This window comes from Yersinia sp. 2541 StPb PI (assembly GCF_052217145.1).
Lineage (GTDB): Bacteria > Pseudomonadota > Gammaproteobacteria > Enterobacterales > Enterobacteriaceae > Yersinia > Yersinia enterocolitica_E.
In genome coordinates, this window is record NZ_JAZGQB010000001.1 from 4,727,942 (window position 1) to 4,785,612 (window position 57,671).

Below are 57,671 nucleotides of genomic sequence, written 5' to 3' on the forward strand. Positions count from 1 at the left end.
CGAATTAAACCACATGCTCCACCGCTTGTGCGGGCCCCCGTCAATTCATTTGAGTTTTAACCTTGCGGCCGTACTCCCCAGGCGGTCGACTTAACGCGTTAGCTCCGGAAGCCACGCCTCAAGGGCACAACCTCCAAGTCGACATCGTTTACAGCGTGGACTACCAGGGTATCTAATCCTGTTTGCTCCCCACGCTTTCGCACCTGAGCGTCAGTCTTTGTCCAGGGGGCCGCCTTCGCCACCGGTATTCCTCCAGATCTCTACGCATTTCACCGCTACACCTGGAATTCTACCCCCCTCTACAAGACTCTAGCTTGCCAGTTTCAAATGCAGTTCCCACGTTAAGCGCGGGGATTTCACATCTGACTTAACAAACCGCCTGCGTGCGCTTTACGCCCAGTAATTCCGATTAACGCTTGCACCCTCCGTATTACCGCGGCTGCTGGCACGGAGTTAGCCGGTGCTTCTTCTGCGAGTAACGTCAATCAATCGTGCTATTAACACGACTGCCTTCCTCCTCGCTGAAAGTGCTTTACAACCCGAAGGCCTTCTTCACACACGCGGCATGGCTGCATCAGGCTTGCGCCCATTGTGCAATATTCCCCACTGCTGCCTCCCGTAGGAGTCTGGACCGTGTCTCAGTTCCAGTGTGGCTGGTCATCCTCTCAGACCAGCTAGGGATCGTCGCCTAGGTGAGCCATTACCCCACCTACTAGCTAATCCCATCTGGGCACATCCGATGGCGTGAGGCCCGAAGGTCCCCCACTTTGCTCTTGCGAGGTCATGCGGTATTAGCTACCGTTTCCAGTAGTTATCCCCCTCCATCAGGCAGTTTCCCAGACATTACTCACCCGTCCGCCGCTCGCCGGCAAAGTAGTAAACTACTTCCCGCTGCCGCTCGACTTGCATGTGTTAGGCCTGCCGCCAGCGTTCAATCTGAGCCATGATCAAACTCTTCAATTTAAGATTTGTTTGATTTGCTACTAATAAAAGCAGCGATGCTCAAAGATTACTTTCTGCAAATATGCATTCGAACCGAAGTTCAAATGTGTACTGCTTTGGTCACTCTTCAAGACTTTGATATTTCTTCTGCCTGCCGAAACAGGCTTCGATATCGTCTTGCGAGTGCCCACACAGATTGTCTGATAAATTGTTAAAGAGCGTTCGTTACCCGTTTGCCTTTCGGCGAATCTTACGGTAACGCGGGAGGCAGATAATACGCTTTCCCGCTGAAGAGTCAAGAGTTTCTTTGGTTTCTTTCGAAGTCAAAATCATTCTTTTCGCTTCCTGACCCGGCGAAGTATGTTTCGTTGTTCCCAGTCAGTGGAGGCGCATTATAGGGAGTTCCTGCCAGCCTGCAACCCCTAATTTGAAAAAACTTTTCAACCGCGTTTTATTTCAGCAAAAATAGGCTAAAAGACCAATGTTTAAACAATTATTAAGCTAAACATTCACTACCAGTGTTAAACAGTAGAGTAAAATAGATATATAAGAAGATAGATAGGACAAATCACCATGCAACTAAATACCCAACAACAGGCCGCCCAGCGAAATCTCTCTTACCTGTTGGCTGAGAAGATTGGCCAGCGAATTCTCGCCGGAGAATATGCAGCCGGCAGCATACTGCCTGGTGAGATAGAGTTGGGGGAGCAATTTGGTGTTAGTCGTACTGCCGTTCGTGAAGCAGTAAAGATGCTGGCAGCAAAAGGGATGTTATTACCCCGCCCACGCATTGGTACCCGAGTGATGCCACAAACAAATTGGAACTACCTTGATCAGGAGTTACTCACTTGGTGGCTGAACAGAGAGAATTTCGATCAAGTGATGCAACACTTCCTTATATTAAGAACCTCACTTGAGCCTCAAGCCTGTTCATTGGCAGCCATTAATGCCAATGAGCAACAGCGAGCATTGTTAGCATCACTGATTGCAGAGATGCGTGCGTTAGATACTCACTTTAATCGTGAAAAATGGATTCAAGTGGATGCTCAATTTCATCAGTTAATATATGAAGCCAGTGGTAATCCGTTTTTGACCTCTTTCGCCAATTTGTTCAGTTCGGTTTATCACAGCTATTTTCGCGCCATTACCGGCGATGAAGTGATTAAGCTGCAATACCATCAGGATATTGTTGATACAATTTTGGCAGGTGACAGTCAGGGAGCCTTGCTGGCATGTCAGGTATTATTAACAGATAAAAATTAACGGCTAGCTGTTCTATCTATATATATAAAGAAGGTGCTCACACTCACCCCTATAATCAGGACGAACAATGATAAAATCTGCACGCAGTATGGCGGGCCTTCCTTGGCTAGCTGCCATGGCCTTCTTTATGCAGGCTTTGGATGCCACCATACTGAATACGGCACTCCCATCAATTGCTGAAAGCCTTAACCGCTCACCACTGACCATGCAGTCAGCAATTATCAGCTATACCCTGACGGTCGCGATGTTGATTCCAGTGAGTGGCTGGCTAGCGGACCGTTTTGGTACCCGACGGGTATTCATTCTGGCTGTATCTCTATTTACGCTAGGGTCATTACTGTGTGCACTTTCAGATTCATTGGCTTTTCTGGTGGCCTCCCGGGTTATTCAAGGGGTGGGTGGCGCAATGATGATGCCTGTGGCCCGGCTTGCGCTGATCAGGGCTTACCCACGCAGTGAATTATTGCCGGTTCTGAATTTTGTCACTATCCCAGGGTTAGTCGGCCCGGTGATGGGGCCACTATTAGGTGGATTACTGGTGACCTATACCACTTGGCATTGGATCTTTATCCTTAATATTCCTATCGGCTTACTGGGCATCTTTTATGCCCGTAAATATATGCCGGACTTCACCATGCCTAAACGTGCCTTTGATATTATCGGTTTCCTGCTATTTGGTAGCAGTTTGGTCCTGATATCAGTAAGTCTGGAGATAATGGGCCGACCGGATATCGCCAGCTATCTGCCAGTCACGGTGTTACTGAGTGGTTTATTGATGTTGCTCTTCTATATATTCCACGCCAAAGGTCATCCAAATCCATTGATTGGTTTACCGCTATTTAAAAACCGAACATTCTCGGTTGGGATTGCCGGTAACGTGGCCTCGCGTTTAGGGACTGGCTGCGTTCCTTTCCTAATGCCACTGATGTTGCAGGTCGGATTTGGCTATTCCGCTATTATTGCCGGTTGTATGATGGCCCCAACCGCCATTGGTTCGATGATGGCAAAATCTGCCGTTACTCAAGTATTACGTTCACTGGGTTATAGGACTGTATTGGTAGGTATTACGGTTATTATCGGAGTGCTGATTGCGCTATTTGCGCTGCAATCACCGGGCATGTCGCCGTGGATGATGATATTGCCGCTGTTTGTCTTGGGGATGGCAATGTCGACACAGTTCACTGCGATGAATACCATCACACTGGCTGACTTAACCGATAACAATGCCAGCTCAGGTAACAGTGTTTTGGCGGTAACCCAACAACTGGCCATTAGCTTTGGCGTTGCCATTAGTGCGGTGGTATTGCGGTTTTATGATGGGTTATCGTTTGGTGGCAATGTCGATCACTTCCACTACACCTTTATTACAATGGGAATAGTGACATTACTTTCATCCATGGTGTTCTTATTACTGAAACCAAATGATGGCGACAATCTAATTCAAGGCCGTAATAGCAAAAAAGCCACACAACCTGCGGAGAGTGAAGTTTAACAACTGACCACCGATCCCCGCTCGATTAGCTCGGGAGTGAGAATCAGAACTTGTGGTTCCGCTTCCGGGTTATTCAATCGATGAATCAGTGTATCAATAGCCAGTTCACCAAGGGAGTCTTTTGGTTGATGGATAGTGGTCAATGGCGGTGTCATATATTGTGCGATTTCAATATCATCGTAACCAATAACCGCCATATCTTGTGGTATCGATAACCCCGCCTGATGCAATGCCTGATAAACCCCAACAGCCATCGCATCATTACTGGTAAATACCGCTTCTGGCGGTTCCGGTAGCGCAAGCAACTGTTTCATGGCGACTAAACCGCCACAAAATTCAAAATCACCGGCAACTTCATAACCGGATGGAATAGGTAAACCTGCGCGATCCATAGCCTGACGGTACCCTTCCAAACGTTCTTTGGCAGGGGTTTTATCTTGTGGGCCAGCAATACAGGCAATTCGGGTATAGCCTCTGGCAATCAAATATGAGGTTGCCATTTCGCCACCCAATAATGAATTATCCTGAATCACGTCATTGACGCCCTCAAAGGGTGCCCAATCCATCATGATTATCGGTAATGACGGGTAGCAACGCAGAATATCTTGAGAAGGGCGGTGATTTTCAGTGCACATCAGTAGCAGACCATCGACGCGCTTTTGCATCAGAGTTTCAATGCTACGGCTCATGCGATCGATATCGCCTTCGGTATTGCATAGAATCAAACTGTAACCACGCTCATAGCAACTGCGCTCCACGCCACGGACTACTTCAGCATAAAATGGGTTGCTACTGGCGGTAACCAACATACCAATGGTACGGGTTTGATTGAGTTTCAAACTACGAGCCAGTGCTGAAGGGGCATAGTTGAGCTGTTTGATAGCAGCCAGCACTTTGTCGCGAATAGGATCACTGACAAAGCGGTTTTTATTAATAACATGTGAGACTGTTGACGTAGATACACCCGCCAGGCGGGCGACGTCTTTCATGGTGGCCAAAGTTATACCTGGCCTTGTAGGAAACTGTCTATCTCTGCACGCCACGGAATAGAGGGCTGCGCGCCGGGGCGAGTCACCGCGATAGCGGCTGCTGCGTGAGCAAAACGTACTGCTGAGTCCATTATCTGACCTTCCAATAACGCAGTTAATAATGCGCCATTGAATGTATCACCAGCAGCAATAGTATCTACGGCGTTAACCTTGAACCCGGCAACCAATTTCCCTTTACCTTGTTCACTAAGCCATACGCCACGGCTACCCAATGTAATGATTACGGTAGCGATGCCTTTATCATGCAGAATTTGCGCTGCTTGCGCTGCGTCATCATCCTGATCAATATGAATCCCCGTTAAACGCTCGGCTTCTGTTTCATTCGGAGTAATCATATCCACCAGCGTTAATAGCTCGTCCGGTAATTCACGAGCTGGTGCCGGATTAAGAATAACCTGTGTTTGATGCAGCTTCGCCAATTTAGCGGCAGCAATAACTGTCTCAAGTGGTGATTCCAGTTGCATCAATAATGCATCTGCATCGATAACTTGCTGCTGGTAGCGACCAAGATATTCAGGTGTAACTGCCGAGTTAGCACCGGCATTGATACCAATGACGTTTTCGCCTTCACCATTCACGAAAATCAAAGCAACACCGGTTGTGGTATCCGCTACAGCCTCGATTGGCGCAGTATCAATGTTATCGTTGGCTAATTGCTGGCGCACCCGGTCACCAATATCATCTTTACCCACACAGGCAATAAACGCGATGTTTGCTCCGCTACGGCCAGCAGCTACCGCCTGGTTAGCACCTTTGCCACCAAACGCCACTTTATACTGCTTCCCGATCACCGTTTCACCTGGGCGCGGAAACTGCTCAACATTCAGAATATGGTCGGCATTGATGCTGCCCAAGACCACCAGTTTGCCTGTTTTCATCGTATTTATTCCTTTGTGAATGACACCGCCACCCGTAACGTTTTGTTTTCCGTTTTAGGGTAGCGGCGTTATATGCCCTGCTTTTCGATATTATTTAGTCACTAATTTCAAATCAACCGGGATAACGGCCTGCACTTTCTCGCCTTTCAATACTTTATCAGCGGTTTGCACGCCAATAACACCAATCTGGTCAGGGCGTTGAGCGATAGTTGCGCCCAGTTTGCCGCCTTGAACGGCTTTAAGACCGTCGTCGGTGCCATCAAAACCAACCACTAGCACATCGGCTTTACCGGCTGTTTGCAAGGCACGCAGTGCGCCCAGTGCCATCTCGTCGTTCTGTGCGAATACAGCCTGAACATTCGGGTGGGCGGTCAGCAGGTTCTGCATCACATTCAAACCTTTAGTACGATCAAAATCAGCAGGTTGGCTGGCTAACAGTTGGAATTTATGTTGATCCATTGACTGCTTGAAGCCTTCACCACGTTCACGGGCCGCAGACGCCCCCGCAATCCCTTCCAACTGAATCACTTTGGCATCATTACCCAATTTTTTGGCAATGAAATCACCGGCCATTTTGCCACCAAAACGGTTATCGGAGGCAACGTGACTCACCACAGTGCCAGAGTTTGCCAAACGGTCGAGTGTGATAACCGGGATATTGGCCTTATTTGCCATTTTGACTGCGTTACCGACTGCATCGGAATCAGTTGGGTTAATCAGCAACAGTTTGGTGCCGCGAACCGTCAGATCCTGCACGTTAGCCAGTTCTTTCGCTGGGTTATTTTGAGAATCCAATACCACCAGGTTATAGCCGAGTTTATCCGCTTCTTTTTGCGCGCCGTCTTTCATTGAAACAAAGAACGGATTATTCAACGTGGAAACTACCAGTGCGATGGTGTCTTTTGCCAGTGCGTTAGCACTTACGGTGGCGCTCAGGGCAACAACAGAGATCAAGGTAGCTAGTTTCTTCATTTTCATGGTCGCAATTCCTGTAGGGAGTTAGGAGGTTATTTGCTGCTTTTATTGTCTACCAATACCGCCAGCAGGATAACCACTGCCTTTACGATCATTTGGTAGTAAGAGGAGACACCCAATAAATTCAAACCGTTATTTAAAAAGCCGAGGATTAACGCGCCAATCAGGGTGCCGACGATCCGCCCCTTACCCCCAGCAAGGCTGGTACCCCCAAGAACCACGGCTGCGATTGCATCCAGTTCATAGCCAGTACCGGCTGTAGGTTGTGCCGACGACAGGCGGGCCACTTCGATAATCCCAGCCAGTGCCGCTAACAATCCACATAATGAATAAACAATAATCTTAACTTTATCTACGCTAATACCAGAGAGCCGTGTTGCTGACTCATTGCCACCCAATGCGTAGATATAGCGGCCCAGGCGAGTGTGGTGCAACATGTACCACACAGCAATAAAGACGATAGCCATCAACCAGATTGGTGTTGGTATACCCAATGGGCGCCCGATACCGAACCAGCCAAAAGTATCAGCCACATCAGTAAAACCGGTATTTACTGGGCTACCATTGGTGTAAACCATAGTAACGCCACGTAATAACAGCATCATGACCAGAGTGGCAATGAACGCTTGTACCTTACCTTTAGCGACAATGACCCCGGTTATGGCACCAATAAATGCCCCTAGCGCCAATGCAGCTGCGACGGCAACCAAAGCATTCACTTCCAACCCAACAATAGATGCCGCTACTGCGCCAGTCAGTGCCAATAATGACCCGACAGACAAATCAATACCGGATGTCAGGATAACCAGCGTCATACCCACCGCCATAATGGCATTGACAGAAGTCTGCTGGAGAATGTTAAACATGTTATTTAGGGTAAAGAAGTTCGGGCTTAGTGACGAAACCACAGCAATCAGCACCAGCAGCGCAATCAGTGATTTTTGTTCTAATAACCATTCTTTACTGAACCAGCGTTTTGTCTGGATAGCTTGGGAACTCATATCTGATTACTCCTGCTCTACTCGTCATATTTCAAGCCGCATTTGCGTTAGCTTCCTGCAACTCGAATTATTTAGAGTGTAAATAAATTATTTTTCAATAAATCACGCTTGCCAACGGCTGCCGCCATCAACACTTCCTGGGTAGCCTGTTCAATAGAGAACTCGCCGCTTAGCTGGCCTTCATGCATCACAAGAATGCGGTCACTCATGCCCAGCACTTCCGGCATTTCTGAGGAAACCAGAATGATGCTCAACCCTTCTTGTTTGAATTGGTTGATTAATTGGTAAATTTCTTTTTTAGCCCCGACGTCGACACCACGGGTAGGTTCATCAAGGATCAACACTTTAGGACGGGTCATTAAACCGCGTGCAATAGCCACTTTCTGCTGGTTACCACCGGATAACAAACCAATAGGTTGTTCCATGGAAGGTGTTTTAATATTAAATAAACGAATGAAATCCGATACCGCCTGCTGCTCTTCAGCATGCTTGAGCGAACCACCTGAACGGCTAAAATAACGCAATGCAGTCAAAGACATATTCTCTTTAACTGACATTCCAAGTACCAAACCATCCCGTTTGCGGTCTTCAGAAATATAGACAATGCCATTTGCCAGACCATCTTGTGGTGAATGGGTGACAACTTCGCGGCCATCCAACATCACAAAACCTGATTTACGCGGTAGCGCGCCATAGATGATTTTCATCAGCTCGGTGCGACCAGCCCCCATCAGACCGGCAACCCCCAAAATTTCGCCACTGTATAAAGTGAAACTGACATTTTTGACGCCCGGGCCGCATAGCTGTTTGACCTGCAAACGCTTTTCACCACGGGGTATATTCAAGCGCGGGTACTGTTCTTCCAGCTTACGGCCCACCATCATCTCAATCAGTGAGTTTTCAGTCAGACTATCAACCGGTTTTTCGGCAATAAATTGCCCATCACGGAATACTGTGACGTCGTCGCAAATCTCAAAAATCTCTTTTAGCCGGTGAGAGATATAAACAATCCCGCGACCTTCCGCTTTTAGTTCTTTAATCACATTAAACAGAGAGGCGGTTTCAGTGTCGGTGAGTGCATCGGTTGGCTCATCCATAATGATCACCTTGGATTCAAAGCTCAGCACTTTGGCGATTTCCACCATTTGCTGATCACCAATGGAAAGCTCGCCCACCAGCCGATGGCTGCTGTAACTGATATTAAGGCGCGCCAGCAGTAAATCGGCTTCGGCATACATCTTTTTCCAATCGATGCTGCCAAAACGATTAACAAACTCACGCCCTAAGAAGATGTTTTCTGCGATAGTTAATTGAGGAATCAGGTTAAGTTCCTGATGAATAATGCCAATGCCCGCTTCCTGCGAGTCTTTTGGGCCATTAAACGCCACTTCCTTACCCATAAAATACTGACTGCCAGCATCTTTACTGTAGATGCCGGTCAGCACTTTCATCATGGTCGATTTTCCAGCGCCATTTTCGCCTACCAGTGCCATCACCCTGCCGGGATAGACACTCAGTGCGGCACCGGAGAGTGCTTTAACGCCGGGAAAGGCTTTATCAATCCCTTTAAGTTGCAGCAAAGGTTGCATAAATGCCTCAGAAGGTTACGCCGGAACAGAGAATGACATTAGCAAAGGGGGAACATTCCCCGCTACGGATCACTGCCCGGCTTTGTTTGGTTTGCTCTTTAAAAGCCTCATGGCTGATATAGCGCAAAACAATTTGGTTTCCCTGGTGCTGCTCAAGTTGTGATAGTTGCGCGAGTAACGCTTCATGGAGTTGCGGATTATTTTTAACGATCTCCTCCGCCAAGACTGCACTTTCAACCTGCATTTCTTGTGTTACCACCTCAAGAACCTGAAGAAATCCAGGGACGCCTCGTGTCAGTGCCAGATCGATACGTGTGGTGGTTGCCGGTATCGGCAGCCCCGCATCACCTATCACAACCTGATCGGTATGGCCCAGGCGGGAGATAACAGCGGAAATATCAGAATTAAGTAATGCGCCTTTTTTCATTTTCTACTCCAACAGCGAAACGTTTCGCTGATACTGAGTTTAGAAAAATAGCCGCAGAAGGCAAACCCAATTTGATGAAATTGTGATCGCCATCGAAACGTTTCGCTGAACAGTGGGAAAAGAAGAAGAATAGGTACAAAAAAGGCCGTTAATCATAACGGCCTTTCAGATTAAATCTCTACCTGCGTCCCAAGCTCAATCACCCTATTCGGTGGGATCTCAAACTGGTCAGCTGCACGCAGCGCATTCCGACTGAGCGCAATAAATAACTTACCGCGCAGGAACAGGTACCACGGCCGCTTGGTAAGGATTAGCGACTCATGGGACATAAAGAATGAGGTTTCCATCATCTGGCATGGCAACCCCTCCAGGCCGCAGCGATGGAAGATTTCTTCCACATTCGGTGTTTCACGCCAACCATAACTGGCCACCACTCGCCAAAACGTCGGGGAGAGTTGTTCGATGGTTACCCGGTTCACATTGTGCACATACGGCGCATCTTCAGTTCGCAATGTCAGTAGCACAACCCGTTCATGCAACACCTTATTATGTTTAAGGTTATGCAACAGCGCGAAGGGAATGACATTCATTGCGCGCGACATATACACAGCAGTACCCGTAACCCGCACTGGGGGGGATTTCTCCAATGAAGCAATCATCGCTTCCAGTGAATTACCGTGTTCATGCATACGGCGCAGCAAACCGAAACGTTCACTTTTCCAGGTCGTCATGATGATAAACATCACCAGCCCCAGAGACACTGGCAACCAACCACCGGAGAACAATTTCAACGCATTGGCAGAGAACATAGGGACATCGATAATCAGCAAAATCACCAGTAAGATGCCGACAAATACCCGATTCCAGTGCCAGTTTTTCAATGCCACGATGCAGAACAGAATACTGGTTATCACCATGGTACCGGTTACGGCGATACCGTACGCGGCCGCCAGGTTACTGGAACGTTCGAAGCCAACAATAACCAATACCACCGCCAGATAGAGAGTCCAGTTAATGACCGGGATATATATCTGGCCAGATTCCATTTCGGAGGTATGAATAATCCGCATTGGCGGTAAATAGCCTAGGCGAACCGCCTGCCGGGTGAGCGAGAATACACCGGAAATAACCGCCTGCGAGGCAATAACGGTCGCCAGGGTTGCCAGAATTAACAGCGGAATCAATGCCCAGTCAGGAGCTAATAAGAAGAAGGGGTTTTTGATGGCTTCAGGATTTTTCAGCAATAACGCGCCCTGACCAAAATAGTTCAGTACTAATGAGGGCAAAACCACGGTAAACCAGGCTAAACGAATAGGGAATTTACCAAAATGGCCCATATCTGCATATAAGGCTTCCACCCCAGTTATCGCCAGTACAACTGCGCCAAGCGCATAAAACGACACGGATTTATATTCAGTAAAGAAACCTATCGCCCATTTAGGATTCAGCGCAACCAATACTTCTGGATTCGCAATAATACTGCGCAAACCAAGTAGTGCGATCGTCAGAAACCAGACCAGCATCACGGGAGCGAATAATTTACCGACACTGCCGGTACCGTGCTTTTGAATTACAAACAGCAGGGTGAGTACCGCAATGGAGCAGGGAACAATATAAGGGTCTAATGCTGGGGCTGCTATTTCTAGCCCTTCAATGGCCGACATAACGGATATTGCCGGGGTGATGACCACCTCACCATAAAAGAAACTGCCGCCAATTAACCCGAGAATCACCAGTATTGAGGTGGCTCTGGAAGAGGTATTACGCCCTGCCAAAGACATTAACGTTAAAATGCCCCCTTCGCCGGCGTTATCGGCCCGCATGACATAGGTAAGATATTTAATCGAGACAATCAGGATAAGCATCCAGAAAATTAGCGATAAAAAGCCAAACACCACGTCCGGGCGGACATCAAAACCATAATGACCAGAAAAGCACTCTCTCAAGGTATAGAGCGGGCTGGTACCAATATCACCGTAAACTACCCCTATTGCCGCCAGGGTTACCGCCGATAAAGACTGTTTATGTTCTGTGCTCATAATTGATTTCTTTTTGCTAGAACATCCATAAGCTGATGCGTGCGTTTAAGAACCTTAATCCTCGGTTCTGTATTGTTTATACGCCCACCAAAAGGCGCACAGTATGCACGATTTCAATGGATTGCCTACTCTTAAATAGGCACCTAACAGAGCGAAAATTCATCAACTACAAATAACTGATGATATAAAAATTCTACGAATCAACGAACTATCTTATTAATAAAACCAGCGATCCCATGAAGAAAAGATGGTTTATTCCTTTTTATCAGGTAAAAATCAATCAACTAACGGAACATGTAGAACAATTATGGCGCAATCATCACAATTAGCAGAAAGAATCTCCCGCTTAAGCAGTGCCCTTGAAAGTGGTCTGTATGAAAGACAGGAAGCTATCCGCTTATGTTTGCTGGCCGCCCTCAGTGGCGAGAGTGTTTTTTTGCTCGGCCCACCGGGAATTGCCAAAAGCCTGATTGCCCGCCGCCTGAAATTTGCCTTCCGTAATGCCCGTGCATTTGAATATCTGATGACCCGTTTCTCAACACCGGAAGAGGTGTTTGGCCCCCTCTCGATTCAGGCATTGAAAGAGGAGGGACGCTATCAACGGATGACAGGCGGTTACCTGCCGGAGGCTGAAATCGTCTTTTTGGATGAGATCTGGAAAGCCGGCCCGGCAATTCTAAACACCTTGCTGACAGCGATTAATGAACGGCGCTTTAGAAATGGTGATCGGGAAGACAGCATCCCTATGCGATTACTCGTTACTGCCTCTAACGAGCTGCCTGACGCTGATAGTAGCCTGGAAGCACTTTATGACCGCATGTTGATCCGTCTATGGCTGGATCGCGTACAAGAGAAGCAGAACTTCCGCTCACTACTGCTCAGCCGACAGAATGAAAATCATAATCCGGTGGCAGAAAATCTCAGTATCAGCGATGAAGAGTTCTATCAGTGGCAACCGTTGATCGACAAAATCACCTTACCGGATCACTGTTTTGAGCTTATTTTTCAGTTACGTCAACGGCTCAGTGCGCAAGAACAAGCGCCCTATGTCTCAGATAGACGTTGGAAAAAAGCGCTACGCCTGTTACAAGCCAGTGCTTTCTTTAGTGGCCGCAGTGAAGTGACACCCATCGACTTAATCTTGCTGAAAGATTGCCTGTGGCATGACCTCAGTTCGCTTAAGCTGCTGCAACAGCAGCTTGAACAGTTATTAACCGAGCAGGGATATCAACAGCAAAGCCTGTTAATGAAACTACAGCATGTTCAGGGTCAGTGGTTGCAGCACCAACAACAGCAAAGTGACCATCAAGCGCTAACCGTCGTCAAACAAAGCGGTATGTTCAGCCGCAAATCCCAATATGCTCTACCAGACGACCTGACAGACAGCACTTTGACGCTTTTGCTGCAAAAACCGCTCAGCCTGCATGATATTCAAGTTACCCATTTGCAAATAGAAAAAGATGCCCTCGCTCAATGGTTGAACAAAGGAGGGAGCTTGCGCGCTAAATTAAATGGTGTCGGTTATGCCCAATCCATTGATGCAGAAATTGATGATAAATTGCATATCACAATACTGGATATCAGCCGCCAACCCTCCACACTTTCCCAACCGGGCACGGCAACTGTCAGTGTTCCCTCGGAATTGCTGGTGGAATTAACCACTGTAGAACATAGTCTTGCCGAACAACGGCGGCTATTCAGCCAACACCAGCCGTGTTTATTCACTCCCTCCTCATGGCTTGCCAAAGTCGAGGCCAGCTTGTTGCAGGTGGCAGAACAACTTAAACAGCAACAGCAAAAAATGCGCGGACACTGACAGATGCTCAGCCTGGCAACATTGGATATGCTGCTATCGATAAGTGAGGGTGAGCTTATCGAAGAGATGGTGATCGGGCTATTGGCGTCACCTCAATTAGCACTATTTTTCGAAAAATTCCCGCGAATTAAACGGGCGCTAATGAAAGATATTCCTGGTTGGAAGCAAAACTTACAGCAGCGTATCCGCGAGGCTAAAGCTCCGGCTACTCTGGCAAATGAGTTTTCCCTATACCAACAAAGCTTGTTGGAAAGTAGCCCACTATTTTATGTGCATCTGCCAGATATTGTGGCTCAGTTACAGCAATGGCAATCGCCCTTTGCTTCACAAGCCAATACATTGCTACAAACCGCTGATTTAGCCAGAAACCCTCAACCCGGCGATAGTTTACAAACCTTATTTTTACAGCGTTGGCGTGTCAGTCTAACGCTACAAACCATCACCATTCATCACCAGTTACTTGAGCAAGAGCGAGAGCAACTTCTGGCTGAACTCCAGCAGAGATTGGCGCTCAGTGGGGCATTAGAACCTGTACTGGCAACCAATGATGGGGCAGCAGGGCGGCTTTGGGATATGAGTCAGGGCCACTTACAGCGTGGCGATTATCAATTGCTACTGCAATACGGTGACTTTCTACAACAACAACCCGAATTACAACAACTGGCCGAGCAATTGGGTCGTAGCCGTTCAGCAAAGGCACAACCGACACCAGAGGCTCGCTTTGAACCTTATACTGTCATGGTTCGCCAGCCCGATACAGTGCCAGAGGAGGTCAGTGGCATTCATCAAAGCAATGATATTTTGCGATTGCTCCCGACGGAACTGGTGATGTTAGGGATGAGCGAGCTGGAATTTGAGTTTTATCGCCGTTTACTGGAGCGCCGCTTACTCACTTACCGTTTGCAGGGTGACAACTGGCAGGAGAAAACCTTACAGCGCCCGGTCAGTCTTAAAAGCAATGATGAACACCCTCGCGGCCCTTTTATCGTCTGTGTCGATACCTCAGGCTCCATGGGCGGATTTAACGAACAATGTGCCAAAGCATTTTGTCTGGCTCTGCTTCGAATTGCACTGGCAGATAATCGCCGCTGTTACATCATGCTATTTGCCACTGAAATAATTCACTACGAGCTATCTGCTGCCAGTGGTATTGAGCAGGCGATTCGTTTTCTTGGCCAACATTTTCGCGGAGGTACCGATCTGGCTGCTTGCTTAGCCAGTACATTAAATAAAATGGAAGATAGAGAATGGTATGACGCAGATGCAGTGATCATTTCAGATTTTATCGCCCAACGTTTACCAGACGAATTAGTCAGAAAGATTAAAATCCAGCAACAAGCCCACCAGCACCGTTTTCATGCTGTTGCCATGTCTGCGTATGGTAAGCCCGGTATCATGCGAATTTTCGATCATATCTGGCGTTTTGATACTGGGCTAAAAAGCCGCTTGATGCGCCGCTGGAAGCGCTAGTTAAGCAGGCCCGCTCCAACGTTTATCGACAACCCCAATATCGTCATATTAAAGATAAATGATAACACTGACTGCAAGAGTACTACGCGGCGGATATCTGACGTGCCGGTAGAGACATCGGCAGTTTGGCAAGCCACACCAATGGTAAATGAGAAATAAAGGAAATCCCAATAGGAAGGCGTGGTTATCTCTTTGGGGAAAAGTAACGGTAGAACCGTTTCTGATTTATCGCGGCGCATATAAAACAAATGTGCGTAGTGCATAGTAAAAGCGGTGGATAATAATAACCATGAAACCAATAACGTCAGCCCTGTCAGGACCAAATGGAACGCCTTGGCAGAGCCTGAGAGCTGATTCGCCGTGCTCAATTCAAATAAAATAACCAGAATACTGGCCAGACACGCCATGCTGACAATACTCAGCACCATACTGGCACTTTCATCCTGCACCCGGGCTATTTTGCTGATTTTCGTCGAATCAGTGCGTAATAATTGCAACCATAAAAACAGTAAATAAAGCCAGGCGGAAACATTCCAACTCACCATCAGACGCAGCAATATCGAGTAATGTGTTGGCAGCAGGAAATAAGTGACAACACCCGCGCCAACCGAAAACAACAATCGTGGCCGAGCGTGTAAATAGTGCTTTATAGGATGAAAAAGGGCCATAACATCAACAACCTTGCATATAGTGATATTTAAAATATTTATATATCACTACAGCATAGATTAAAAACCCACAATTATATTGGGAATCAATAATCCCCAATATAATTGGTCTTGTAGGTAGGCAGCAAGCGCACTCCCCCCTACAACATCTAGTATTAAGGGGATTTACAGCAGGCCTTCAACCTTCTCGCTAATTTCTGGCCCCCATACGCCACATTGAACCTGACCGATATGTTGCTGTTGCAGCAATAACATCACTAAACGAGACTGGCCGATACCGCCACCGATAGTTTGCGGCATTTCACCACTCAGCAGTGATTGGTGCCATTCCAGTTTCAGACGATCTTCATCAGAAGTCAGTGCCAATTGGCGTTTAAGTGCCTCAGCATCAACACGTATCCCCATGGATGAGATTTCAAACGCGTCTTCAAGAACAGGGTTCCAGACAATAATGTCACCGTTCAAGCCCGCAAAACCTTCAGCACTCGGCGACGTCCAGTCATCATAATCTGGCGCTCGGACATCATGAGATTTACCGTCAGCCAATTTACCACCGATGCCAATCAGGAATACAGCTCCCAGCTCTTTAGCTATCGCACGTTCGCGGCCTTTAGCATCCAGGTCAGGGAAACGCGCACGCAGGCTTTCGCTGTGGATAAACTGAATATTCTCTGGCAGGAATGGCTTCACACCAAATTCAGCACTGATCGCTACTTCAGTTTCTTTAATAGCGGTATAAATCTTGTTAACAGTGGATTTCAGATAAGCCAGGTTGCGTTCACCATCTCCCATCACGCGTTCCCAATCCCACTGATCGACATACACAGAATGAATAGCACTCAGGCGATCTTCATCAGGGCGCAATGCTTTCATATGAGTATATATCCCTTGGTCAGCACCAAAATCAAAGCGACCCAAGGTTTTGCGTTTCCATTTAGCTAATGAATGAACGACTTCAAAAGTTGCATCCGGCAATGTCTTCACTTTTACCTGAACGGCTTTCTCTGAACCTGAAAGGTTATCTTGAGTACCATCACCCACACGACTCAGGATTGGTGCCTGTACTTCAATCAGACCCAGTTGTTGTTCTAATTGACGGGAAAAGAATGATTTTACGAAGCTGATTTGTTGTTGTTTTTGGATAAATTGTTTTTTCATTGCCGTTTTCTCGATTCGTTATTACTGATTATGCTAATTAGGTTATGCCACCTGGCTTGACATCGATTAAGCAACAGAATGAGGGTTAAATTCAATATCCAACAAACAATATTGCCTTTTCACTTTTAATAATTCATTTTTATGGGTCTTAAATTAAGTAATCGTTAAAAAAAGGAGGCAAATATGGGTGAAATTTATCAAATCGATAATCTCGATCGCGGCATCCTGAACGCATTAATGGAAAATGCACGCACACCTTATGCTGAATTGGCAAAAAATTTTGGCGTGAGTCCAGGAACTATCCATGTGCGAGTGGAGAAAATGCGCCAGGCGGGGATCATTACCGCGGCTTGTGTTCACGTTAATCCAAAAAAACTCGGGTATGACGTGTGTTGCTTTATCGGTATTATTTTGAAAAGTGCCAAAGACTACCCGTCGGCACTAAAAAAACTGGAAGGTTTAGAAGAAGTTGTAGAAGCCTATTACACCACCGGCCACTACAGCATTTTTATTAAAGTGATGTGTAAGTCAATAGATGCGCTCCAGCAGGTACTTATCAACAAGATCCAGACTATCGATGAGATCCAGTCAACGGAGACACTTATCTCCCTGCAAAACCCCATCATGCGTACCATTGTGCCTTGAGCACTAAATAACTATACCCACATTATCCACAGGTAGATCCCAGCTGATTCACAGCGTACAATACCGGCTCTTTACTTCGGTTGGGTTCTTTATGGCTGACATTACCTTGATCAGTGGCAGTACACTCGGCAGCGCTGAATATGTTGCTGAACATTTAGCTGAGAAATTAGAAGAAGCAGGTTTTTCTACAGAGACGCTGCATGGCCCTGAATTAGACGAGCTTACGCTTGAGGGTACGTGGCTAATAGTCACATCAACCCACGGTGCGGGTGATCTCCCAGATAACCTTCAACCATTATTAGAACAAATCGAACAACAGAAGCCTGATCTTTCTCAAGTGCACTTTGGTGCTGTTGGTTTGGGCAGTTCAGAATATGACACTTTCTGCGGTGCAGTGAGAGCATTGGATCAACAATTGATCGCACAAGGCGCCAAACGTTTGGGTGATATTTTAGAAATTGACGTCATACAACATGAAATTCCCGAGGATCCGGCAGAGGTTTGGGTCAAAAATTGGATTAATTTGCTCTAATTTGATTAAAGATCACGCGAACGAATGTGGATAAGTATGCTTAAAAGCAGGGTAAAACCGGTACATATCCACATAACAACCTTGGCACCTCAGAGTGCCTGTGTATAACATGGCATTTAGATCCCAGCTTATACGCAATAGGATCACCGATCATTCACAGCAAACGATCTTCCTTAATACTATGATCTTCCATGTGAATAATCACTTATCCACAGAGGATCATGATCCTAATAAGAGATCTAATAAAGAGATCTTTAAATAAAAAGATCTTCTTTTAATTAAGGGGGATCCTAAGCCGCTTGGTCGAAAGTCTAAACTTGAGTAGAATCCCCCACCCCAGGGCAAACACAGAAATTCGCATAACGGCGAGGTGCAGTACCATGTTTTATCCAGATCAATTTGACGTCATCATCATTGGTGGTGGCCATGCCGGCACGGAAGCTGCAATGGCAGCGGCACGCATGGGACGTCAGACCTTATTGCTGACGCACAACATCGACACACTGGGACAAATGTCTTGTAACCCAGCGATTGGCGGTATCGGTAAGGGACATTTGGTAAAAGAGATCGATGCTCTGGGTGGTCTGATGGCCATGGCGACTGACCAAGCGGGTATTCAGTTTAGGATACTAAACGCCAGCAAAGGGCCAGCGGTAAGAGCGACCCGAGCTCAGGCTGACCGTGTGCTGTATCGCCAGGCAGTACGTACCGCATTGGAAAACCAGCCAAACCTGATGATCTTTCAACAGCCAGTTGAAGATCTGATTGTTGAAAATGATCGCGTTGTGGGTGCAGTCACCCAAATGGGTCTTAAATTCCGAGCGAAAGCGGTGGTATTAACCGTTGGTACTTTCCTCGACGGAAAAATTCATATCGGTCTTCAGAACTACAGTGGTGGTCGTGCTGGTGATCCGCCATCCATCTCATTGTCACAGCGTTTGCGTGAATTACCACTGCGCGTTAATCGCCTTAAGACCGGTACTCCACCACGTATTGATGCGCGGACCATTGATTTTAGCCAATTGGCTCCTCAGTTCGGTGATACGCCTATTCCAGTATTTTCATTCTTGGGTAATGCTAGCCAGCATCCAGAACAAATGGCTTGTCATATCACCTACACCAATGAAAAAACCCATGAAGTGATCCGCAATAACTTGGATCGTAGCCCAATGTATGCCGGGATCATTGAAGGGATCGGGCCACGCTACTGTCCGTCGATCGAAGACAAAGTCATGCGTTTCGCCGATCGTAATTCACACCAGATCTTCCTTGAACCAGAAGGTCTGACCAGTAATGAGATCTATCCGAACGGTATTTCAACCAGCCTGCCTTTCGATGTACAGATGCAAATCGTCCGTTCAATGAAAGGGCTAGAAAATGCCCGTATCATTCGACCAGGTTATGCCATCGAATATGATTTCTTTGATCCACGTGATTTGAAACCTACCTTGGAAAGCAAATATATCCACGGTCTGTTCTTTGCTGGGCAAATCAATGGCACTACCGGCTATGAAGAAGCAGCGGCTCAAGGGCTGCTTGCAGGGCTTAATGCGGGCCGCTTCGCTAACGATGACGATGGATGGTCACCTCGCCGCGATGAAGCTTACCTTGGCGTGCTGGTGGACGATTTAAGCACCCTTGGCACCAAAGAACCGTATCGCATGTTTACCTCTCGCGCAGAGTATCGCTTGATGCTGCGTGAAGATAACGCGGATCTGCGCCTGACTGAGATGGGCCGTAAATTGGGGTTGGTTGACGATGCTCGTTGGGCACATTTCAGCAAGAAAATTGAGCAAATTGAAAAAGAACGTCAACGTCTGCGTGATATCTGGGTACATCCACACTCAGAAAACGTTTCTGAGATCAATGCATTACTAAAAGCGCCGTTGTCTAAAGAAGCCAATGGTGAAGAATTACTGCGTCGGCCTGAAATTGATTATCGTTTGCTGACAACCCTAACCTCTTTTGGCCCAGCATTAACAGATCCACAAGCTGCGGATCAGGTTGAAATTCAGGTTAAATATGAAGGGTATATTGCGCGTCAGCAGGAAGAAATTGAAAAACAACTGCGCAATGAGAATACTCTACTGCCGGCTGATCTGGATTATCGTCAGGTGTCTGGTTTATCGAACGAAGTCATCGCTAAACTGAACGATCACAAACCTAACTCAATCGGACAAGCCTCGCGTATTTCTGGCATTACCCCAGCAGCAATCTCTATTTTATTGGTTTGGCTGAAAAAACAGGGGTTGCTACGCCGTAGTGCCTAACAATCGACGTTTGCCTGCATTGCTAAGGGATAAGCAGTGCAGGTAAGTTCTTCTTTGCTTCAGGCCACAACTAACGGTTCAAACCACTGCCAAGCTAGATTATCATTCCTCATCCCGGCCCTTTTCATGCTGACTGAACGAGCTTAGTCAGAGGATATTGTTGTGTTAAAAAAATTAGATTCCCTGCTAAATGCCGCAGCTATTGTGTTACCTGAACAGCAAAAATTACAGTTGATAGGCTATGTAGAACTGCTGCATAAGTGGAACAAAGCTTACAATCTGACTTCTGTTCGTGACCCACAGCAAATGCTAGTGCGACATATTCTGGATAGTATTGTGGTTAACCCACATTTGCAGGGTGACCGGTTTATTGATGTGGGCACCGGCCCTGGGCTTCCTGGGATACCGCTGGCAATTGTACGGCCTACTGCGCACTTTACGTTGCTAGATAGCTTGGGTAAACGTGTACGCTTCTTGCGTCAGGTACAGCACGAACTGGGCTTAAATAATATTGAGCCAGTGCAAAGCCGAGTTGAGGACTTTGCCGCAAAACCGCCATTTGATGGTGTAATAAGCCGTGCATTTGCATCTCTACAAGATATGCTGTCTTGGTGTCACCATTTGCCAGCCAAGCCTGAAGGGCGCTTTTATGCGCTTAAAGGGGTGAGGCCGGACGATGAGTTAGCCGTACTGCCGGAGGGTATTAGCCTTGAATCGGTCGTGCGATTGCAGGTGCCAGAGTTGGAAGGTGAACGCCATCTGGTCATTCTTAAGTCAAACTAACTTTGTTATTTATCAAAAAAATGTAATAAATCCTTGGCGGATGGTAGGAAAATTATCGTATTTATTATTTTTAATATCGATAAGTATTTCTTCGCTTACTATCGTACCGGCAGATTATATTTTACGTGTTGTTTACAAAAACAGCGATAACAGATGGCATAACTATATTGAAAGCTGGCAAATAGTCACTTTAGTCATTACTTTAGCTGTGCCATCACTCTTTTTATGTAGACGAAGTGTTGCTTGATTATTATCTGAAATGTCAACGGGAAGTTTTTACTAAGTAGATAAGTTGTTCGATAATAGTTTAATTTTAACATTATGATTTATAAAACTTTTTAATGGCTCTTTTCGTTAAAGACAAACAGAAGCTTTATGGGATATAAATCAGTTTGTTTTAAGTTTTGTGATCAGTTGCACGCTTTATTGGTAATGGTTGGAATCGTCAGACAATTAAATGGGGGCTTTATTCCGAGGCTTTTCTTGTGAAAATAGTCCGAAAGAAGAAAATTTAAATAATTGTTCACCTTTTCGCTACTTATCGATTGAATTCGTTTGAGTGGCCCGTATAATTTGCTCGTTTTTTGCTGCTTGACTCAATGGGGTAAAAGGCAGTTTTATACCTCACTCAGCATACCCTTAGTGTGGTTCGGAGAGAACAAACGTCATGCCTGTATCCCTTTACAGTGGGAAAATCGCACGAAAGCTGCTGTTTTTGCAGTTAATGACTTTTGTTGTTCTCAGTGCTGCTTTTGGCTTTAAAAGCCTGGAATGGAGTGCTTCTGCTCTGGCAGGAGGATTGGCGGCTTGGTTGCCCAGCGCCATGTTTATGTTGTTTGCTTGCCGCCATCAGGCAAAAACAGCAGCTCCAGGTCGTGTTGCGTGGTCGTTTGCCATTGGCGAAGGGTTAAAAGTTATCATGACGATAATTTTGCTGATTGTGGCTTTGGGGCTGTTTAAAGCAGCGTTTGCGCCACTCGGTTTAACCTATTTGGCGGTGCTGATTGTGCAGATATTGGCACCGGCTGTGATTAGCGGCTACCGTACTTAACCGTTATCGTATTTAACTACAAAAAGGGTAAGAGGCATCATGTCTGCATCAGGAGAAATCTCTACTCCAAGGGACTACATAGGTCACCACCTGAATAACCTTCAGTTGGACCTGCGTACCTTTGAGTTGGTCAATCCCCACTCACCTGGCCCTGCAACGTTCTGGACGTTGAACATTGACTCTTTGTTCTTCTCTGTCGTGCTGGGGTTAGCTTTTCTGTTTGTGTTCCGCAAAGTCGCGGCAGGTGCCACCAGTGGCGTGCCTGGCAAATTGCAGACTGCTGTTGAGTTAATTATCGGTTTTGTCGATAACAGCGTGCGGGATATGTACCACGGCAAAAGTAAAGTCATAGCACCATTAGCCCTGACCGTGTTTGTTTGGGTTTTATTGATGAACATGATGGACTTACTGCCAATCGATTTACTGCCTTACATCGGTGAACATGTCTTTGGGTTACCTGCATTGCGCGTGGTACCTACTGCGGACGTGAGTATTACCTTGTCCATGGCATTGGGTGTCTTCATCCTGATTCTGTTCTATAGCATCAAAATGAAAGGTGTAGGCGGCTTCGTAAAAGAACTCACGATGCAGCCGTTCAATCACCCGATATTTATTCCAGTTAACTTAATTCTGGAAGGTGTCAGCCTGCTGTCCAAACCCGTTTCACTCGGTTTGCGACTGTTCGGCAACATGTATGCGGGTGAGTTGATCTTCATCCTTATTGCGGGTCTGTTGCCGTGGTGGTCACAGTGGATGCTCAGTTTACCTTGGGCTATCTTCCACATACTGATTATTACGTTACAAGCCTTTATCTTCATGGTTCTAACGATTGTCTATCTGTCGATGGCGTCCGAAGAGCACTGATTTTCTTAATATACCCTAAATAATTCGAGTTGCAGGAAGGCGGCAACTGAGCGAATCCCGAGGAGCTTACATAAGTTAAGTGACTGGGGTGAACGAAGGAAGCCAACGCACATGTAGCTTGAAGTATGAAGTGTATAACACTACTGCGTTTAACTGAAATAATTGGAGACTGTCATGGAAAACCTGAATATGGATCTGCTGTACATGGCTGCCGCTATAATGATGGGTTTAGCGGCAATCGGTGCTGCGATCGGTATCGGCATCCTGGGTGGTAAATTTTTGGAAGGCGCTGCACGTCAGCCTGACCTGATTCCTCTGCTGCGTACACAGTTCTTTATCGTCATGGGTCTGGTTGACGCCATCCCTATGATCGCTGTTGGTCTGGGTCTGTACGTGATGTTTGCTGTCGCGTAAGTAGAGTTTTCTCTACCGTGAACTACACCAAACTATTAACTTTTAAAGAGGCATTGTGCTGTGAATCTTAACGCAACAATCCTCGGCCAGGCCATCGCGTTTGTCCTGTTTGTCCTGTTTTGTATGAAGTATATATGGCCGCCAATTATGGCTGCCATCGAGAAGCGTCAAAAAGAAATTGCTGACGGTCTCTCTTCTGCAGAGCGTGCCAAAAAAGATTTGGACTTAGCGCAAGCCAATGCGACCGACCAACTGAAGAAGGCTAAAGCAGAAGCACAGGTGATCATCGAGCAGGCAAGTAAACGCAAAGCTCAGATCCTTGATGAAGCTAAAACTGAAGCCGAACAGGAACGTAACAAAATCGTGGCGCAAGCGCAGGCAGAGATCGACGCCGAACGTAAGCGTGCTCGTGAAGAGTTGCGTAAGCAAGTCGCGATGTTGGCTATAGCTGGCGCCGAGAAGATCATCGAACGTTCCGTGGATGAAGCTGCTAACAGCGACATCGTTGATAAACTGGTCGCTGAACTGTAAGGAGGGAGGGGCTGATGTCTGAATTTGTAACTGTAGCTCGCCCCTACGCCAAAGCAGCTTTTGACTTTGCTGTTGAGCACCAGGCGGTTGATCGTTGGCAGGATATGCTAGCGTTTACTGCCCAAGTGACGCGCAATGAACAGATCGCTGAATTGCTTTCCGGTGCTGTTGCACCAGAAACAATGTCTAAGACGTTTATTGCAGTCTGTGGTGATCAGCTCGATGAATCCGCACAGAACTTCATTCGAGTTATGGCGGAGAATGGCCGTTTACTGGTTCTTCCTGAGGTGCTACAGCAGTTTATTCAACTGCGTGCCTCGCTGGAGTCGACCGTCGACGTCGAAGTGAGCTCTGCGAGCCCACTGAAAGACGAACAGCTAGCTAAAATTGCTGCTGCGATGGAAAAACGTCTATCACGCAAAGTTAAGCTGAATTGCAAAATCGATAAGTCCGTAATGGCCGGCGTAGTAATACGTGCAGGCGATATGGTGATAGATGGCAGCGTTCGCGGTCGTCTAGAACGCCTGGCGGACGTCTTGCAGTCTTAAGGGGACTGGAGCATATGCAACTGAATTCCACCGAAATCAGCGAACTGATCAAGCAGCGCATTGCTCAGTTCAATGTGGTGAGCGAAGCTCACAATGAAGGTACTATTGTTTCCGTTAGTGACGGGATCATTCGCGTACACGGCTTAGCCGATGTTATGCAGGGCGAGATGATCGCACTGCCAGGCAACCGTTACGCAATCGCACTGAACCTGGAGCGCGACTCCGTAGGTGCTGTAGTTATGGGTCCGTACGCCGATCTTGCCGAAGGCATGAAGGTTAAATGTACTGGCCGTATCCTGGAAGTTCCCGTCGGTCGTGGCCTGTTGGGTCGCGTCGTCAATACTCTGGGTGAACCTATTGATGGTAAAGGTCCGGTAGAAAACGACGGCTTCTCAGCTGTTGAAGCTATCGCACCTGGCGTTATCGAACGTCAATCCGTTGATGAGCCTGTTCAGACGGGCTATAAGTCAGTGGATGCCATGATCCCAATTGGTCGTGGCCAGCGTGAATTGATCATCGGTGACCGTCAGACAGGTAAAACTGCTTTGGCGATTGATGCGATCATCAACCAACGCGATTCCGGCATCAAATGTGTGTATGTTGCTATCGGCCAGAAAGCCTCTACTGTTGCTAACGTAGTGCGTAAACTGGAAGAGCATGGCGCTTTGGCTAATACCATTGTGGTTGTAGCTACCGCCTCAGAATCTGCAGCATTGCAGTACCTGGCACCTTACTCCGGTTGTGCTATGGGTGAATATTTCCGCGACCGCGGTGAAGATGCGCTGATTATTTATGATGACCTGTCTAAACAGGCTGTTGCATATCGTCAAATCTCCTTGCTGCTCCGTCGTCCACCAGGTCGTGAAGCTTACCCTGGCGACGTATTCTACCTCCACTCCCGTTTGCTGGAGCGTGCTGCGCGTGTTAACGCCGACTACGTTGAAGCCTTTACCAAGGGTGAAGTGAAAGGTAAAACCGGTTCTTTGACCGCATTGCCAATCATTGAAACTCAAGCAGGGGACGTTTCCGCGTTCGTTCCGACTAACGTAATTTCGATTACCGATGGTCAGATCTTCCTGGAATCCAGCCTGTTTAACGCCGGTATTCGTCCTGCGGTTAACCCAGGTATCTCCGTATCTCGTGTGGGTGGTGCAGCGCAAACCAAGATCATGAAAAAACTGTCCGGTGGTATTCGTACTGCTCTGGCACAGTATCGTGAACTTGCTGCGTTCTCCCAGTTCGCATCCGATTTGGATGATGCAACACGTAAACAGCTGAGCCACGGTCAGAAAGTGACCGAGCTTCTGAAACAGAAACAATACGCACCGATGTCTGTTGCGCAGCAATCTCTGGTTCTGTTCGCAGCTGAACGTGGTTATCTGGGTGATGTTGAGTTGGCGAAGGTAGGTAGCTTTGAAGCTGCGCTGTTAGCGTTTGCTGACCGTGAGCATGCCGAGCTTCTGCAACAAATCAACCAAACTGGCGCGTACAACGATGAGATCGAGGGCAAGCTGAAAGGCATCCTTGATACATTTAAGGCAACCCAGTCCTGGTAACGCTATGCGGCCTTGCTTTTCATTAGAAAAGCAGGCCGTCTGGTAATGAGGAGAAGCAGAAATGGCCGGCGCAAAAGAGATACGTTCCAAGATCGCCAGCGTGCAAAACACGCAAAAGATCACCAAAGCCATGGAGATGGTCGCCGCCTCCAAAATGCGTAAATCGCAGGAACGCATGGCGGCCAGCCGTCCTTATGCAGAAACTATGCGTAGTGTGATTGGTCACCTTGCGTTAGGTAATCTGGAATATAAACATCCGTACCTGGAAGAGCGTGACGTTAAGCGCGTTGGGTATCTGGTGGTTTCTACAGACCGTGGCTTGTGCGGTGGTTTGAACATTAACCTGTTCAAAAGACTGTTGGCTGAGATGAAAGGTTGGTCTGAAAAAGGCGTTGAATGTGATTTAGCGCTGATTGGATCAAAAGCAGCTTCTTTCTTTGGTTCCGTGGGTGGCAAGATTGTCGCTCAGGTTACTGGCATGGGGGATAACCCTTCCTTGTCAGAGCTTATCGGGCCAGTCAAAGTGATGCTGCAAGCCTATGATGAAGGTCGTCTGGATAAGCTGTATATCGTTAATAACAAGTTTATCAATACGATGTCTCAGGAACCACGGATCATGCAGCTACTACCGCTTCCGCCTGCGGAAGATGGTGAGCTGAAGAAGAAATCCTGGGATTACCTGTATGAACCCGATCCTAAAGCATTGCTGGATACCCTCCTGCGTCGCTATGTGGAATCGCAAGTTTATCAGGGCGTCGTTGAAAACCTGGCCAGCGAGCAGGCCGCGCGAATGGTAGCGATGAAAGCCGCCACCGATAACGGCGGTAGTCTGATCAAAGAGCTGCAGTTGGTTTACAACAAGGCTCGTCAGGCCAGCATCACTCAGGAACTCACCGAGATCGTCGGGGGAGCCTCCGCGGTTTAACCAGGTTATTACCCTAAATAGTTCAGATTGCGAAACGGCGGCAACTGAGCAAATCCCCTGGCGCTTGCTAATAAAGTAAGCAACTGGGGTGAGAAAAAGCAGCCAACGCCCCAGCAATTTGAAGTATGACGGGTAAACGTATTACGTAGAGGATTCAAGATGGCTACTGGAAAGATTATCCAGGTAATCGGCGCCGTAGTGGACGTCGAATTCCCCCAAGACGCTGTACCAAAAGTGTACAACGCCCTTGAGGTTGAAGGCACTGCTGAGAAGCTGGTGCTGGAAGTTCAGCAACAGCTAGGCGGTGGTGTTGTTCGTTGTATCGCAATGGGCTCTTCCGATGGTCTGAGCCGCGGGTTGAAAGTCATCAACCTGGAACACCCAATTGAAGTGCCGGTTGGTAAATCAACTCTGGGCCGTATCATGAACGTATTGGGTGACCCAATCGACATGAAAGGTCCGATCGGTGAAGAAGAGCGTTGGGCAATCCACCGTGAAGCGCCTTCTTACGAAGAGCTTGCCAGCTCACAAGATTTGTTAGAAACCGGTATCAAAGTAATGGACTTGATTTGCCCGTTCGCTAAGGGCGGTAAAGTGGGTCTGTTTGGTGGTGCGGGTGTTGGTAAAACAGTAAACATGATGGAGCTTATTCGTAACATCGCGATCGAGCACTCAGGTTATTCTGTATTTGCCGGTGTGGGTGAGCGTACTCGTGAGGGTAACGACTTCTACCACGAGATGACGGACTCCAACGTTCTGGACAAAGTATCTTTGGTGTATGGCCAGATGAATGAGCCACCAGGTAACCGTCTGCGCGTTGCTCTGACCGGCCTGACCATGGCGGAGAAATTCCGTGATGAAGGTCGTGACGTACTGTTGTTCATCGATAACATCTATCGCTATACCTTGGCCGGTACGGAAGTATCCGCACTGCTGGGTCGTATGCCATCAGCGGTAGGCTACCAGCCAACGCTGGCAGAAGAGATGGGTGTGTTGCAGGAACGTATTACGTCCACCAAGACGGGTTCAATCACTTCTGTTCAGGCCGTTTACGTGCCTGCGGATGACTTGACTGACCCATCACCAGCAACCACCTTTGCTCACTTGGATGCAACCGTCGTTTTGAGTCGTCAAATCGCCTCTTTGGGTATTTACCCTGCGGTTGACCCACTTGACTCCACCAGCCGTCAGCTTGATCCGCTGGTTGTTGGCCAGGAGCACTACGATGTAGCGCGTGGCGTGCAGTCTATTCTGCAACGTTACCAGGAGCTGAAAGACATCATCGCAATCTTGGGTATGGACGAGTTGTCAGAAGATGACAAACTGGTTGTATCCCGTGCGCGTAAAATTCAGCGCTTCCTGTCTCAACCGTTCTTCGTGGCAGAAGTCTTTACCGGTTCACCGGGCAAGTTCGTTTCGCTGAAAGATACCATTCGTGGTTTCAAAGGCATCATGAACGGCGACTATGACCACTTGCCGGAGCAGGCGTTCTACATGGTTGGCACCATTGAAGAAGCAGTGGAAAAAGCCAAGAAACTGTAACGCTGTTGACTGGAGGGTGACATGGCTGCAATGACTTACCATCTGGATGTTGTGAGCGCAGAGAAGAAGATGTTCTCTGGCGTGGTACAAAAAATTCAGGTGACGGGTAGTGAAGGCGAACTTGGGATTTTCCCTGGTCACGCCCCACTGCTCACTGCCATTAAGCCTGGCATGATACGTATCGTGAAGCAGTTCGGTGAGGAAGAGTTTATTTATCTTTCTGGCGGCATCCTTGAGGTGCAACCGAGCGTTGTGATCGTATTGGCTGACACAGCTATTCGCGGAACTGATCTGGACGAAGCTAAAGCGCTGGAATCTAAGCGTAAAGCCGAAGATCATATCAACAACTCCCACGGCGACGTCGACTATGCTCAGGCATCCGCTGAATTGGCGAAGGCGATTGCGAAATTACGCGTAATCGAACTGACCAGGAAGGCGATGTAATTTTATACTAATGGGTTGCGTTAACTCGTTGATTTATAAAATTACTATATATACTCAGGTCATTGGGGTTGCAGGTAGGTAGCAAGCTAACGCTACTGCAACTTCCAGTACGAAGGTATAAATAAAAAATAGAATGCCAGTCAGTAAATCTGATTGGCATTTTTTTTTACCTATACATCAGATAACACAGATACTCGCCTTTGGTTTATCTCCCTTAATCCGCTTTCCTACTATTTAGTTAAGCCTCAGCTAAACTCAAAGCGTTTCTTTCTGAAAACTCTTGTTTCTTGTCGTAAAATAAGTGGTTAATAGCGTAAATATGTACATGTGTTTTGACAAAAACAGCACGGGAAGCGTCGCTGATCGCAGACACTTTTCGCCCCATTTTTTCGTTACATGACGAGTAGCAACAACCCTTTAACCATGCGGGTTGAGTACATTTTTCGTTGAGAAATATGTAGTAATTATTTCGCTAAACAGGTTTACTTCCGTCTATTAAATTGGAGTTATCAGGTTGCTTATGTCTAACAGCTCAATGAGTGTAGTCATCCTTGCCGCAGGTAAGGGAACACGCATGTATTCCGACCTTCCTAAGGTGTTACACCCATTGGCAGGTAAGCCGATGGTTCAGCATGTTATTGATGCGGCCATGAAGCTGGGTGCAAAAAACGTTCATCTGGTTTATGGGCACGGCGGCGATCTGCTGAAAAAGACGCTATCCGATCCCTCTTTGAACTGGGTATTACAAGCTGAACAGTTGGGTACCGGGCACGCGATGCAACAAGCCGCACCGCACTTTGCTGACGATGAAGATGTGCTGATGCTATACGGCGATGTGCCGTTGATCTCTGTGGATACCTTACAGCGACTGCTGGCGGCGAAGCCACAAGGCGGCATTGGCTTGTTGACCGTGAAGCTGGATAACCCAAGTGGTTATGGCCGTATCGTGCGTGAGAATGGCGACGTGGTGGGGATTGTTGAGCATAAAGATGCCAGTGATGCACAGCGCGAAATTAATGAAATCAACACCGGAATACTGGTTGCTAATGGGCGTGATCTAAAGCGCTGGCTATCACTGTTGGATAACAATAATGCTCAAGGTGAGTTTTATATCACCGATATTATTGCATTGGCACATGCTGATGGTAAGAAGGTTGCTGCGGTTCACCCCGCTCGGTTGAGTGAGGTTGAAGGGGTAAATAACCGCCTGCAACTCGCTGCTCTAGAGCGTGTATACCAGTCTGAGCAGGCTGAGAAACTGTTATTGGCCGGTGTGATGTTACTGGATCCCGCGCGCTTTGATTTGCGCGGAGAATTAACACATGGTCGTGATATTACTATCGATACCAATGTCATCATTGAAGGTCATGTGACTTTAGGTGATCGGGTTCGTATTGGTAGCGGATGCGTACTGAAAAATTGTGTGATCGGTGATGATTCTGACATTAGCCCATATAGCGTATTAGAAAACTCACGCCTGGATACTGGCTGCTCTGTTGGGCCATTTGCCCGCCTGCGCCCAGGTGCTGAATTAGCTGAAGGCGCACATGTTGGTAACTTCGTTGAAATCAAAAATACCCGCTTGGGTAAAGGCTCGAAAGCGGGTCATCTTTCCTATTTGGGCGATGCCGAGATTGGTTCGGGCGTAAATATTGGCGCAGGAACCATAACTTGCAACTATGATGGAGCTAATAAGTTTAAAACTATTATTGGCGATGATGTCTTTGTTGGGTCCGATACTCAATTGGTCGCGCCGGTCACTGTTGCAAAGGGTGCCACTATCGCTGCGGGAACTACCGTAACTCGCGATATTGCGGAAAATGAGTTAGTGCTTAGCCGTGTTAAACAAGTCCATGTTCAGGGCTGGCAGCGTCCGGTGAAGAAAAAATAAGCTATACCCGTTATATTTCAAGCTGCATGTGCGTTGGCTGCGTTCAATCACCCCAGTTACTTACTGGTCGTTGACCTTAAAATAAGTAAGCTTCTGGGGATCTGCTCAATTGCTGCCTTCCTGCAACTCGAATTATTTAGGTTATATTAAAACAGCCCCTTCAATATCGTTTATTCTTTGAAGGGATGTTTTGCCCTGTGTTTTTGGTTTATCTATTGATGCTGAAAACACAGAGCAAAACATAATAATCCCCAACTCTACAGGCTCGGGGAACCCGGAAAATCCGGAAAATCAGGTCACTGACATCGACAAGGTTCTAAAAGAACCTTACATAGGAATAAAATAGATGTGTGGAATTGTTGGCGCAGTAGCGCAACGTGATATCGCTGAGATTCTGATCGAAGGTTTACGTCGTCTTGAATACCGTGGCTATGACTCTGCTGGTTTAGCAGTGGTTGACGTTGAAGGTAATATGACGCGTTTACGTCGGGTGGGTAAAGTACAGGCGCTGTCTGATGCTGCCGAAAATCAGGCTTTACATGGTGGCACCGGGATTGCACATACCCGTTGGGCTACCCATGGTGAGCCATCGGAAGCCAATGCGCACCCTCATGTTTCTGACTATATCTCTGTGGTACACAACGGCATTATTGAGAATCACGAACCTTTACGTGAATTACTGATTGGTCGTGGCTACCGTTTCAGTTCTGAAACAGATACTGAAGTTATTGCTCACTTGGTGCACTGGGAGCTACAGCAAGGTGGATCTTTGCTGGAAGTGGTTAAGCGTGTTATCCCGCAATTACGTGGCGCTTACGGCACTGTCGTTATGGATAGTCGTGACCCAAGTCGTTTGGTGGCTGCGCGTTCCGGTAGCCCATTAGTGATTGGTTGTGGTGTAGGTGAAAACTTTATTGCCTCTGACCAACTGGCGTTATTACCCGTGACTCGCCGCTTCATCTTCTTGGAAGAAGGTGATGTGGTTGAAGTAACTCGCCGTAGCATCGCAATTTTTGATAAACAGGGTAATGCTATTGAGCGCCCTGAAATTGAATCTCAGGTGCAGTACGATGCCGGTGATAAAGGTGTTTACCGCCATTACATGCAGAAAGAGATTTATGAACAGCCAATGGCGATTAAAAATACGCTGGAAGGCCGTTTAAATCATGGTGTAATTGATTTATCTGAACTTGGCCCTAAAGCGGATGCATTATTGGCAAATGTTCAACATATTCAAATTATTGCCTGTGGTACCTCTTATAACTCAGGCATGGTTTCGCGTTATTGGTTTGAATCATTAGCCGGTGTGCCTTGTGACGTAGAGATTGCGTCTGAGTTCCGTTACCGCAAATCCGCTGTGCGCCCAAACAGCCTGTTGATCACCTTGTCACAATCAGGTGAAACTGCCGATACCTTAGCTGCTCTGCGCTTATCAAAAGAGTTGGGGTATTTGGGGTCGCTGGCTATTTGTAACGTCGCTGGCTCATCGCTGGTGCGTGAATCAGATTTAGCGTTAATGACCAAAGCCGGTACTGAGATTGGCGTAGCATCAACGAAAGCCTTTACCACTCAGTTGACAGTATTACTGATGCTGGTGGGGCGTATTGGCAAGCTGAAGGGCGCTGATGCCAGTCTGGAGCAGAATATTGTTCATGCGTTACAGGCTCTACCTGCTCGTATTGAACAGATGTTGTCTCTGGATAAAACCATTGAAGCGCTGGCTGAAGGTTTCTCTGATAAACACAATGCCTTGTTCCTTGGTCGCGGTGATCAATATCCGATTGCGATGGAAGGCGCGCTGAAACTTAAAGAGATCTCTTATATTCACGCTGAAGCTTATGCTGCAGGTGAGTTGAAGCACGGTCCATTGGCATTGATTGATGCTGATATGCCGGTCATCGTGGTTGCGCCAAATAATGAATTGTTGGAAAAACTGAAATCCAACATTGAAGAAGTGCGTGCCCGTGGCGGTTTGCTGTATGTGTTTGCTGATCAAGATGCCGGTTTCACTGACAGTGAAGGGATGAAAATCATTCAGTTACCACATGTAGAAGAGATTATCGCGCCTATCTTCTATACCGTGCCACTACAGTTACTCTCTTACCATGTCGCGCTAATTAAAGGCACCGACGTGGACCAGCCACGTAACTTGGCAAAATCAGTCACGGTTGAATAAGCTGCGATAGATATAGCACAAAATATTGTGGGCGGATGAAATAGCCGTTAACTCGAAAAGTCCGGTTATGCTGTTTAAAAGCATACCGGATTTTTTTATGACCAAATTAAAACAGTCATTGTCAGGAATCGGCAAAAGTTACGTTGCCGGTTTTTTAGATAGCTGCCGCTATCATCAGTTTATATATAAAAACACAATATATTACCCAACGACACTTTAATGCCACAGCGTCGTTGGGAGAGTGTCAAGGGACATAAATAATTTCGAAGGTCGAGGTTAAATCTCTAAGCTCTTTCCTTGCCCCATCCTGGTAATGAATCTGCACATCATAATGGTAGATCAGCTTTTCTTGCGGATTAAGAATGAGTTGCAAGGCCGACACTTTCACTTCTAAGGTTTTGGTAGGCTGCTCGCTATTCAGTGCTATCGTCTGGTGGTTGATACTGATTAGTATCTGTTCTATGGGTTTCGGGCCGGTGGGATCATAAGCACCCTGGCTGCTGATAAACTTCAGCGTTTTGACAATTTCAACTGGGGTGGAATTATCGATAAATAGCTGGGGATTATTTTTATATGCAACCGGCATCCTGAGCTGTACCGGGATATTGTCAGGGCTAAAGCCTTCCTGTTTAACTTCCAGCTCGCCATTGAGCAACAGATGCTGTGCCGTGGTATCAAACAGCGCATCCCAAATTTTTGCAAACTGCGCCGATGGCAGCGTGAACGAATCAATAATACCGCTTTGCAGGTTTACTATTGCGTTGGTTTCTTCGGTTTTCCCCGCCGGTAATGACAACCGTAGTTTAAGGCTATGCGCACTGGAAAAAGGGATCAACTTACCCTGTGGCTGGGATTGGATAAAGGTAGTTTCGGCGTCGCTAATGCGTTGTCTGTCCACCTTGGGTAGCAAGAAATAGTCAAAGGTCACATTAAACTGAGCCACCTCTGTTGCCCCTTCTGGTGCAGAAAAGGAGATCGACAACATGGGTTTATTATTGTCATTGCTGTTACTGGCCAGTTGAAACGTATCGGGTAAATAATAAAGATAATCTTTACGAATATTATCCTGATAATAGTTATACCAGTATTGATGATATTCTATTGGTGTGAGAATTAATTCAAGACGTGGATTCGGTGGCGCAATGCCGCGGTAGATATAAGGATAATAATTTTCCGCAAAATAAAATATTTTAGGATCAGTAATAGTATTCAGCAGGCCGGTATCAGATTTGATGGCGATCACCAACGTGGTTTGCGCATCGTAGTTGGATAAGGCTCTTAATAACGCATCTCGCTGCTCAAGTCGGGTTAGTTTTAGTTGAGCCTGATATTGCCGTTCAGCTTTGAGTGCCACGTCCTGAAATATCATTTCATTGAATTTGCCAAACTGATTGAAATTGAGCACTACATAAGGCATTTCCTGAATGTTTTTGTTGAGAAAAAAACTCAGTACCATCGTCCAACTAATGCCATCTGTTATGGTTTCAATCTGATAGCGTATTTCGCCAGAGACATTCTCGGTACTGACCTGTGCTATCAATTCATCGGATAATGGCGTTAGAGTTGTCCATAATTTTCTGGTCAGATTAACATTGTCGGTAAACTGCTGCTGCGCGTTTTCCAGAATAATTTTGTTTAGCGTGACCAGATCATTGAGAAAGATGTTCATAGGTATCCTTCGTATCATAGAGAACAGAACAACGCCTTAGCGCTGATAAATAGGATGAGGTCCACAGATACTGCCCATCGTGACGACGATAGAGTGGTATTTCCCTAGCACTATTGGCAAGCTGCCATTTTTTTAACGGCGTAATAATGTCAGATAGTGTATCGATACCGATATTTTGGGCATATTCAAGTGTGGACAACCATTCGGCGGGATGAGCGTAGTAGGGGGTTAATTGGGTTATTCTCTGATATTCGTTTTGGCTCCAGACGACGGCTTTATTCAGCATGGTGATAATACGATAATAAGCCGGTAGGGTTGCGCATTGTTCGCCATAAAAACGATACAGTAAAATTAGCGCATTGGTATTAACACAGCAGTCGAGCTGGCTAATCTCATTATTTTGTTTCATCCAAGTGTGGAAGGTTTGACATTCAGCCCATTGATGCTGTGGTTCGGTAAGTCGGGCATCAACCTTCTGTAGCTGATAGCCATTCATCTCAATCAGCGTCAGGCGAACGGCGTCAGGCGAAATACGGCCAAATTTGTATAACATTTCGGTAATTATCGCCGTGTCATCAATATCGGCGTCAATCATCTGGCCGTTCATCCAACGGGGATGAGCGTGACGAGGCCAGAAACTGAAATGACCGGGGCGGGTTTCACAACTAGCGAGAAAATCCAGCGCGCGATCAATATAGGAAGCCGTTTGCTCGGTGTAGTCGAGCGTCCTTAATACCTGAGCAGTGACAAAAGCATTGGCATCCTGATGCCACTGGCCGTCGGGTGTTCTGACGCTGGACAGGAATGCCCCGTTTTCTGATTGCTGTTGTCGGAGGATTGCATCTGGCGACATGCCACGCGGCGGCGGCGGGCTACGGTCTGGTAGGGCAACCTCGCGCCAAAGGTCGTTCTGCGGGCTGAAGGTACAACTGACGCCGCACCTTGCCTGTGCATCAACCGTAAAGCCGATGACATTAAACTGAAGAGGCACATTCTCCTTGAGCAACGCTTGTAGCAGCGGCATGGGCTGTGCCACGTGCTGCAATAGCTCACCAATCTTGATGGCAGCCTGCGCGTTGCCGCCTAAAAAGCGCGGCGCCATAGTAAACAGGCTAAAACTTTCCAACTGGCGTCGATGGTTATAGACCAGGCTGAAACCATAGGTGGTGGCGGGGAATTCATCTGGATTAGGCATGTTAGCTAATACCTGCCTGAGCAGCGCGGCCAGCGGAGGAAACCCACGTTCAATACCAAATAACCGCATAACGTTGGCAATGTCTGCCAGCGTTATTTCTGCGCTGTGCCACTGATAATAATATTCAGTTGGTGTGTCAGGGTTATCTGGGTAATAGCCAATCATCAACAGCGATAGCCCGGCTGCGGTTAACTGATGCAGGGGATAATCGCTATTGGCGTGATTTAGCGGGGAGGCATACAGAGCGATTAATGCTTGATTATTTGGCGGTACTTCGGAGTAAACCTTGGTTTTAATGCCGTCAGCGGTATATTTCCGCCCCAACCATGAGCCAAATTTTAGCGCTTGGGTAGGCGTATCCGGCCGTTGTATTCGAGCAATGTGTGCGAAGCAGGATGCAGACGAGTCTGACGAGGCGTGTGGGTAATTTTCCGCACTGAAGGCCCCAATATCACGAGCCTGGGTGAATAGCGGGAGAAAAGTATCAAACGTGCAAGCCACAGCCTGCGGTTTTATGCTGGATGTCGTGAACTCCAGTGGGCAACCGTTATAAGCCAATAGACTGGTATTAAATGCCGCAGACAGCAGCCCCGATGCCATCCGTTTCTGGCTAAAACGGTGAATGTCGGGTAATAGCGTGCCTGCTAAATCCGGCACATGATGGCATAAAGTGGTTACCAGGGCGTCCAATGCCTCTGGTAACACCGCAACGCGTTCAACCATGATTATTTACCGTAGCTCATGTCGGAATAACGATGGCAGGCGGATTATCTGTACCGTCGACCAACCGGGTATGCCCGCCGACCTCAAGATAGGTAATCGTATAATGAACCGTCCAGGGTTTCTCTGTCAGGCAGCGATACTTGAAGGTTTGCGCTTTGGTTTTATCGGGATTAAAGGAGAACTTCTTGGTTTTCTTTTGTTCTTTGTCATCAAGATAAGTGAGTTCAACCAGCACCTGATTGTATTTATCCCAGGAGAACTGGCGATCGAGGAAAATATCAATTTCATTGAAAGTGAGTAAATTACTCGGATCGAGACCGATGGTGGTAGAAGCGGTTTTGAATTTTGACTGATAGCTGCTGTTACCTTCCCAGCCGGAGCTGCTCGCTGATTTAAAAATAAACTCGCCTTGAATATCGAGTAATTCATTTTTGTCTTTGCTTCTGGCAATATTTTTCCGCCATTCTTTACCGTCCTCGGTAAAGGCATCACTGGTATAGACATTGTTATTGTAGCTGGCTTGAAATGCTGCCGCTTTGATACCGAACTCTTCAAAGCCATCAGGGCCGAAGATTTGCAGTTCGATTTTCTGAAAGAACGGATCATTGACGTTTACTTCAATAAAATAAGGTTTATCTTTTTGGGCTTTTAACGTGTCGGTGCCGATAAAGTTTTGTGGTACGGCGGCCTGAGTAATCGCTTTTGATGAAGTGTAGTTAAAGGATAAGGTTTTATGCTCGGTAATGTTGACCACTTTTAATTCCAATGATGCGCAGGGGAAAAGACCGCCTTTCCCTTTTTCATCTTTACTGCCAATCAATGATTCCAGAATGGAAGCGCTGGCTGATTTTGCCTGCTCATTACTTTCTGCGTTTGGTTTAATGGTTGCGTTGAAAAATATCTTTAGTAGTTCTTCTTTGACAAACTGTAATGCCCACTCTTTTTCTTTGGTCGCCTGATCGCCGGGCATACTTTCGGTCACTTTAATCACGAGTTTTTGATCTTGCTCCAGTTTCTTAATCACGCTGTCAAAGCCGAGCCAAAAACTTGCCGGTGTCTCGACCGGAATAGGAATATTAATGCCAAACTTAGCACCGAATTCCTTATAAACGCTGTCAAATTCCGCTGTAACATCCACTTTCAATGCTGGGGTGATACCGGTATAAGTGAGGTTGTAAGCCACCGCCGCTGGTGCCTGCGCTTGATTAAACGCAGCCTCCAGAATAACCGCCTGTTGTGGCGTCAGTTTGGCACTGAAAATGGCGGTGTTATTACCAAATAGGCTAGAGCTTTGTGCGCTAATCAACTGGCCGTTGGAATTTTGTGCATCCAGAACAAAAAAGTTCACGGTACCGTTGTTAAACGGTACTGGCGCTTTACGGGCATTTTGCGGCTTGATCTTCAGTTTATTCAGGTAATCGGTAAACGCAGTATTGAGTTCGCCTTCATCGACGGCAGTATTGACCTCAAAATTGATGTATCCTCCCTGTTGGTTGGCGTCATCACCGGTGTATTTAATTAATGAAAATACCGGTTTCCCATCACGTACGGCAATATGAATATCACCGGGCAAATACCAAAATTGGTTTTCATCTGAATCATCAGAAAAAAACGTGATGTTTTTAATCGTGGCGGTTTTTTCTCTCAGTAATAACATGATATTTCCTCATGGTCAGTTGGTAATATAGATCTGATCTTCATCGGTAATGAATTCTTTATTTTCAATGCCGCCGTCATTATCAATAATCATGATGTCGAGATTAATAAACAGTAATGTCGGGTCGGGTTGATCTGCGCTAAATAATGCAGATTCTGACTGGTCTTCAGAGAAATAAAATGCTTCCTTTAACGTGTTCATGGCGAATTGGTTATAGCAGTAAGTCACATTGACTAGAACCTGTGTGATTCTTTCCCAGTCAAACGCTGGGGTGATTTTCAGCGTTCTTTGTTTATAGAGTCGTGAAGATATGCTGACATCCTGGCTGGTGGGTTGGTCTAACCTTACTGGTATATGGGGAGTGTTAGCGCTAATGCTATATTCTTTGATTACCGAAAAAGTATAGCATTCAGGATCTGGTAGCATGATGCTGTATTCTTCTGACGGTTTTTTCTCGGTGATGTGGAAGTTTTTTGATGTGCTGTTTTCTTTGTTTTCAATATGGGTACAGGTGATATTTACCAATATTGATGTATACCATGCCCAGTTGAATCTTTTTTCTGTGGCAATAACGAAATGATAACGGCTATATAACGATTCAATGTCTAAAAAAATTTCGGTTAAGGATGTGCTCATGATGGCTGAACTGACAAACATCACACCACCGACCGGATGGTTAAAATATAATGTGAACTGATACTCCACCGGCCAGGACATTTTTTTTGTTATAGGGTCGATAATGGCGGAAAAATGGAACGTTTTGGCCGCCATATTATTTCTGGAAAAAACTAACGGGGACCGCGTGTTACCATAAGTCAAATTGAGCGCCACCAATTGAATATTTTCGTCTAACTCAGATGTCAGCAGTTGAGCTTTTATGCTGCGGTAAGAGAAAAAATCATCCTGAAGCTCGTGATAGCTTACGACGTCGATGGCATCATAATGGCTCTGGCTAACCAATGTGGCAAAAAGCGCTTGAGGATAGAGAGATCGCCGCACTACCGTAGTTTCGGTGATTCGGGCACTGAGCGTGCGTTTATCAATATCTTTAACTGAGATGTTTTGTAATTGGAAACCAAATTTAGGCGCGGGGGCTGTTTTTATTTGACCAAATACTGGGGTGAAAAATTCGCAAGTCAGAATCGTGCTCAATTCAGCCGTGGCTTGTTTCATATAATGGTCGGGGTTGGTATTTCTTACCTTGATAGTAACCAGCTTATTACTGATTAAGGTTTCGGAAATATCATCAATATTAAAAGAAAAAATCAGCGCATTAAAACCGAATGAGATTTTCAGATATTCATATACCTGATCCCATTGGGCATCAAGTTCAAAGGTTGAGGGGGGTAATTGTTGCAGGTAGTCGATTTTATAACTGACGGCAATCGGTGCTGATTCCGGTTGCTGAAGCAGCGCGACGATTCGCTCAATATCATTCGTATCAGTCAGTGCGGCCATGATGTAGCAAAACTGATTATTCCCCAGCGAGGTGTGATTCAGCAGTTGAGGCATAGCTTGTGGAATACTGAGCGTGGCAGTGCTGGCAATAATTTGTAAGGGGAGCAGGGTCGCGTCCGGCGGAATATCGGGATTATCCCGCGCCGCTGCCTGTGCAGCAGCCATACTGCTGTTCAGTTGCGTCTGCAATGAGAGTATTGCGTAGTAAGTCGTCGGTTGTGCGGTGGCGCTGCTCCTGAATATTTGATAATGCACTTCGGGAATAGCCTGCTCATTTACCAAAATACTGGGTGCCAACGCGCTATAATAATAAACTTGGCTACCTGGCATTGCATTAATAAAACCGATAGTTTGTTCCGTTATTCTGTTATCCATGGGGGTGTCCATGTTGAATAAAAAACAATCAACCGAGCATCAGTCATCAATGCAATGACCGATGCTCTGCCTATCCAATAGTAATGAACACTGTTCATCACCGCCTCAACGGGAGGGCCGGTTCAGAGGCAGCACATCTGGCCGCCGCTACACCAGAAGAATGACGGGCCATTAACACTTCACCACCACCGCGACCGATGAACCGGTTACCTTGCCCTCAATTGGCTTGGGATCGCGCTCATCATTGTAAATAATGGTGCCGCTATAGGTGATTTCAGGAATGTCATCTGTGCCATCGGGTAAAAATTCGAAGGTAAGGTCGCGGCGGGTGGTGGTATCCACGAGATCTTTTTCTTCCAGATTAATCGATTTAGTCTGTTTAAACTTGTAGGTCTTATAGTTCACCATCATGTCGAAGATGATAATTAGTACATCTTTCTTCGGTGCGATGAAAAATATGGAGTAGGTCGTTTTCCTCGGTAAGGCATTCATTATTTGAATCTGGTTCGCACGGGTGCCACCATATCCGGGCAATTGCGGAGATGGTTCAATACCTGGTTCGATGTAAGTAAAATTACCACCATCCCGGGTATAATAACTGGTGGTGAAATAAATGGGATTCTCTGGCTTCATGCCTACTGGATAAATAAAAGGTTTTGGCTGCGTGGAAACATTCAATACCTGAGTATCGCTTTTTAATTCTACGCCATGCGCTGGATCGGAATATTGGGCTTTCAATAGCACCTGGTTGAATGTTTCCCATGCCTGTGTATCAAGTAACGAATCAATTTGCGCGTAGACAATACCGCATTGTGCCATGTTGATATATTGAACCAGACTATCAATTATATCTATTTTACCTGAATGATAGGGTTTTGAATGCAACCCTGAGAAATTCACCGTATATGAATAGCTGTAGGTGCGCCCCAGTTTTTTATCAATATACCATTTCTCGGTTTTTTGCGACGCGGTGTTTTTTCTGTCGAAGCGGAGTGTGCTGACATGGTTATCATCATATTTTGCGATAACAATAATATTTTCAATATCATATTTATCCAGGTCCTGACTGACATAAAATTCGGGTTGAATAAACTGAAAGAAGGGATCATTAAGATCGTATTCTTTGAAATAGTCATCGACCTTCTCAGCACCGACAATAGAAAGGATGGACGGCAACTGAGTCTGCGGCGCGATGGAAAAAGGAACGACACGATTTTCTTCAAATATTCGGGTGAAATCCTGCGTATTTTTCAGACTTTCTTTAAATTTATCAAAATTACCTGCATCGTTCAGCAAATCCATACTCATATCCAGCCCTGTCTGGCTAGACAATATTTGTTGAAGCTGTGTTTGTCCCCAGTCCTCGAAGGTTTTTATCCAAGCGCTATATTGATCATCTTTCATGCCCATTTCTTGCGCGCTGAGGCTGGTAATGACAGAAACCTTGGCAGCACCTTTCTCGGAAAACTCACGGGTGATTTCTTTTTCATCCGCAGACCAGGTATGACGGGTAATGGTCTGCGTCACTTCTTTCATTTTCTCACTGTTGTAGGTGACAATAACTTTTACTGCCGGCAGAGAGGCATCCAGCGTGAAGTTATAACGAATCCCGACACTGGCGTTACTCGGCGTTCCTTTTAATACATTCTCAAACAGGGTTGCTCCCAGCCCCGTTAGCGACATGCTAAATACAGTATCGTTATTCCCCAAACCAGAGGGACTCAGTGGTGTGGGCATCTGACAGTAAAATACTTTGTTCTCATTGATGATCAATGAGGCCTGCGCTGAGGTATAGCGGGGTTGGCGCAATTCTATTTTACGCGCATTATCGGGCATCAGTTGACCAAGAAATTGATCGTCACCCGCGTCAGGGTTATAAGCGAGTATATATTTTTTTGCTTGCTCTTCGGTTAATCCAGCATTTTGAAAAGCTTTAATTTTGGCATCTTGATTGGCTTTATTGGTCGGATCGGAATTAAATAATTCTTCAGCTTTAATATACTGGACGATAAGTTTTGATTTCGCCACAAGTTGCGGTGATATCCCACTATAAAGCTGTGCTTTTATTTTGTCGGCTTCGCTTTCTGATGGCACAGGAAGTTTGACGGTAAACTGTGCGTATCCGCCTTGTTGCTCTTCTTTACGATATTTATAGAATAAGAAGTCAGGTTTATTTTCCTGACCAGAAAATACTGGAGTTTCAGGAATAACATAAAAAATATTTTTATCTTCGCTATCGCCATAGCAGGTATAGGTATATACCTTGACGCCTAAGTGTTCTTTGGTATCTATTTTAATCGAATGCTGGATGGCTGTGGTTAACATAGCTTATTCCTCTTAACTCATGGTTATTTTTTGTATTGAAGTTCAATACGGAATGAGGTCGATTGCTGTACACCTGAATCGTAATTTCTGCTTATAAATGACGACGTTTTTCCCTGCCAGTGGTATTCAATACGGCCATTCAAGCTATTTGACTGGGTATTGAGTAACCAAGTGGTTTGCCACTGCTGATCGGAAAATGAAAAATTAAAGGTAGCGCGTTTGGCCTGACCTTCTGGGACGTAATTGGCACTGCCTGAAATCGTCTTAAAATCAGATTGTAAGTGGCGGGCATCAAAGGTCACTTCATGAAACCCGATATCCTGAACGGTCAGGTTGATGTCTGCTTGCCACTGGCGCGTGATATTAATGAATGAATAGTCGGAAAAGGTGACCTTGATATTTATCTCATTCACGCGACTATCGGCGGTGACGGTGAGAGGAGGAAAGTTTGGCCACTGCATGGGTATTTTTTTATCCGCCCACGTCAGTTCAATCGACATAATCATAAATTTGCTGGCATTGAAATCCAGGCTGACTTTGCAGGTATGCTGTTTTCCCGGATCGTCAGGTTGTTTTCGTTGAGGCTCAGGCAGCGGCGAAGGGTCATAGGAAATAAGTTTATTGGCGATAAAGCCGCTAAATAGCGTCGCGATATCCTGTTCGTCGATCAGTTCATAAGATTGGGGCAGGCTGCTTTCGTAAGAAAAATCATAGTCAATTCTGGTGGGTATCTCATCAATATGCGAGATATTGGCGAGCGTATTACTGAGGATGCTGGCAGCGAGATCGACCAGATTTTTTCTCACGGTCTCTTTGGTCTGCGGCGACGGGGTATTTTTAAACTCCTCGTCCAGCACGACGATACCAGCAGTAATTTGCTTGTCGAGTAGCTGCGCAATAGCTTCTGGTGTGCGGGTTTTGGTGTTAAACGCCAGTATTAGAAACTGCCGCCAGTCGCTGTTGAGACGGGCATTAACCGTAGTGCTTACCGTGAATTGTGTGTGGGTGGCAAGAAAAACCCGCTTCGCGTTGCCCTGTATGGCCTCAGTCAACTCTATCCCTTCCGAATGGGTGGTTGACATAGAGTTTCCTTCAAACTCAACCAGATAGGTGGCGTCACCCAGCGGCTCATGAAAGCGCAAGAAAATCGCCGTCTTCGCAGTACACTGCTTAAGGGTGATGTTACCGCCTGAGTGGGAGATATGTGTCTGAATATACTGTTGTATAGCTTGGGTATTGAGGGGAACTAACGGTGTAATCAGGATGACGAGGCCGCCTGCCGGACTGGTGGTAAGGTGAAAACCACTGGTTTTATTTCCCCGATCGTCATGAACTATCTCAGGCGTGAAGCAGCCGTAGGTATAGTCATTGGGCGGGCACCGCTGATCGTGAAAGACGAAAGCTCGATCAAGCAAAAAAAAGGACGCCAGATTTTTTTCAGGATTTAATGATTCAGTCTTCATTTTCAACCTCAAGTGTAATGGTTTGATTGCCCGTCACATAGTCCGACCATTGACCGTTACTGGTTTTATAACGAAACCCTGCCGCGTAAATAGATGTGACATTCCATTGATATTCATAGCAATTATCCTGCTGCGTAAACGTATGATCGCGCGTTTGCGTTTCACCCTGAGCTTGAAATCGTAACGTGACATAACGGATGCCAGTAGCAAACCGGGCGATAATGGTGGCGTGCTGCGCACCAAACTGAGGAAAACTATAAACACCGATGGTGGCTGACTGGATGATTGGCATATCGAGCACCACTGAGGCGGCGCTATCGTTATCCCAGGCGGTCAGCTTGGCATAGGCATCACGTCCCGTTATCGGATAACTGAAACAGGGCGAAGCCAGTGTGAGTTCAAAGGGTTCTGACAGGTTAGCGGAGGAGTAGTGGCCTGTGAGCATACTGTGTTGTGCGAATGTCGGATCGATATTGAGGGTCAGGAACTGACAAGGAAGGCTGGAATAATCCAGCGTCAGTATTTTGTTATTACTGGTTCGTTGCTCGCTGACGAGGGAGAGATATCCATTGGCGGTTGGGTAGCTAACGCGAATGTGGTACTGATATTCGCCATTCAAGCTGAACGTATTATTAATAAATGTGAAGGCCAAATAACTCTGACTGGGTATCAATAGCAGGGTTTGCTGTTGTCCAGCAGGATAAAGCTCGCCCGGAGGTAAAATGATTTGTATATCAATAAACGCCCCGTCTTTAAGACCCTGTGGGAAAGCGTAAAGGATGTTAATCCGCAGGCTACCGTCTGGCAGCGCAGGTGCGGTTATCTGGTGGATAACCTGTTCGGGAGCCTCTTTGGCAATTTGTTGTGCCGTGGCAAAGGGATCCAATAAAAAGCAGATGGGACGCTGGGTTAGCTCAACGCGTTTTAAATCAATTATCAGACGACGCTGTTTCTGGGGGAGCAACAGACAAATATAAGTAGTATTGGTGTTGGCGTTACCGATATAGGGCGATCCCAACGTGTTGAACAGACGATCGAGCAAAGCCTGCGCGAATAATAGCGCTTCTGCCGGGTTGGTTGAGGAGAAGGCTGGCGAGATTAGCAGCGGTAGCCGGGACAGATTTTCGTACATGTACTGAGTAAGCAACATGTAGGGAAACGCGATCCGGTTGTTGGACACCGGTTGGGCGTCTTTAACATTGGCCGCCAGTTCGGCAATTAACTGGCCGGGATCGCAATCTAGTGTGTAGTTCAGCCGTGGCGATACACCTTCGACAAAGCCATCGATACGAGCATTAAAGCCAACAATATTATCCAGCAACGTTTTTTTCATCAGTTGCGTGGTATCTGCATCAAGCGAGATCAAAAATTGAATCGACTGCGCCGAATACCAGGTCGGATCGTAATCCTGATGGGTTAATGCTGAATCATGGTCAGGTGGTGAGCGGAAACTTAGCTTATAGGGGATAACCGGCAAACCTTGGATAGCCTTCCCTGGGTGTTGGCGATTGAATGCCTCAAGTGCGCCGCCGCTGGCAAATTGTAGCTCAGCGGTAAAATCAAGGTCGCCGTAGATAATGTTGCTGCTTAGGCTGAGGATCACATCCAGTGCAAAGGCCAACGGATCACCAGCAATCAGGACGAAGGGTTCTGGATATAAATAATAGACATCAGACTGCTGACAGACGGCAACGACGCGCAGCTTGTCATCGGTGATAATTTGCTGAAAATCAGGATAACCAATAAACATATCAATCAATTACCTTATGGTTTTAATATGGTTTTAATATGGTTTTGATAATCCTGACGCCATTCTTCCGGTAGCTGGTTTAGGATATTCACCGAGCGATGGTGGTAGGCCTCTTCGTAGTGATACTGCATCGTGCTATCGCCAACTAGCACGCCCGCGGCATACATGGTGCTGCTACTTTCTGTCAGATCTTTGATGGGGTCGTCAGTGGAAAGGTGCAGGTTGTACACCTCAATTTCGCCGTGTTGTTTGTTGATACGGCTGATAGCACAGTCACACTCTGGGGTTAGCAGTCGACTGGTCAGAGTCAATTCACTCGCCAGTTTCACTCCGGTGGTAGTGCAAAAGGGGTGGCCCAGACTGGTGATAAGGGTTTTGAGCTGGCCGCTACTATCCCTGACTTCAATCTCAAGATAGTTTTGCTCCGTGCCGGTAATCACATCTTCGACTCTTAACGCTCGCCCATCCTGCGATTGCACCCATTCACCAATAAAGATGTCGTCAATGGCTTTTTCTTTACCATCCTGCATCAAAATGGGAGTGCCTTTACCTAAACAACCATAGGTAATCTGCATGGGTTTTAGTGTGTTGGTATTTAAAAAGCGCTGTTCAGGATCGAACGGACCGGGAGCATTGGTAATAAAACTGGCTACACTCGCTCCTTCAATTTGTAATGTCACTTTAAAGATATAATAAACCCGCTCACCGGAATCAAAATCGGGACGTTTGAATTTAAGCCAGTCTAGATCCCACGATAAAACGTTGCCATTAATTCGGGTTTTAGCGTCGTCAAAGAAATTAAAGTCATTGGCAGGGGTGATCGGATCGCCGCCCTGACGTTCGCGGACCAGATAAATTGAGTTATACGCGTTTATAGGCTTGCCATTATTTAAATCAATATTGCCGAAGTAAGTTACGCTGCCTTTTATCGGTACGGTGACATTGCCGTCAAAATTATTAAAGTAGTCACAGTCGCTTTCTTGACGGGCCAGACAGATTTTTATCAGATTATTTTTATTTAAATCAGCAGGAGAATCATTTTGAATTAATTTTGGGTAACTTTGTGTGGTAACAATTTCGGCCCCGTAAACTGTCTGGTTATTCACCGTTTGGGCGAAGGTATAGATGATATTAACCGGATAGCGGGTTTGTTTTAAACTGGCCGGGAAGGTGCCATTAGCCTGGATGGGGCAATTAGCAGTATAAATATAGTTCTTTTTACATTGTACTGTTCCCGCAGGGCTGCCTGATTCGTCAAAAATACCTAAGGTTTGCGTGATGTTTACGGCTGACACCGGCAACGAACCAATGGCATTTGCTGAGAACGTTTGCCCATCAGTAGAATCCAGGCTGACGATGCTGTGTACCTGTTGTGCGCTATCGCTATCCCCCATCGCCAGTGAGCTGACGGCATATTTAGCCAGTTTGTGGTTTGCCCAGAGCTGACTGAAATTAGGACAACGAACGAGGCTGATACCTGCCAGTCCCAGTTGAATATCATAAAATTTCACCAGCAGCGGATCGTTGGTATTAATTATAAATACACCGGTGTTTGCATATTTATTAATTACACTGCTAATAATATTATTCTCAGAAAAACTATTTTTTCCTGAAGGCATAGTTGCAGATTGCATAATATCATTTCCCAATGAGTTTACTGTGATTATCTATACGAAAATTCTCTAAAGCATAGGGCGTTTGATAGAATATAGAGACAAATATTCAGCGTAATAAAACAAGGTGTTGGCTTAGTAACTCAAAAGCATTGACTGAAAATTTATATTTTCTATCTTTCGTATGCTGCCAGTTTTATGTAGGTAGCCGCGTTGGTTACTTGTTCTATCCGAGAGTCTGGCTCGGAAAGAGCCAATATGTTGTTAAGACAGAAATATTTTCTCCTGAGACGATGATTTTTTTGTGGGTAATATTGAAAATTTATTAAAATGGTGACGGTGTTCAATAGAGTAAATTAATTCAGTGTTACTCAATATCGTAACCCTAGAAAATAATGTTAGCAGCAATGCAAAAAAAAACCACTGAGGAAATAGAGAATAGAGGGAAGCCGTCTGGGAAAATGTGCACAGCAGGATGGTGATGAGAATGAAATAATAGGCTTTATATTCGTATTTTTATTGAGTTTCCTCTCCTTATTCCTTTATCTTACGTTTACTCATCCAATTTGTTGAATATGCTCAGCGCTGAGCATAAATACAACATTATTCAATTGAATTCATTCGTTAATATAATGGATTAAACGTGATAAAAAACGACGTTATTTTATCAGAAACGATTTCGTCGTATCGAACCCACAGCGCAACGCTACTTGAAAGCGGTGACCAACCACGATCACAACTGAAGTTATTACAAATAAAAAGATAAAAAATAGTCTAATCTAATGATAAATAATGATTTTATTTTAACGCCAGCAGCTTGTCATATAACTGTAATATTTCATACATTTTTCTGTCATTAAACTGTCCTATTTTCCCTCCTGCACCATACTTAATCTGATGAAAACAATTTATACACTTGGTACTTGAGTTGCAGCGTTGTTAGCTTGGTTCATTACTCAGCCCATCCTGCAATACCAGGTTCTTTGGTATAGAGTTAATTCTAATATCCCATTAGGAGGGATTATGAAACTGATGCGTACCACCGTAGCCAGCATTGTGGCAGCGACTTTATCTATGACCACTGTGTCCGCGTTCGCTGCTGCAAGCCTGACAGGTGCAGGTGCGACATTCCCCGCGCCGGTGTATGCCAAGTGGGCAGATTCTTATCAGAAAGAAACAGGTAACAAAGTTAACTATCAAGGGATCGGCTCTTCAGGTGGCGTAAAACAAATCATTGCCAATACTGTTGATTTCGGTGCTTCTGATGCGCCATTAGCAGACGATAAGCTGGCGGCTGAAGGTTTGTTCCAATTCCCAACTGTGATTGGTGGTGTGGTGCTGGCCGTTAATATCCCTGGCATCAAATCTGGTGAACTGACTTTAGACGGTAAAACACTGGGTGATATTTATCTGGGTAATGTGAAGAAGTGGAATGACCCGGCGATTGTGAAGCTGAATCCGGGCGTTAAATTGCCAGATCAAAATATTGCAGTGGTGCGCCGTGCTGATGGTTCTGGCACTTCATTCGTATTCACCAGCTATCTGGCTAAAGTGAATGCGCAGTGGAAAGAGAAAGTGGGTGCAGGCTCAACGGTTAACTGGCCGACCGGTTTAGGTGGTAAAGGTAACGACGGTATTGCGGCATTTGTTCAGCGCTTGCCAGGTGCCATTGGTTATGTGGAATACGCTTATGCCAAACAAAATAACCTGGCTTACACCAAACTGGTTTCAGCCGATGGCAAACCAGTCAGCCCAACAGAGCAAAGCTTTAGCGCTGCGGCCAAAGGTGTAGACTGGAGCAAAACGTTTGCTCAAGACTTAACCAATCAGAAAGGTGATGATGTTTGGCCAATTACCTCTACTACTTTCATTTTGGTGCACAAAGAGCAGAAAAATGCGGCTAAAGGCACTGAAGTACTGAAGTTCTTTGATTGGGCATACAAAAACGGTGCTGAACAAGCTAATGCGCTGGATTACGCCACATTACCAAAAGAAGTGGTTGAACAGGTTCGTGCAGCTTGGAAAACCAATGTTAAAGACAGCAATGGTAAGCCAATCTTCTGATTGAAGTTAGTTTTGCCTGTAATAATTTATTTATAAGATATTGATTTAATATACCCAAAGTAATTGAAGTTGCAGGTAGGCGGCAAGTGAACGAACCCCGATGAGCTGACTCTGGTCAGTGATTCGGGTGAGCGAACATAACCAATAACCCTGCGGCTTCAAGTACGAAGGGAATTAACACCCGGATGAGAAGAGAGTCTATGGCTGATTATAAGCCGACTACCAAAGCACCGAGCAAATACGGTGACATCATTTTCAGCGCGCTGGTTAAACTGGCTGCGCTGATTACGCTATTTCTGCTGGGCGGCATTATCATTTCATTGATTGTTGCTTCTTGGCCAAGTATTCAAAAATTTGGTTGGGCTTTCCTGTGGACCAAAGAATGGGATGCCCCGGCTGAGCAGTTTGGTGCATTAGTGCCGATTTATGGCACAGTTGTCACCTCTGTTATCGCCTTACTTATTGCAGTCCCGGTCAGTTTTGGTATTGCCTTGTTCCTGACTGAGCTGGCCCCTAACTGGCTAAAACGCCCACTGGGTGTGGCTATCGAACTATTAGCGGCTATCCCTAGTATTGTTTACGGGATGTGGGGTTTGTTTGTTTTCGCTCCCTTATTTGCCCGCTATTTCCAAGAACCCGTCGGCAACGTGATGTCTGGCATCCCGATTGTGGGTGTGTTGTTCTCAGGCCCGGCATTCGGTATTGGTATTCTGGCCGCAGGTGTCATCCTGGCCATCATGATTATTCCTTACATTGCAGCGGTTATGCGCGATGTGTTTGAGCAAACCCCGGTGATGATGAAAGAGTCAGCCTATGGTATTGGCTGTACCACTTGGGAAGTTATCTGGCGCATTGTGCTGCCTTACACCAAAAACGGTGTGATTGGCGGTGTGATGCTGGGCCTGGGGCGCGCTTTGGGTGAAACCATGGCAGTGACCTTTATTATCGGTAACACCTACCAACTCGACAGTTTCTCACTCTTCATGCCAGGGAACAGTATCACCTCTGCGTTAGCGAATGAGTTTGCTGAAGCGGAGTCCGGTTTACATACTGCCGCGCTGATGGAATTGGGCCTGATATTGTTCGTGATTACCTTTATCGTGCTGGCGTTATCTAAGTTAATGATTTTGCGTCTGGCTAAGAAAGAGGGGCGCTAAGATGGCGACAATGGATATGCAAAGTGATGCGACGCTACTGGAAACCCGCCGTAAAAAGCAGGCCTGGCGTCGCCAAAAGAACCGTATAGCCTTACTGCTTTCAATGGCTACCATGGCGTTTGGTTTGTTTTGGTTGGTGTGGATTTTGTTCTCCACCGTGACCAAAGGAATTGACGGCATGTCTTTGGCGCTGTTTACCGAGATGACTCCGCCACCCAATACCGCGGGTGGTGGTTTGGCTAACGCCATTGCCGGCAGTGGTTTATTGATCTTATGGGCCACAGTCATTGGCACCCCTCTGGGTATCATGGCGGGGATTTACCTGGCTGAATATGGCCGTAAATCCTGGTTGGCGGAAATTACCCGCTTTATAAATGATATTTTGCTATCAGCACCTTCCATCGTGGTCGGTCTGTTTGTCTACACCATCGTGGTTGCCAAGATGGAGCACTTCTCCGGTTGGGCTGGGGTGATTGCATTGGCGCTGTTACAAGTGCCGATTGTTATCCGTACTACTGAGAACATGCTCAAGTTGGTACCAGATAGCCTGCGTGAAGCTGCCTATGCCCTGGGAACACCGAAATGGCGCATGATATCGGCTATTACGCTGAAAGCGTCTATCTCCGGTATTTTGACAGGCATCTTGCTCGCGGTAGCACGTATTGCCGGTGAAACAGCACCCTTGCTGTTCACATCGCTCTCCAACCAGTTCTGGAGCACTGATCTGAGCCAGCCTATCGCTAACTTGCCGGTTACTATATTTAAATTTGCCATGAGCCCATTTGCCGAATGGCAACAACTGGCTTGGGCAGGGGTGCTGCTAATTACCCTGTGTGTATTGTTACTGAATATTCTGGCTCGGGTTATTTTCGCGAAGAAAAAGTATTAATCGGCTGCGTAAGTATCAGCATTGAGTAATGAAAATACCGAATCGCCAATAAATTTCAAAATGCGGCTACGGCAGCATTGGCTAAAAGAGAGAAGTCTTGATGAGTATGGCTACTGACATCAATAACAGCAAAATCCAGGTTCGCGATCTGAACTTCTACTATGGCAAATTCCATGCGCTAAAGAATATCTCGCTGGATATTGCTAAGAACCAGGTCACAGCATTCATCGGGCCATCAGGTTGCGGTAAATCTACTCTGCTGCGTACATTCAATAAAATGTATCAGTTGTATCCTGATCAACGTGCTGAAGGCGATATTTTATTGGACGGTCAGAATATCCTGACTGACAAACAAGATATTGCGTTGTTGCGGGCTAAAGTTGGCATGGTTTTCCAAAAACCGACCCCGTTCCCGATGTCGATTTACGATAACATCGCCTTTGGTGTGAAACTGTTCGAAAACTTGTCCCGTGCTGATATGGATGAACGGGTGCAATGGGCGCTGACCAAAGCGGCATTATGGAATGAAACCAAAGATAAATTACACCAGAGTGGTTATAGCTTGTCAGGCGGGCAGCAGCAGCGTTTGTGTATTGCCCGTGGTATTGCTATCCGCCCTGATGTATTGCTGTTGGATGAGCCTTGCTCAGCGTTGGACCCTATATCCACCGGTAGAATTGAAGAGTTGATCAGCGAATTGAAGTCCGATTACACGGTAGTTATTGTGACGCATAACATGCAGCAAGCTGCACGTTGCTCAGACCATACTGCATTTATGTATCTGGGCGAGCTAATCGAATTCAGTGATACCGATACCCTGTTTACTGCGCCACAGCAGAAACAGACGGAAGATTATATTACTGGTCGCTATGGCTGATCGGCCTATCCCCGTAATACTTCAAGCTGCATGTGCGTTGGCTGCTTTCGTTCACCCCAGTCACTTACTTGAGTAAGCTCCTGGGGATTCGCTCAATTGCCGCCTTCCTGCAACTCGAATTATTTAGGGTATACATCAATTTCGCCTACTTACACGTACGGGAAGTATTATGGATAACTTGAATCTGAATAAACATATTTCCGGCCAGTTCAATGCAGAACTTGAACATATCCGCACCCAAGTATTGACCATGGGTGGACTGGTGGAACAACAATTATCTGACGCGATCACCGCAATGCATAATCAGGACGGTGAACTGGCGAAGCAAGTGATTGCAGGCGATAGAAAGGTCAATATGATGGAAGTGGCGATTGATGAAGCCTGTGTGCGCATCATTGCCAAACGTCAACCTACGGCCAGTGATTTACGCTTGGTGATGGCGATTATTAAAACTATCTCTGAGCTGGAGCGCATCGGTGACGTAGCAGATAAAATCTGCCGTACCGCGCTGGAAAAATTCTCTCATCAGCATCAGCCTTTGTTGGTTAGTCTGGAGTCTTTGGGCCGCCATACGGTGCAAATGTTGCATGATGTGCTGGATGCTTTCGCACGTATGGATTTGGACGAGGCTATTCGGATCTATCGCGAAGATAAAAAGGTTGATCAGGAATATGAGGGCATCGTGCGGCAATTGATGACTTATATGATGGAAGATCCGCGAACTATCCCAAGTGTACTGACTGCCCTGTTTTGCGCTCGCTCTATTGAGCGTATTGGCGACCGCTGTCAGAATATTTGTGAGTTTATCTTCTATTTCGTCAAAGGGCAGGATTTCCGCCACCTTGGTGGCGATGATTTAGAGAAACTGCTTTCCAGTAAGACTGAAAAATAACGATTTCCCCAATCATCCTGGCGAATTAGGCAGGTTGGGGATTGTTTTTTGTATTTGCCCTCCTTTTTTGAACAATATAAGATAACTCTATATTGTTTCATGTTTGTTTATATTCTAAACCCTAATTTGTTGACATAATAAAATAGCATTGTGTTCCTCTGTTTTTATATATTCCTGATAATTTTGTTATAGGTGGGAAATATATTTTCCTTTTGACGGAAGATGTATTTCCTATATCTAAATTGTTTTTTGTGATATTTAAATTTCAGCTTAACATGATTATTTTGGTATGTTTTTACGCGGGAGCGGGATAAGTGAACATGGGTCTGTATACACACAAAAATGTAACGCTTAGCCTATTTTGGTTGCTATGGATAGCATGTTTAGTGAGCTATATAGTCTACAATTTATTTTTTTATCTACTGCTTGCTCCTACTCTATTCCTTATCTTTATCTTGATAAAAATTATGTTTAAAAAGAAAACTAACAGTAATAATGAGGTGTTTCCTGTGACGAATATTCCCCATAAAGCCCATTCACCATTAACTGATTTGTCACCAGATACAACTAAAACAAATACCGTTATCGCCGCAGGTACGCAATTAACAGGTGATGTTAGGCTTGATGGCGACATTCAAATTTATGGTGTAGTGGTCGGCGATATTATCGTTAGTGATGGCACCATAAGGCTGATGCGCAGTGGCAAGATTGAGGGTAATTTAACCGCACCACACATTACGGTGGATGGACGTATTGAAGGGATCTGTGTTTCTGATCATCTGGAAATTCTGGAAAATGGACGTTTAAACGGCATTGTGAAAGGCAGTAATTTCTCAATCAAGAAAGGTGGCGTCTTTATCGGTCAGTCTGAGATAACAGAGGAACCTGACAGCCAAAGCAAGGGTAAAGTAAAACCTGCTGTAATAGTGCCCCAGGAAAAGGCTAATACAGAAGAAGCCCGATCTGATGCCAGTTCCAGTAGCAAATAATTCTGCCAGTTCACTTTTTTCTAATACATGCTAATAACACGATTGGGCTAAATTTTAGGGCTACGATCGTGTTACTTGCTCACTTTTTTGGGTGTTTTTTCATCGATTATTTTTTTATTTGCTGAATATACAGCATTTTTCAACCTACAACTTCAGAAACAGGCTTTGGGATGCACTCTAAGGCTCCCTATTCTCCTCATTTTCCTTTGCCACCGATCCCACTTTCTTTGCCAATATAATCAGACTAATTGACTGAGATTAATTAGTTATAAATATATCGTTTTATATTATTTCCTGACCTAACGCCGAATTGATAGCTTATCCACATCGCAACATCTCAATCATCTTAGGAGCTTTCAATGAAGCAATCTCTGTCCACAAAAAAAAGCGCACTGGCATTAACGCTGTTAGCGGGTCTGGCGACGCTGTCTGGTGCAGCCCACGCTGATAAACTGGATGATATCAAGCAAGCGGGTGTGGTGCGGATTGCTGTTTTTGATAGTAACCCTCCATTTGGTTATATCGACCCACAGACTAAAAAGCTGGTGGGATATGACGTGGACGTGGCGAATGCTATCGCGAAAGATCTCGGTGTAAAAGTAGAACTACGCGCCACTAACCCGGCCAACCGTATTCCATTACTGACATCGAAGAAAGTTGATCTGATTGCGGCAAACTTCACTATTACTGATGAGCGCGCTAAGGAAGTTAACTTCAGCCTGCCATATTTCGCTACGGGTCAGAAATTTATCGCGCATAAAGGTGTGCTAAAGACACCTGAAGATATCGGCAAATTACGTATTGGTGCGGATAAAGGTACGGTTCAGGAAATTACCCTGCGGGAGCATTATCCAACCGCAAAAGTGATTTCTTACGATGATACACCGCTGGCATTTACTGCTTTGCGTAATGGTAACGTTCAAGCTATCACCCAGGATGATGCGAAACTTGTCGGCCTGCTCGGTAACTTACCGGCGGCACAAAAAGCTGATTTTGAGATCTCACCGTTTAGTATTACCAAAGAGTACCAAGGGGTTGGTATTCCTAAGGGTGAAGAGCGCTTAACGGCAAGTATTAACGAAACACTGGTGAAATTGGAAAAAGATGGCGAAGCGGCGAAGATTTATGATCGTTGGTTTGGCCCAGCAACCAATGCAGCCCAGCCGCGCGGTGAGTTTAAATTTGCGCCACTGGATCAGCAACCTAAAGCCTAATATATCCATCGTCCTTGAAGTTGCAGGGGTGTTAGCTGCGCGCACTTACCCGAATCACTTACTTGAGTAAGCTCATCGGGGTTCGTTTGCTGGCTGCCTACCTGCAACTCCAATGACTTTGGCTATAACGTTATGACTCATAGGTATCTAAGAGTACAAAAATGGATTTTATTGTATGCCTAAAAAATACTCTATTAAGGCGTCAAACAGAGATAGGCCTAAAATCCTATGAATCTACATCATCTCACTGATTGGTTGTTGGCCCCGCAATATCTTAACTGGCTGTGGCAGGGGTTTCTGCTTACGTTGTGGATTTCTGCCTGCACGGTGGTTGCTGCCACGTTATTAGGCTTTTTGCTCGCTGCCGCCAGAGATAGTGAACTTAAAGTGCTGCGGTGGTTTGCTGTTGGCTATAGCACGCTATTTCGCAATACGCCGCTGCTGATACAACTGTTCTTTTGGTATTTTGCTGCCAGTCAGTTTCTGCCTGCTTCCTGGGTTCCATGGCTCAATACGCCCCATGAAATCACCTTTATCGGACTCACGTTAAGTTGGCCTTCTTTTGAATTTTTAGCCGGGTTTATCGGGCTAACCCTCTATTCCACGGCGTTTATTGCTGAAGAATTACGTTCTGGGATCAGCGGTGTCGCTAAAGGACAAAAATACGCGGCACATGCGCTGGGGTTAACGGGCTGGCAATCGATGCGCCATGTGGTGTTGCCGCAGGCGTTGAAAATTGCCATGCCGCCATTGTTGGGCCAGTACATGAATATTATTAAAAACTCCTCTTTAGCGATGGCTATCGGGGTGGCTGAGCTTTCCTATGCTTCTCGTCAGGTTGAAACCGAAACATTGCGGACATTTCAAGCCTTTGGGGTGGCAACAGTATTGTATATCGCCATTATCGCGTTGATTGAAGCCTGGGGCATGTGGCGTCAACAGCGAACCACAATCAGGGGGCATTGAGATGGATTTTACAATTATTGCTGATAACTGGACTTATCTACTGTGGGGTACTTTCCCTGATGGCCCTCTGGGTGGGGCGGCATTAACCCTGCTGATCAGTATCATGGCTGGAGTGGCCTCCGCAATCTTAGGGACCGTGCTGGGGGTATTGCTGGCAATGTCTCGTGGTGTTTGGGCGGGCGTATTGGCGGCTTTTTTGGGCTTTTTCCGCGCCATCCCGGTGATAATGCTGATTTTTTGGACTTACTTCCTGCTGCCAATTGTATTTGGTGTGGATATCCCCGAAATCACCACGGTGGTGTGTGCACTGGCATTGATTGCTTCCGCCTATCTGGCGCACGCAGTAAAAGCGGGGATTGTGGCGATAGGTGCAGGGCAGTGGCAGGCTGGGTTGTCGCTAGGTTTTAACCGCTGGCAGGTTTTATGGTTTGTGGTCTTGCCGCAAGCATTGCGCATGATGGTGCCATCATTTATCAATCAATGGATTTCATTGATTAAGGACACATCGCTGGCTTATATAGTTGGGGTGAATGAACTGACTTTTCTGGCAACTCAGGTTAATAACCGCAGCATGGTTTATCCAATGGAAGTGTTTCTGTTTGTCGCGTTGGTCTACTTCGTTTTATGCCTGGCTTTGGATTTATTGGCAAATGGCCTTAACCGCCGTTTTAGCCCACAGCATGCTATTAAGAAACAAAGTGCCATTAAACGTTCATGGCGCTGGTTGAGTCATAAACCAGCGCCGTCGGCACACTAATGATGAGTAATCTGCCAGCCTCTTTCGCGCCACAAGTCAGGCAGTTGCTGCATATCATCAAACATGGTGACTAGCGGGTGGTGTATCGGCTGGTTGTGTGGATCGGCGCAGTAGTAAAATACCGGTATACCTGCGGCAATCCCAGCGTGGGTGCCGGCCGCGGAGTCCTCCACCAAAATGCAGTGCTCGGCGGCCACCTGCATCTCTTTTGCCGCGTGATAAATCAGCGCGGGATCAGGCTTCCAACGCTGAATGTCGTAACCGCTATAGAGGCGCGTATCAAAGAAAGACAGCAGGCCAGTCAGGCCAAGGGAGTGCTGCATTTTGCTCGCTGGCCCGTTGGAGACCACGCAGACGGGCAGGGTGATTTGCTCCAATAGCGCTTTTGCCCCAGCAATAGGCTGTAATTCGGCATCAAACAGGCGTGCAACCTCAGCGCGGTAGAGTTTTTCCAGCGTTGCTATTGATTCATCCAGACCGTTTTCTTTACTCACCAGCGCGACTATTTCATTCAGTTTTACCCCTTTAAAACGCTTAATCACCTCTTCCAGCGACAGGTGAATACCGTAATGGGCAAACATCACGACGTATGCACGACAACACAGAACTTCACTGTCAACCAAGGTGCCATCGCAATCGAACATGACGCATTCAATGTTATTCACTCTACTTATCCTTAAATTGTGCAGATCTACGTTC

General features: G+C 46.3%; 46 protein-coding genes and 1 rRNA gene (1 of these 47 cut by a window edge). 28 read left to right on the forward strand and 19 right to left on the reverse strand.

All coding sequences use genetic code 11. The features are described 5' to 3' along the window. Positions 1-963: ribosomal RNA gene (locus tag V1953_RS21225) — 16S ribosomal RNA — on the reverse strand; it reaches 580 nt to the left of the window's first position. 552 nt (positions 964-1,515) lie between these two features. Here V1953_RS21225 and V1953_RS21230 point away from each other — a divergent pair. Continuing rightward, positions 1,516-2,205, forward strand: a complete 690-nt coding sequence (locus V1953_RS21230; RefSeq protein WP_083161611.1) for a FadR/GntR family transcriptional regulator — start codon at positions 1,516-1,518, stop codon at positions 2,203-2,205. 67 nt (positions 2,206-2,272) lie between these two features. Next, positions 2,273-3,697, forward strand: coding sequence for a multidrug transporter subunit MdtD (mdtD, locus tag V1953_RS21235; protein WP_083161609.1), 1,425 nt, complete (start codon positions 2,273-2,275; stop codon positions 3,695-3,697). On the opposite strand, the gene rbsR is transcribed toward mdtD, so the two are convergent. From rbsR to kup, 7 genes are all read right to left on the reverse strand, one after another. Continuing rightward, complete coding sequence (rbsR, locus tag V1953_RS21240) at positions 3,694-4,695, reverse strand: ribose operon transcriptional repressor RbsR (protein WP_083161607.1); 1,002 nt, start codon at positions 4,693-4,695, stop codon at positions 3,694-3,696. The two genes, mdtD and rbsR, sit on opposite strands and share 4 nt — an antisense overlap. A gap of 2 nt (positions 4,696-4,697) precedes the next feature. Continuing rightward, entirely contained in the window at positions 4,698-5,624 is a 927-nt protein-coding gene (gene rbsK / locus V1953_RS21245; protein WP_083161605.1) for a ribokinase, read from the reverse strand. A gap of 90 nt (positions 5,625-5,714) precedes the next feature. Then, positions 5,715-6,602 (reverse strand): ribose ABC transporter substrate-binding protein RbsB, encoded by an 888-nt coding sequence (rbsB, locus tag V1953_RS21250; protein WP_083161603.1) that lies wholly within the window; start codon positions 6,600-6,602, stop codon positions 5,715-5,717. Positions 6,603-6,631: 29 nt separating this feature from the next. Further along, the gene (gene rbsC / locus V1953_RS21255) at positions 6,632-7,600 is read right to left on the reverse strand and encodes a ribose ABC transporter permease (protein ID WP_083161601.1); all 969 of its coding nucleotides are present in this window, start codon (positions 7,598-7,600) and stop codon (positions 6,632-6,634) included. A 71-nt stretch (positions 7,601-7,671) separates the two neighbouring features. Further along, the gene (gene rbsA, locus V1953_RS21260; protein WP_083161599.1) at positions 7,672-9,189 is read right to left on the reverse strand and encodes a ribose ABC transporter ATP-binding protein RbsA; all 1,518 of its coding nucleotides are present in this window, start codon (positions 9,187-9,189) and stop codon (positions 7,672-7,674) included. 7 nt (positions 9,190-9,196) lie between these two features. Beyond that, complete coding sequence (rbsD, locus tag V1953_RS21265) at positions 9,197-9,616, reverse strand: D-ribose pyranase (RefSeq protein WP_083161597.1); 420 nt, start codon at positions 9,614-9,616, stop codon at positions 9,197-9,199. Positions 9,617-9,786: 170 nt separating this feature from the next. Then, positions 9,787-11,655, reverse strand: coding sequence for a low affinity potassium transporter Kup (kup, locus tag V1953_RS21270; RefSeq protein WP_083161595.1), 1,869 nt, complete (start codon positions 11,653-11,655; stop codon positions 9,787-9,789). Between the two features lie 307 nt (positions 11,656-11,962). On the opposite strand from kup, the gene ravA reads away from it, so the two are divergent. Both ravA and viaA read left to right on the forward strand, forming a co-directional pair. After that, positions 11,963-13,471 carry an ATPase RavA gene (gene ravA / locus V1953_RS21275; RefSeq protein ID WP_442851274.1) on the forward strand — a complete coding sequence of 503 codons (1,509 nt, stop codon included), beginning with the start codon at positions 11,963-11,965 and terminating at the stop codon, positions 13,469-13,471. Positions 13,472-13,474: 3 nt separating this feature from the next. Then, positions 13,475-14,941, forward strand: a complete 1,467-nt coding sequence (gene viaA, locus V1953_RS21280) for an ATPase RavA stimulator ViaA (protein ID WP_083161591.1) — start codon at positions 13,475-13,477, stop codon at positions 14,939-14,941. On the opposite strand, the gene V1953_RS21285 is transcribed toward viaA, so the two are convergent. Together V1953_RS21285 and asnA are read right to left on the reverse strand one after the other, a co-directional pair. Next, positions 14,938-15,609, reverse strand: a complete 672-nt coding sequence (locus V1953_RS21285; protein WP_442851275.1) for a DUF1345 domain-containing protein — start codon at positions 15,607-15,609, stop codon at positions 14,938-14,940. The two genes, viaA and V1953_RS21285, sit on opposite strands and share 4 nt — an antisense overlap. A gap of 165 nt (positions 15,610-15,774) precedes the next feature. After that, on the reverse strand, positions 15,775-16,767 hold the full coding sequence (asnA, locus tag V1953_RS21290) for an aspartate--ammonia ligase (protein ID WP_005192864.1): 993 nt from the start codon (positions 16,765-16,767) through the stop codon (positions 15,775-15,777). A 183-nt stretch (positions 16,768-16,950) separates the two neighbouring features. Between asnA and asnC the strand changes: the two genes are divergently transcribed. From asnC to glmS, 15 genes are all read left to right on the forward strand, one after another. After that, positions 16,951-17,412, forward strand: a complete 462-nt coding sequence (gene asnC, locus V1953_RS21295) for a transcriptional regulator AsnC (RefSeq protein WP_083161588.1) — start codon at positions 16,951-16,953, stop codon at positions 17,410-17,412. Between the two features lie 91 nt (positions 17,413-17,503). Then, the gene (gene mioC / locus V1953_RS21300; RefSeq protein ID WP_005192870.1) at positions 17,504-17,944 is read left to right on the forward strand and encodes an FMN-binding protein MioC; all 441 of its coding nucleotides are present in this window, start codon (positions 17,504-17,506) and stop codon (positions 17,942-17,944) included. A gap of 380 nt (positions 17,945-18,324) precedes the next feature. Further along, positions 18,325-20,214 (forward strand): tRNA uridine-5-carboxymethylaminomethyl(34) synthesis enzyme MnmG, encoded by a 1,890-nt coding sequence (mnmG, locus tag V1953_RS21305; RefSeq protein ID WP_442849020.1) that lies wholly within the window; start codon positions 18,325-18,327, stop codon positions 20,212-20,214. Positions 20,215-20,376: 162 nt separating this feature from the next. Beyond that, entirely contained in the window at positions 20,377-20,997 is a 621-nt protein-coding gene (rsmG, locus tag V1953_RS21310) for a 16S rRNA (guanine(527)-N(7))-methyltransferase RsmG (protein ID WP_083161586.1), read from the forward strand. A gap of 667 nt (positions 20,998-21,664) precedes the next feature. Beyond that, entirely contained in the window at positions 21,665-22,048 is a 384-nt protein-coding gene (atpI, locus tag V1953_RS21315) for a F0F1 ATP synthase subunit I (protein WP_083161585.1), read from the forward strand. A gap of 39 nt (positions 22,049-22,087) precedes the next feature. Continuing rightward, on the forward strand, positions 22,088-22,912 hold the full coding sequence (gene atpB / locus V1953_RS21320; protein ID WP_005161179.1) for a F0F1 ATP synthase subunit A: 825 nt from the start codon (positions 22,088-22,090) through the stop codon (positions 22,910-22,912). 174 nt (positions 22,913-23,086) lie between these two features. Further along, positions 23,087-23,326, forward strand: coding sequence for a F0F1 ATP synthase subunit C (atpE, locus tag V1953_RS21325; RefSeq protein ID WP_004393045.1), 240 nt, complete (start codon positions 23,087-23,089; stop codon positions 23,324-23,326). 60 nt (positions 23,327-23,386) lie between these two features. Further along, entirely contained in the window at positions 23,387-23,857 is a 471-nt protein-coding gene (atpF, locus tag V1953_RS21330) for a F0F1 ATP synthase subunit B (RefSeq protein WP_005186686.1), read from the forward strand. Positions 23,858-23,871: 14 nt separating this feature from the next. Further along, on the forward strand, positions 23,872-24,405 hold the full coding sequence (atpH, locus tag V1953_RS21335; protein ID WP_005186689.1) for a F0F1 ATP synthase subunit delta: 534 nt from the start codon (positions 23,872-23,874) through the stop codon (positions 24,403-24,405). A 14-nt stretch (positions 24,406-24,419) separates the two neighbouring features. Next, positions 24,420-25,961, forward strand: a complete 1,542-nt coding sequence (gene atpA / locus V1953_RS21340; RefSeq protein WP_004703877.1) for a F0F1 ATP synthase subunit alpha — start codon at positions 24,420-24,422, stop codon at positions 25,959-25,961. Positions 25,962-26,022: 61 nt separating this feature from the next. Then, the gene (gene atpG, locus V1953_RS21345) at positions 26,023-26,886 is read left to right on the forward strand and encodes a F0F1 ATP synthase subunit gamma (protein ID WP_002220756.1); all 864 of its coding nucleotides are present in this window, start codon (positions 26,023-26,025) and stop codon (positions 26,884-26,886) included. Between the two features lie 159 nt (positions 26,887-27,045). After that, positions 27,046-28,428, forward strand: a complete 1,383-nt coding sequence (atpD, locus tag V1953_RS21350) for a F0F1 ATP synthase subunit beta (RefSeq protein ID WP_083161584.1) — start codon at positions 27,046-27,048, stop codon at positions 28,426-28,428. Positions 28,429-28,449: 21 nt separating this feature from the next. After that, positions 28,450-28,872 carry a F0F1 ATP synthase subunit epsilon gene (locus V1953_RS21355; protein ID WP_004393020.1) on the forward strand — a complete coding sequence of 141 codons (423 nt, stop codon included), beginning with the start codon at positions 28,450-28,452 and terminating at the stop codon, positions 28,870-28,872. Between the two features lie 520 nt (positions 28,873-29,392). After that, on the forward strand, positions 29,393-30,763 hold the full coding sequence (glmU, locus tag V1953_RS21360; protein WP_083161583.1) for a bifunctional UDP-N-acetylglucosamine diphosphorylase/glucosamine-1-phosphate N-acetyltransferase GlmU: 1,371 nt from the start codon (positions 29,393-29,395) through the stop codon (positions 30,761-30,763). Positions 30,764-31,109: 346 nt separating this feature from the next. Further along, complete coding sequence (gene glmS / locus V1953_RS21365) at positions 31,110-32,939, forward strand: glutamine--fructose-6-phosphate transaminase (isomerizing) (RefSeq protein WP_442851276.1); 1,830 nt, start codon at positions 31,110-31,112, stop codon at positions 32,937-32,939. Between the two features lie 244 nt (positions 32,940-33,183). Here the strand turns inward: glmS and V1953_RS21370 are convergent, their stop codons facing one another. From V1953_RS21370 to V1953_RS21405, 8 genes are all read right to left on the reverse strand, one after another. Continuing rightward, positions 33,184-34,608, reverse strand: coding sequence for a hypothetical protein (locus tag V1953_RS21370; protein ID WP_442851277.1), 1,425 nt, complete (start codon positions 34,606-34,608; stop codon positions 33,184-33,186). Further along, positions 34,589-36,526 (reverse strand): hypothetical protein, encoded by a 1,938-nt coding sequence (locus V1953_RS21375; RefSeq protein ID WP_442851278.1) that lies wholly within the window; start codon positions 36,524-36,526, stop codon positions 34,589-34,591. The genes V1953_RS21370 and V1953_RS21375 overlap by 20 nt, the downstream gene beginning before the upstream one ends. Before the next feature lie 16 nt (positions 36,527-36,542). Further along, positions 36,543-38,183, reverse strand: a complete 1,641-nt coding sequence (locus V1953_RS21380; RefSeq protein ID WP_442851279.1) for a hypothetical protein — start codon at positions 38,181-38,183, stop codon at positions 36,543-36,545. A gap of 15 nt (positions 38,184-38,198) precedes the next feature. After that, entirely contained in the window at positions 38,199-40,016 is a 1,818-nt protein-coding gene (locus tag V1953_RS21385) for a hypothetical protein (RefSeq protein ID WP_442851280.1), read from the reverse strand. A gap of 171 nt (positions 40,017-40,187) precedes the next feature. Further along, positions 40,188-42,341: a hypothetical protein gene (locus tag V1953_RS21390; RefSeq protein WP_442851281.1), complete on the reverse strand. Its 2,154-nt coding sequence runs from the start codon at positions 42,339-42,341 to the stop codon at positions 40,188-40,190. Between the two features lie 23 nt (positions 42,342-42,364). After that, positions 42,365-43,804, reverse strand: coding sequence for a hypothetical protein (locus V1953_RS21395; RefSeq protein WP_372569826.1), 1,440 nt, complete (start codon positions 43,802-43,804; stop codon positions 42,365-42,367). Further along, a complete protein-coding gene (locus tag V1953_RS21400; protein WP_442851282.1) occupies positions 43,794-45,554 on the reverse strand; it encodes a hypothetical protein in 1,761 nt (586 codons plus the stop codon). Before V1953_RS21400 ends, V1953_RS21395 begins: the two co-directional genes overlap by 11 nt. A 14-nt stretch (positions 45,555-45,568) precedes the next feature. After that, entirely contained in the window at positions 45,569-47,188 is a 1,620-nt protein-coding gene (locus tag V1953_RS21405) for a Hint domain-containing protein (protein WP_442851283.1), read from the reverse strand. Between the two features lie 1,002 nt (positions 47,189-48,190). Here V1953_RS21405 and pstS point away from each other — a divergent pair. The 9 genes from pstS to V1953_RS21450 all read left to right on the forward strand — a co-directional run bounded on the left by pstS (position 48,191) and on the right by V1953_RS21450 (position 56,972). Continuing rightward, complete coding sequence (pstS, locus tag V1953_RS21410; RefSeq protein WP_083161568.1) at positions 48,191-49,231, forward strand: phosphate ABC transporter substrate-binding protein PstS; 1,041 nt, start codon at positions 48,191-48,193, stop codon at positions 49,229-49,231. Between the two features lie 200 nt (positions 49,232-49,431). Further along, positions 49,432-50,388, forward strand: coding sequence for a phosphate ABC transporter permease PstC (pstC, locus tag V1953_RS21415; protein WP_005186724.1), 957 nt, complete (start codon positions 49,432-49,434; stop codon positions 50,386-50,388). A gap of 1 nt (position 50,389) precedes the next feature. Beyond that, on the forward strand, positions 50,390-51,277 hold the full coding sequence (pstA, locus tag V1953_RS21420; protein WP_005186725.1) for a phosphate ABC transporter permease PstA: 888 nt from the start codon (positions 50,390-50,392) through the stop codon (positions 51,275-51,277). Between the two features lie 100 nt (positions 51,278-51,377). After that, positions 51,378-52,154, forward strand: a complete 777-nt coding sequence (gene pstB / locus V1953_RS21425) for a phosphate ABC transporter ATP-binding protein PstB (protein ID WP_004713904.1) — start codon at positions 51,378-51,380, stop codon at positions 52,152-52,154. Between the two features lie 169 nt (positions 52,155-52,323). Further along, positions 52,324-53,046, forward strand: a complete 723-nt coding sequence (gene phoU / locus V1953_RS21430; protein ID WP_049612252.1) for a phosphate signaling complex protein PhoU — start codon at positions 52,324-52,326, stop codon at positions 53,044-53,046. 320 nt (positions 53,047-53,366) lie between these two features. Continuing rightward, complete coding sequence (locus tag V1953_RS21435) at positions 53,367-54,035, forward strand: bactofilin family protein (protein WP_420072752.1); 669 nt, start codon at positions 53,367-53,369, stop codon at positions 54,033-54,035. A gap of 359 nt (positions 54,036-54,394) precedes the next feature. Beyond that, a complete protein-coding gene (locus V1953_RS21440) occupies positions 54,395-55,249 on the forward strand; it encodes an ABC transporter substrate-binding protein (RefSeq protein ID WP_083161564.1) in 855 nt (284 codons plus the stop codon). A 228-nt stretch (positions 55,250-55,477) separates the two neighbouring features. Next, positions 55,478-56,215, forward strand: coding sequence for an amino acid ABC transporter permease (locus V1953_RS21445; protein WP_083161562.1), 738 nt, complete (start codon positions 55,478-55,480; stop codon positions 56,213-56,215). A 1-nt stretch (position 56,216) separates the two neighbouring features. After that, positions 56,217-56,972, forward strand: a complete 756-nt coding sequence (locus V1953_RS21450; protein WP_372560188.1) for an amino acid ABC transporter permease — start codon at positions 56,217-56,219, stop codon at positions 56,970-56,972. Here V1953_RS21450 and yieH read toward each other — a convergent pair. After that, positions 56,969-57,637, reverse strand: a complete 669-nt coding sequence (gene yieH, locus V1953_RS21455; protein ID WP_442851284.1) for a 6-phosphogluconate phosphatase — start codon at positions 57,635-57,637, stop codon at positions 56,969-56,971. The genes V1953_RS21450 and yieH overlap by 4 nt on opposite strands. Positions 57,638-57,671: the final 34 nt, after the last annotated feature.

Excerpts from the sequence above, each read along its gene's own strand:
- mnmG (WP_442849020.1), top strand. The coding sequence starts at position 18,325 with ATGTTTTATCCAGATCAATTTGACGTCATCATCATTGGTGGTGGCCAT.
- pstA (WP_005186725.1), top strand. The coding sequence starts at position 50,390 with ATGGCGACAATGGATATGCAAAGTGATGCGACGCTACTGGAAACCCGC.
- pstB (WP_004713904.1), top strand. The coding sequence starts at position 51,378 with ATGAGTATGGCTACTGACATCAATAACAGCAAAATCCAGGTTCGCGAT.
- mioC (WP_005192870.1), top strand. The coding sequence starts at position 17,504 with ATGGCTGACATTACCTTGATCAGTGGCAGTACACTCGGCAGCGCTGAA.
- pstC (WP_005186724.1), top strand. The coding sequence starts at position 49,432 with ATGGCTGATTATAAGCCGACTACCAAAGCACCGAGCAAATACGGTGAC.
- V1953_RS21380 (WP_442851279.1), bottom strand. The coding sequence starts at position 38,183 with ATGTTATTACTGAGAGAAAAAACCGCCACGATTAAAAACATCACGTTT.
- atpB (WP_005161179.1), top strand. The coding sequence starts at position 22,088 with ATGTCTGCATCAGGAGAAATCTCTACTCCAAGGGACTACATAGGTCAC.
- V1953_RS21435 (WP_420072752.1), top strand. The coding sequence starts at position 53,367 with ATGGGTCTGTATACACACAAAAATGTAACGCTTAGCCTATTTTGGTTG.
- rbsC (WP_083161601.1), bottom strand. The coding sequence starts at position 7,600 with ATGAGTTCCCAAGCTATCCAGACAAAACGCTGGTTCAGTAAAGAATGG.
- V1953_RS21285 (WP_442851275.1), bottom strand. The coding sequence starts at position 15,609 with ATGGCCCTTTTTCATCCTATAAAGCACTATTTACACGCTCGGCCACGA.
- atpA (WP_004703877.1), top strand. The coding sequence starts at position 24,420 with ATGCAACTGAATTCCACCGAAATCAGCGAACTGATCAAGCAGCGCATT.
- V1953_RS21370 (WP_442851277.1), bottom strand. The coding sequence starts at position 34,608 with ATGAACATCTTTCTCAATGATCTGGTCACGCTAAACAAAATTATTCTG.
- atpH (WP_005186689.1), top strand. The coding sequence starts at position 23,872 with ATGTCTGAATTTGTAACTGTAGCTCGCCCCTACGCCAAAGCAGCTTTT.
- V1953_RS21445 (WP_083161562.1), top strand. The coding sequence starts at position 55,478 with ATGAATCTACATCATCTCACTGATTGGTTGTTGGCCCCGCAATATCTT.
- rbsA (WP_083161599.1), bottom strand. The coding sequence starts at position 9,189 with ATGCAACCTTTGCTGCAACTTAAAGGGATTGATAAAGCCTTTCCCGGC.
- V1953_RS21355 (WP_004393020.1), top strand. The coding sequence starts at position 28,450 with ATGGCTGCAATGACTTACCATCTGGATGTTGTGAGCGCAGAGAAGAAG.
- phoU (WP_049612252.1), top strand. The coding sequence starts at position 52,324 with ATGGATAACTTGAATCTGAATAAACATATTTCCGGCCAGTTCAATGCA.
- V1953_RS21395 (WP_372569826.1), bottom strand. The coding sequence starts at position 43,804 with ATGAAGACTGAATCATTAAATCCTGAAAAAAATCTGGCGTCCTTTTTT.
- atpI (WP_083161585.1), top strand. The coding sequence starts at position 21,665 with ATGCCTGTATCCCTTTACAGTGGGAAAATCGCACGAAAGCTGCTGTTT.
- rbsK (WP_083161605.1), bottom strand. The coding sequence starts at position 5,624 with ATGAAAACAGGCAAACTGGTGGTCTTGGGCAGCATCAATGCCGACCAT.
- V1953_RS21450 (WP_372560188.1), top strand. The coding sequence starts at position 56,217 with ATGGATTTTACAATTATTGCTGATAACTGGACTTATCTACTGTGGGGT.
- atpG (WP_002220756.1), top strand. The coding sequence starts at position 26,023 with ATGGCCGGCGCAAAAGAGATACGTTCCAAGATCGCCAGCGTGCAAAAC.
- mdtD (WP_083161609.1), top strand. The coding sequence starts at position 2,273 with ATGATAAAATCTGCACGCAGTATGGCGGGCCTTCCTTGGCTAGCTGCC.
- rbsD (WP_083161597.1), bottom strand. The coding sequence starts at position 9,616 with ATGAAAAAAGGCGCATTACTTAATTCTGATATTTCCGCTGTTATCTCC.
- V1953_RS21400 (WP_442851282.1), bottom strand. The coding sequence starts at position 45,554 with ATGTTTATTGGTTATCCTGATTTTCAGCAAATTATCACCGATGACAAG.
- V1953_RS21405 (WP_442851283.1), bottom strand. The coding sequence starts at position 47,188 with ATGCAATCTGCAACTATGCCTTCAGGAAAAAATAGTTTTTCTGAGAAT.
- pstS (WP_083161568.1), top strand. The coding sequence starts at position 48,191 with ATGAAACTGATGCGTACCACCGTAGCCAGCATTGTGGCAGCGACTTTA.
- V1953_RS21385 (WP_442851280.1), bottom strand. The coding sequence starts at position 40,016 with ATGGATAACAGAATAACGGAACAAACTATCGGTTTTATTAATGCAATG.
- glmS (WP_442851276.1), top strand. The coding sequence starts at position 31,110 with ATGTGTGGAATTGTTGGCGCAGTAGCGCAACGTGATATCGCTGAGATT.
- glmU (WP_083161583.1), top strand. The coding sequence starts at position 29,393 with ATGTCTAACAGCTCAATGAGTGTAGTCATCCTTGCCGCAGGTAAGGGA.
- asnA (WP_005192864.1), bottom strand. The coding sequence starts at position 16,767 with ATGAAAAAACAATTTATCCAAAAACAACAACAAATCAGCTTCGTAAAA.
- rbsB (WP_083161603.1), bottom strand. The coding sequence starts at position 6,602 with ATGAAAATGAAGAAACTAGCTACCTTGATCTCTGTTGTTGCCCTGAGC.
- kup (WP_083161595.1), bottom strand. The coding sequence starts at position 11,655 with ATGAGCACAGAACATAAACAGTCTTTATCGGCGGTAACCCTGGCGGCA.
- V1953_RS21375 (WP_442851278.1), bottom strand. The coding sequence starts at position 36,526 with ATGGTTGAACGCGTTGCGGTGTTACCAGAGGCATTGGACGCCCTGGTA.
- viaA (WP_083161591.1), top strand. The coding sequence starts at position 13,475 with ATGCTCAGCCTGGCAACATTGGATATGCTGCTATCGATAAGTGAGGGT.
- atpE (WP_004393045.1), top strand. The coding sequence starts at position 23,087 with ATGGAAAACCTGAATATGGATCTGCTGTACATGGCTGCCGCTATAATG.
- atpD (WP_083161584.1), top strand. The coding sequence starts at position 27,046 with ATGGCTACTGGAAAGATTATCCAGGTAATCGGCGCCGTAGTGGACGTC.
- V1953_RS21390 (WP_442851281.1), bottom strand. The coding sequence starts at position 42,341 with ATGTTAACCACAGCCATCCAGCATTCGATTAAAATAGATACCAAAGAA.
- ravA (WP_442851274.1), top strand. The coding sequence starts at position 11,963 with ATGGCGCAATCATCACAATTAGCAGAAAGAATCTCCCGCTTAAGCAGT.
- V1953_RS21440 (WP_083161564.1), top strand. The coding sequence starts at position 54,395 with ATGAAGCAATCTCTGTCCACAAAAAAAAGCGCACTGGCATTAACGCTG.
- V1953_RS21230 (WP_083161611.1), top strand. The coding sequence starts at position 1,516 with ATGCAACTAAATACCCAACAACAGGCCGCCCAGCGAAATCTCTCTTAC.
- asnC (WP_083161588.1), top strand. The coding sequence starts at position 16,951 with ATGGGTGAAATTTATCAAATCGATAATCTCGATCGCGGCATCCTGAAC.